Origin of the sequence: Chromohalobacter sp. 48-RD10 (assembly GCF_029889785.1) — a bacterium.
Lineage (GTDB): Bacteria > Pseudomonadota > Gammaproteobacteria > Pseudomonadales > Halomonadaceae > Chromohalobacter.
Map to the genome: position 1 here is coordinate 1 of NZ_JARANX010000006.1, position 57,671 is coordinate 57,671.

Below are 57,671 nucleotides of genomic sequence, written 5' to 3' on the forward strand. Positions count from 1 at the left end.
TATCCCATTCTCTGCTTCACTTTGGTCGGTAAAGTCGAGAGGGTACCGGCGCTGGCCCTCCTTCCTCTACCTGGCGGTCCAAAGTGCTGCGGTTATTCTATGAATCCAGGAGTAAAGACGGCTACGAATCACGGGCCATCTCTATTTCCAGTTCACCCAACGGCTGGTATATCGGGGGGAACATTCTCTTCGGCGGCCTCATTGGCTGGTTGATCGTGGATCCACTGACGGGCTCCATGTATACACTGAGCCCCGATGAGATCAACAGTACTTTGGGGGAGAGTGTAGCCCAGCGTGAGGGCTCTAAAGAGCTAAATCTGGTCCTTCTCAAGGACGTCCCAGACAACTTGCACGACGATATGCAGCTCTTGGGCCAGATTTAAACCAACCTCAGTTGGGGTCGCGTTTACGCGGCCCCAACACCTCCTTCCCCATTCCCCGACGAACATATCGTTCCGGTGCCGAACTGCGACACCCATTGTCGCTTCTTACCTCGATACTCCTTGCATACACTTCAATGTGCATAGGAGTTCGGTATGCGTAAGGGACTGGTGACGCTGCTGGCGCCGTATACCGCACGCAAGAAAGTGAATACCGAAGATAACCAGGACAAGTATTGAAGGATGAGAAACTCGCACGGTGGACAACTACTCAGCGTCACATTGCCGGACGATCAGCAGACACTCTGGTGGCTGAAAGGAATGGGCGCCCATGTCGAGATCCCGGCATCCAGTACCTGGCATGAAGAAAGACGCGACGATGCCCGCCGGATTCTGGCGTAATCATCCTTGGAAGCACCCATGGAAGCCGAGACGTAGCATCCTGCCATTTCAGTACATATTCTTAATAAAAAGTATCAAATCTTACGGATACCCATTAAAAAGCCGGCTCATCATGAGCCGGCTTCTTTTCTGTGCGATCTTCAAAATCGCTGGGGCATCGACAGCTTAGAAGCTGTAGAGAGCACCCACGGAAACACCGTCACCGAAGTCGTTTTCACGATCATACTGTGCGTACTCAACGAAGGTATACATCGCCGGTGACAGGTTGTAGGTGGCACCCACGACGAATTCGTTGAAGCTGTCATCGCCGTTATAGGTACCGTCAGCGTCAGTAATGGTATGGCCACTCTCGGTATCTGTATAGCCAGACGGGTTGGCTACAGCAGCGACTTCTTTGTCGGCGTCGACGCGCTGATAGGAACCGTAGACATCACCGAAGCCGTAGCCATAACGAGCGCCCAAGGCATAACGCATGATGTCGCCGCTTTCACCGCCATAATCGACGTCGGTGTTTTCGACCTTGGCGGAAACACGCAGTGAGTCCATGGTGTACTGCGCGTTCAGACCATAAGCCTTGGCTTCGATGTCATTACCGTTATCATCAGTGCTTTCAAGCGAGTAATTGTCGAGATCATCATAGACAGCCGCGACGGAGAACGCACCCGCAGTATATTTCAGACCACCGAAGAAGGAAGCATTCGAACCTTGGTTCTCGTAGCTTCCATCAAAGTCATCACTACCACCGAATTCATCTTCGGCATCACCCTTGTACTGCGTACCGACAGCGAATTGCAGGCCCCCCAGTGACGGCGAGACATACTGAAGTTTGTCACCTTCACGATCATCGGCAGCGTTCAGACCGTAGTCTTCACCATAGGCATTGCCCAAATCGGATGTGGAGTCAGTAACGTCGAAGTATTCGTAGTTGGAGACCGGATCTTGGATCCAGTCGTCGATCAACGGATCCCAAGTACCGATACGGGCATCACCGAAGTTACCCTTCAAGCCCAGGTAGGCCTGGTCAGTAGTCTCTAGACCACCTTCGCTCTGCTCATCAGCGTTATGCTCGAATTCGGCCTTGAAGTAGCCGGTCAGGCCCGGATTGATGATGTGCTGACCGGAGAAGCCGACGGTAGAGCCGTTGTCGAACAGCTCGTCTTCGGAGCTGCCGTCAATATTATCTACAGACTTGTAGGCAATCTGGATGTTGCCGTACAGGTCGAGCTGTGTGCCGTCTTGATTGTAGATGGTGGCAGCCTGTGCAACACCAGCGGAGGCGCCCAGGGCACCGGCAACGGCAGTCGCTAAGAGTGTCTTTTTCATCGCGATAAATTCCTTAACTAGCTTACTGTTCGATCGTGTCTGCAAATGCAGTCGGCTTTAGGCTCGGCTTGTTTATTCAGCGGTTTGCCAAAGCAAGACCGCGACGAGTCCGTAAAGCCTTGTTGTTATCCAATGCTCGCAAGGAAACCATATACCGGTCTTTTGGAGAACGCAACAAGAAAAAAACACTGTTTTCCTTCCGCGCTTCCTGTCGATTCGGTCAAGATCATCTCCCCGTGAGCCGGCCCTGAAAGGCCTGAAAGCCACTTTACGCCACCAATATGACATTGGCATGACGCCAGCGACGTACTCATCTTTACGATTCAAGGCTCTCTCTGGCAAGGGGCAATCCGCCATAAAGACAAGTTTTACTACAAAAGTCGCATAACACGAAGATAATCCCCATCCGATGCTGACAAACATGGCAAGAAAAAAGGGGCTTGTGCCCCTCTTTTTCAATGCTTTCAGCCTACGGTCATCGACCGTGCTTGGCGAGCAACTGGCTCAACTTGCGCTCTAGCTGCTCGGACTCCTGGCGCTCGTTGTGCTGTTTCTGCTGTTTTTTCTGCTTCTTCGTGAGTTCATCGAGCTGCTTGCGGGCATGACGTTCCTCGCCCTCGGTCACGGTGCCTGCCGCCTGGCCGTCGAGATCTACCCGCACCGCATCGGCACGTACCGCCTTGAGGTAGCGCGGCAAGTGCACGTAGCACGCCAGGGCGCGACGCACGAGCTTCTCCGGCCAGGGCTCGCGCGCGACCAGGTCGAGATGAATGCCCGTCTTGAGCGGCTGAGTGTGCCCCTTGAAGAAGGTTTCCGGATAGCGCTGGTACCACTGTGCCAGCAACGACTGGGGAGAAGGCGGCTCATGTTCCGCGCCCAGTGCCAGGTGAGCCTGCGGGGTCTTGCTCTCCGCATGGCCGGCGTCCTTGCTGTGATCGTCTGACGAGGAGGCAGAGGCGGAAGACGCATGATCTCCGGTGACTTTTCCCGCCGACCGACGCGGACCACGAAATGCGATGGGTCCCAACCCCCTAGCTTTCGCGCCAGCGTCGGGCAACTCCGCCTGGGTAGCGGGTGTCTCGGTCTCGTCGGGCTCCAGCTCGGCAAGCGCCAGGAGGCGCTCACGCAGGGCACGGTTTTCCGACTCGAGCGCCGCTACCTGCCCACGAGCGGCCTCGAGATTGGCCCGACAGGCCTCGGCTTGATGTTCCAATGCCCTGAACAGGGCGTCTGCGTGGTCGGTCAGCAAGACGTGCACTCCCTGATTGCCTTGAACGAACGCTGGGCCTCGAATCGTCTAAGTATCGATATCATATCGACACGGTAGACAGGCCCGGCCCATGCGGGCTACCGGGTAAGTCTGTGCCAGCTTCGCCGCGCTGGCAACCTCACCGCCGCTCGTAATGCACGAACGTGTAGTCGGGCTTGCCGTCGCCGCTCTGCCCGGGCACGCGTTCGGTTTCCTTCCAATGCACCGTGTCGAACGCGGGAAACCAGGCGTCGCCATCAACGTCCAGATCGACTTCCGTCAGATACAAGCGCGAAGCACAGGCCAGGGTCTGGGTAAATATCTCACCACCGCCGATCACGCAGATATCCTCGACACCCTCGATAATGGCGTGGCTATCGGCCATCTCGAGAGCACTGGCCAGATCATGGCACACGCTGATTCCGTCATGGAAATAGTCACGATCACGCGTGACAACGATATTCAGGCGTCCCGGCAACGGTCGACCGATGGACTCGAACGTCTTGCGCCCCATGACCAGCGGTTTGTTCATGGTCACACTCTTGAAGAACTTGAGGTCTTCCGGCAGGTGCCACGGCATTTTGTTATCGACACCGATGACACGTTCGCGCGACATCGCCGCCACCAGGGCGATGGGCACCACCGTATCGACATAGGCGTTCGTGGGCTCGCTCATATGGCGACCTCCGCCTTGATATGCGGGTGGGGATCATAATCCTCGATGGCGATATCCTCGAAGGTAAAATCGAACACATTCGTGATTTCGGGATTGAGCACCAGGCGCGGGCGTGGACGCGGCGCGCGACTCAATTGAAGGCGCGCCTGATCGAGATGATTGAGGTAGAGGTGTGCATCGCCCAGGGTATGAATGAACTCGCCCGGCGCCAGGCCGCACGCCTGCGCGATCATCTGCGTGAGTAGCGCGTAGCTGGCAATGTTGAATGGCACCCCAAGGAAGATATCGGCGCTGCGCTGGTAAAGCTGGCACGACAACCGGCCATCGGCGACATAGAACTGAAACAAGGCATGGCATGGTGGCAGCGCCATGTCATCGACCAGCGCAGGGTTCCAGGCGGAGACGATCAATCGGCGCGAATCGGGGTGACGCTTGATCTGCTCGATGACATTGGCGATTTGATCGACATGCCCCCCATCCGGACGCGGCCAACTGCGCCACTGATAGCCGTAAACCGGCCCCAGGTCGCCGTTCTCGTCGGCCCATGCATCCCAGATACGGACATTATTTTCCTTGAGATAGGCAATATTGGTGTCACCGCGCAGGAACCACAGCAACTCATGGATGATGGAGCGCAAGTGGAGCTTCTTGGTGGTTACCAGCGGGAAGCCGTCGGCCAGGTCGAAGCGCATCTGATGACCGAAAACGCTGCGCGTCCCGGTCCCGGTGCGGTCACTTTTTTCCACGCCATTGTCGAGCACATGGCGCATCAAATCGAGATAAGGCTGCATGTCATCCGAACGTTGAACGATGAAGGCGCGGTAATGCCGCGCCGGAATTGGACACCTGGCCGCTCACGCTGCCGACGGCGCTTCACGCGCGTCGTCGACGGGCTGCCGACGCGACCAGACCATCAAGGCGATACCGGCCAAAGCCATGGGGACGGTCAACAGCTGGCCCATGGTCAGCCAGCCGAAGGCGATGAAACCTAGCTGTGGGTCGGGCTGACGCACGAATTCGACCGAGAAGCGAAACACCGCGTAAAGCAACAGAAACAAACCGGATATCATACCACGCCGACGCGGCTGGCTAGAGACCCACCACAGCACGACGAACATCACCACGCCTTCCAGCGCGAACTCATAAAGCGGCGAGGGATGACGTCCCTCAGGGCCGAGACCGGGATACACCAGCGCCCAGGGCACGTCGGTCACACGCCCGGGTAATTCATGATTGATGAAGTTGCCGATGCGTCCGGCTCCCAGGCCGATCGGCACCATCGGTGCCACGAAATCGGTCAATTGGAAGAACGCCAAGCGATGCTTGCGCGCAAACAAGCCAGCGGCAATCAAGACACCCACCAGGCCACCATGGAAGCTCATGCCGCCATCCCAGACTTGGAAGATCCATAATGGATTGTCCATCAGGCGTTCGAAACCATAGAAGATCGCATACCCTATGCGCCCGCCAAGCACGACACCCAGCGCGCCATAGAACAGCAAGTCGCCGATATCGTCCGCCTTGAGACCGATGCGAGCGGCGCGCTTGCGCCCCAGCCACCAGGCCCCCACGAAACCAATGACATACATCAGCCCGTACCAATGCACCTTGAGGGGCCCCAAGGCGATGGCGATGGGGTCGATATCAGGGTAACTGAGCATGCGTTCTCCTTGCATACGTTCTGGGCGACGTGGGCCCGACACCTTACGACAACCGCTGCCGAGCGGCAACGACGCATAGCACCGGCTACGTCTCGGACGCCTCGCCTCTGCCCACCCAACGGCGCACCATCGCGACCAGGTCGCCGGGGCGGTAAGGCTTGGCCAGGCAGTCATCCATGCCCGCCTTCAGAAAGGCGTCTCGACTGGCTTCGGTGACATTGGCGGTCAACGCCACCAGCACGCTGGCATGCCGCCGCGCCAGACGACGCTCCAAGCGACGCCAGCGGCGACTGGTTTCCATGCCATCGAGGGTCGGCATATAGATGTCCATGAAGACCAGATCGAACGCCTGACGCTCGGCCAGCGCCAGCGCTTCCTCACCATTCGTAGCGGTCTCGACATGACAGCCCTGACGCTCGAGCACGCTACATGCCAGCAGCGTATTGACAGGGCCATCATCGACGATCAGCACCCAGGGACGAGTATCGCTTGAATCCGCCTCGGACGCCGGCTTGTCCTCCGCCAGGGTATCGAGCAATAGCATGGCATCTTCCAGGCGTCGTCGCAGCGCCTCCCTCTGCAGTGGGGAATGCGGCGCCTCGGTCCCGGGAAGCGAGGTCAGCGTTTTAACGCAGGCCTCGAGTTCCTGGCGCAGATGCGACAGATAGCCCGTCTTGAGGCGCGCATCTTCGCGCGCCTGGTCACGGGCCAGACGCAAGCGGTGCAAGGTCTCCCCGGTCTCGGTCTGGTCGATCAACGCCCAGACGGAGTGTTCATCACGTACGACCAGGCATTCGAGGCGATATTCTCGCGTTCCTCCCCCGGTATCGGTAACCCGCACCCGGCGCCGTTGTTCATCGACGAGTCGCGGTTTCAACCACTCGGCCAGCAGAATGTCGCGCAACGCCTCAGGACGCTCGCCGAGCAATCGCGCCAGGGAGGGATTCAGGGTCACAATGGCATCGCCCTCGGTCAGCAAGGCCGGTAGTTGCAGGGTATGGAGCCAGGCGGGCATGTCCCAGACATAGTCCGGTGCGCGCGCCCCCAATTGCGGCTCGAGACGCGTCAACAGGGCATTCAAGGTGGTCGGCGAGACAGCAGTGATGTCGGGCGTATCGTCCTGCGGATGGGGGAGCCAACCGGCGATCCGGCCCAGCGCGGCCCGCCAGGCATCCTCCTCGCGCTGCAACCGCCAATAGAGCACGGTCACGAAGCCCGCAAAAATCAGCACATTGCCGAGGATCAAGCCGATACTCAGCCATGGCAGTGCCTGCTGCCAGGCACTATCGTCAGACAGACTTAGGCGACTTACCAACCGCCACCCGGTGCCGGGGAGCGTGTCCCAGATCAACGCCCGGCGCCCCTCTTCCAGCCACTGCATCCCATAACGCCCCGCGGCATCCGGCAACACGCGGGAAGCATCATCGCGCATCAAGGCATTCCCGGCGCCGTCGACCAACCAGTGCTCCCCAGTGTTGCCCGTCTCATCACGAATCAAACGCTTCAACCGTGGCAGGGAAATTTCCATACCCACCCGCGCAAGGTAACGTTCGTTCCACACGACATCGCGGGTGGCAACCAAGCGTCCTGATGGCGTTTGGGCTCCAATCCACCAGGTTACGTTTTCCGCATCGTCAGAGACGCGTTTTCGCTGATAAGGAGGAAGGTCACTATCGATATTATCCTGCGACTCGGAGACGCTGAAATCGCGCATGCCCACCGGCAATACAAAGAGGCGAGTGACCAAGACATCCGTGCCATCATAATCATCGAGCAGCCTCGTCAACAGCCGCTCGGTATCGTCGTGCGACAGCACGGCCGGCAGTACCGGAGAGACACTCGGGGAAGTCGAGGTATTCTCGTCCATCGACTGCAGAATGCGCCGCGAGCCACGCGCAAGCATCACAAGATGCTGCTGCTGGGCGGTCAAGCGAGCGTCCAACTGGCGTGCGTAGACACTATGCGAGGCCTGCAGACGCGCCAGCGCATCTTCCGATTCACGACGATCACTCGCCTGCCAGATCAACGCTCCGGCGCCCAGGCACACCAGCGTGAAGCCTATCTCGGCCAGCAACAGCGGCCACAGCAACGCTTTCCAGCGCGAACGATGGGGGCTCGAAGGAGTCGCGGCTTTGTGCATTCCCTACCCTGCTCGTGACGATGCAGCGAGTGTACGCGCTCGCTTACCGACTGTCATGGCACGTGCGGGCCTCGGCATGGCGCGTTACGCTGGCGCCATCATCTTCGCGATAGCGACGTCCACGAAAGCCTTTGTCGAGAGAAATATGACATGTGTTTGATCGTCTTCGACTGGCGCCCAGGCAGCGACACGCCCCTGCGTCTGGCCGCCAACCGCGATGAAACTCACACCCGCCCAACACGAGCGCTGGCCGTATGGCCGGACGCACCAGCCCTCGTCGGCGGTCGTGATCTGCGTGCCGGAGGCACTTGGTTGGCGGCATCGCAAACGGGACGCTTCGCGGCAGTGACCAATGTCCGCGACGCGCACGCTAAAGCGCCGCCCTCACGACCCAGTCGAGGCACCCTGCCTTACCAGGCACTGACGCACGAAACACCGCTCGCCTGGCTCGAGTCCCTCGTGGCGAGCGAGGCACAGACCTATGACTGGTTCAATCTGCTCTACTGCGACGGCGTCACGCTACTCCACGTTCACCATGGTCCGGCAGGCACGACGCTCTCCCAAGTCTCGCCCGGCGTGCACGGACTTTCCAATGCCACCCTGGATACGCCGTGGCCGAAAGTGGTCCGCGCTCGGGACGGCTTCGCACGTGCACTGAAGCAGCCCCCTTGGCAGGCGCCCGCGCTGGACACGATGCACGATACCCGGTCAGCGCCGACACTGGACCTACCGGATACCGGCGTGGGCATGGAAATGGAAAGTTTCCTGTCACCGATCTTCATTCGAGGACAGCGCTACGGCACCCGCGCCACGACACTCGTGGAATGGCGCCCCACCAGCATTGAATTGCAGGAATCGCGCTTCGGCCCGAACGGCGCCGCGCATGGCAGCCGCTGGCATTCACTCGCCTTGGCGGGCGTCACCCAGTCCTGACGAACCATTCTAACCAAGTGTAGAGTGCACTCTGCCAAGACTCAGTCGTCGGGAGGCAGCAAATGGGCCAGCTTCCACTCACCCATTCGTCGACGCAGGTGTGCTCGCACCGCCGCAGTAGTGGGCAACGCCAGCGTTTCATCGAGCAACGTCCGCGCGTCTGCGAGAGAAACACGCCGGATCGCCGCGCGCACGCGAGACAAACTAGGGGCATTCATGGAGAGCGCCTCGAAGCCCATGCCCATCAGCAGCATGGCGCCAGCGGGGTCGCCGGCCAGTTCACCGCATACCGAGGCTGGCACCTGCAAGCGTCGCGACTCGATGGCAAGATGCGATAAGGCGCCCAGTACGGCAGGGTGGCAGGCATCATAGAGGCTCGCTACACGCGGATTATTGCGATCCACCGCCAGCAGATATTGGGTGAGATCGTTACTGCCCACCGAGAAGAAATCGACGCGGGCGGCCAGCGCATCGAGCTGATAAAGCGTTCCCGGCACCTCGATCATTACGCCGACCTGGGGACGCGCCAGCTTGACGCCCTCCTCGGTCAGTTCCCGATGGGCCCGGTCGATGAGCTTGAGCGCGGTATCGACTTCTTCGATGCTCGAGATCATCGGCAACAGGATGCAAAGGTTATCGAGCCCCACTGAGGCGCGCAGCATGGCGCGCAACTGGACCATCAACACTTCCGGGTGATCGAGCGTCACACGGATCCCGCGCCATCCCAGAAAGGGGTTGGCCTCGTCGATGGGGAAGTACGGCAGGTCCTTGTCGCCACCGATGTCCAGCGTGCGCATCACCACCGGCAACGGCGCGAAACTTTCGAGCTGATCGTGGTAAAGCCGCGTCTGTTCCTGCTCGCTAGGGAAGCGCTCGTTCATCATGAATGGCACTTCGGTGCGATAAAGGCCCACGCCGCTGACCCGCGACTTGAGCGACGCTACCGCATCCACGGCCAGCCCGGTGTTGACCATCAAGGGTATGTGGTAACCGTCGGAGGTCTCGCTGGGGCGATCCTGTTCATGCTCAAGCACCTCGCTGAGGGCCTTCTCCTCGGCGATCAAGGTCTCATAATGGTGCTCACGCTCAGCATCGGGGCGCACGAACAGGCGACCGCGATGGCCATCGAGAATCGCCCGTGCGCCGTTGAGCCTCGGCAAGGGTAGATCGACCATCCCCAGCACGGTCGGAATGCCCATTGCGCGCGCCAGAATAGCGACATGCGAGGTGCTCGAACCGCGAATCGACACCAGCCCCACCAACTTGTCGCGCGGCACCTCACCCAGCGATGCCGCACTCAACTCATCGCCGATCAAGATAGTCTGCTCGGGGTAAGTATCCGGCGTGCGCGGGCTGTCCTCCTGCAGATGGGCGAGCACGCGGCGCCCCAGATCGCGAATGTCGGCGGCTCGCTCGCGCAAGTAGTTGTCGTCGACACGCTCCAGATATTGCACATGACGCTTGACCACATCGGCCAGGGCGCCGGGTGCCCACTGACCTTCGCGGATGCGCTTCTCGACCTCTTGGCCCAGTGCCGCGTCGCCCAGCATCTGCTGATAGGCATCGAATAGCGCCACCTCCTGCGCCGAGATACGCTTGACCAAGCGTGCCGCCGCGACGCCGATCTCCTTGCGAACATTGGCGATCGCTTCGTGCAGGCGGGTAACTTCGAACTCGATATCGGTGGGAATCAGATCCGGCACGCTATTGAGATCCGCCGGCGGCATCAGTACCACCAGTTCTCCCGACGCCATACCAGGCGATGCCGCGACCCCCGAAAACATCGCCTGGCTATCGGCTTGGGCCAGCCGGGTCAGTGTCCCTGTCGCCATGGCGTGCGCCAGAACACCAGCCAATTGCGCAGCCATGGTAACCAGAAACGCCTCATCGCCTTCATCGAAACGCCGCATGGCCTGCTGCTGGACGACCAGCACGCCGAGCATGCGGCGCTGATGGATGATCGGCACACCGAGGAAACTCGAGAAACGTTCCTCGCCCGTCTCGGCGAAATAGCGGAAATAAGGGTGCGAAGGTGCATCTTCGAGATTGAGCGGTTCCTCGCGTTGTCCCACCAGCCCGACCAACCCCTCGCCGAGCCCCATGCTCACCTGCCCCACCGCTTCGCTGTGCAGGCCCAACGTATCCATGAGCACCAGGCGGTCGCGCTCAACGTCGAACAGGTAGATGGAGCACACATCAGTGCGCATGGCCTTGCGGATTCGGCGCACCATGGTCGCCAGCGCAGCCTCGAGACTGCGCGCGCCGTTGACTTCCTGAATGATGCGTCGGAGAACATCGAGCATTGGTATTTCTTCTTGTTGTCGTCACGACACGCGTGCGACGGTTGGTCTCAAGGCTAACGTAGGGCATTTCGGCACGCCCCGTGATATCAGCCCTCGGTGGCGACATCTCGAACGGCGCCTAGCAGGGTCCCTCTTCGTTCGCCAAACGGTGAACGCGCGGCGCCAATTCACGCAGGGCGCGGCGATAGACTTCGCGTTTAAAAGGCACGACCTGCCCCAGTGGATACCAATAACTGACCCAGCGCCAGCCATCGAATTCCGGCTTGGGCGTAGAATCCACGCAAACTCGGCTATCCCGACACCGGATCTTGAGCAGGAACCACTTCTGTTTCTGGCCGATACATATCGGCCTCGAACGCGTTCTCACCATGCGTCGTGGGAGACGGTAGCGCAGCCATCCGCGCGTACAGGCCAGGATCTCGACATCCTCCGGCGTCAAGCCGATTTCTTCCTCGAGCTCCCGATACAATGCCTGTTCCGGTGTCTCATGCGCCTTGATTCCTCCTTGCGGAAATTGCCACGCATTCTGTCCCACACGACGCGCCCAGAGCAGCTGTCCACTGCGGTTGGCAATGATGATACCAACGTTGGGCCTGAAGCCGTCAGCGTCGATCACGGACATCACCTTAATGAATAGTCGTTGAGACCATTCTTCCACAAAGCCAGAAAGCGCATCAATACGCCTCGTGGTGGGCAACATTCGGTAACTCTGCGATAATCCATCTCCTTTTACGCCGCACGTAATCTTCCTGTTAACTCAGCACGATGCAAGGAGTCCTCCTTGAGCCTGGCGATCTTCGATCTCGACAATACCCTACTGGACCTCGACAGCGACCATGCCTGGGGCGAGTTCCTCATCGAGCAAGGCGCCGTCGACGCGACGACCTACCGCAATGCCAACGAGCGCTTCTATCAGGATTACAAGAGCGGCGATCTCGACATCATGGAATACCTGGCTCTGGCGCTACAGCCATTGGCCGAGAATACGCCGGAACAACTGGCCGCCTGGCATCAACAGTTCATGGCCAGCAAGATCGAACCGCACATCCTGACACGCGGAGAAGAACTGCTGGCACGCCATCGCGCCAAGGGCGATCGGCTACTGATCATCACCGCTACCAACCGCTTCATCACCGGCCCCATCGCCGAGCGACTGGGCGTGGATGATCTGATCGCCGTCGACCCCGAAATCCAGGCCGGGCACTACACAGGACGTGTGGTGGGTACCCCGAGTTTCCGTGAAGGCAAGGTAACGCGCCTGGAGACCTGGCTTGCCGAGGAAGACGCCACCCTCGAAGGCGCCTGTTTCTACAGCGACTCACACAACGACCTGCCGCTCCTCGAGCGTGTCGACCAACCCGTCGCCGTCGATCCCGACGCCGCGCTTCGCGAGGCCGCCGAGCAACGCGGCTGGCGCATCATCAGCCTGCGTGATTGAGAATGCGCCGACCAGGCAGCGCCTTTACAGGACGCCAAAGGGATCCCTTATGGCTTTGTCATTAGTCATAATGTCGGGCTTGGGGAGGCAGTATTTCCGCGTCAAAAGCGTTATAATGCACCGCAGAATTCCATCGCGCCGGTTACAGTTCGAGATGCCGCTCGCCGGCTGACCGACGCACCTTCTCAAGGGCTATGTGAATGGTTGGCACGCATATGGATGAGTCAGTAGACATCGTACTCGTGGGCGCAGGCGTCATGAGCGCCACGCTCGCGACACTGCTTCACGAGCTGGAGCCGGAGGCACGCATCGAGATCATCGAGCGCCTCGACACCACTGCCAGCGAAAGTTCGTTTGCCTGGAACAACGCCGGTACTGGCCACGCTGGCTTGTGCGAACTCAACTATACGCCCCGCGCCGAGGACGGCTCGATCGTGCTCGACAAGGCCATCCACACTAATACCCTGTTCGAGGAGTCCAAGCAGCTATGGAGCTACTTGGTCGAAAAGGGTAACCTCGGCGATCCGGCGCGCTTCGTGCATCCGGTACCGCACATGAGTTTCGTGCGCGGCGCAGACGACGTCCGCTTCCTGCGCGATCGCTACCATGCCATGCGCGAGCATCCGTGTTTCGAGGGAATGGAATACACTGAGGAGCGCAGCGTCATCGACGAATGGGCGCCGCTGTTACTGGACGGGCGCGAGGGCGACGAACCGTTGGCCGCGACGCGCGTCGCTGACGGTACCGATGTCGACTTCGGCGCCTTGACGCGCCAGCTCCTCGCCCGCCTCGAGGAAGAGCCCGACGAGCAGGTACGCATCACCACAGGCCAGACGGTCGAGGATCTGGATCGCAACGACGATGGCAGTTGGACCCTCAAGATCGCAGGCAACGACCACACCACGCGCACGCTACGTGCACGCTTCGTGTTCCTGGGTGCTGGCGGTGCCTCACTGCATCTACTGCAGAAAAGCGGCATCCCCGAAGGCAAGGGCTACGCAGGATTTCCGGTCAGCGGCCAGTGGCTGCGTTGCGACAAGCCGGAGATCGTTTCCCGGCACCACGCCAAGGTCTACAGCAAGGCCCCCATCGGTGCGCCGCCGATGTCAGTGCCCCACCTGGATACGCGCAATGTCGACGGCACGCCCTCGCTGTTGTTCGGGCCCTTCGCCGGCTTCACCACCAAGTTCCTGAAGACTGGCTCGGTAATGGATCTGGCCAGATCCGTGCGCTCCTCCAACCTGAGCCCCATGCTTTCCGTGGCACGCGATAACTTCAGTCTGGTCAAGTACTTGATCGATCAGGTACGGCTCTCCCACGAGCAACGTGTCGACGAGCTACGCACCTTTTACCCCACGGCCAAAACCGAGGACTGGCGCCTCGAGATCGCCGGCCAACGCGTTCAGGTCATCAAGAAAGACCCGGAAAAAGGCGGCGTGCTGCAATTCGGTACCGAAGTCGTGGCCGCCAGCGACGGGTCGCTCGCGGCACTGCTCGGTGCCTCTCCGGGCGCTTCCACGGCCACCTCGATCATGATCAATCTCGTCGAACAGTGCTTTCCCGAGAAATTTGCCAGCGATACCTGGCAACAGCGTCTGCATGAGCTCGTGCCCGCGCGCGCCGACACCTTGGCCGACAACGGCCAGCTACTGCGCGACGTGCGTCACCGCACGCACACCACACTCAAGCTCGCCGATGCGCAGCCCGCCCCAGCGCCGGTTGCATAAAACAAGCACCACGCACACGCACCACTCCATGAAAAGCGCCTCGATCTACCGGATCGAGGCGCTTTTCATGGCACGGCCAAAGAGCGTATAGAAGCGCTAGGCACTGTCTGAAAAGTCGACGAGCGAAGGTCAGACAAGGCAAAAATCAGCGAAAAGGCGGAGTTTACGGGGTGTAAATGAGCATTTTGAGCTGATTTTTAACGCAGTATGGCCGAGCGCAGACAGTTTTCAGACAATGCCTAATGCAGCCAGAACCACAAATGCATGGTACTCCAGGCATATACGCCAGCGAGCACGTCATCGAACATGATCCCGAAGCCCCCTGCCACGTGACGGTCTACCCAGCGGATCGGCCACGGCTTGATGATGTCGAACATGCGAAACACCACGAAGCCCCATAGCGCCGCTTCCCACGAAAAGGGAACCGCGGCCATGGTCAGCCAATAACCTACGAATTCATCCCAGACAATTCCGGAATGATCGTGAACGCCCAAATCGCGCGAGGTCTTTTCGCACAGCCATATGCCCAGGATCGAGGCCACGCCCACCAGCCCCAGATACCAATCGAGAGGTAACCCCGACAACAGCCAATAGAACGGGATTGCGGCCAATGTACCGAAAGTGCCTGGCGCGAACGGGATCGCCCCGCTTCCCAGGCCAAATGCTAGAAAATGGGTCGGGCGGCGCCAGACGCTGCGCGGTGAGCGATTCAAGGCCCGCCTCCCGTGAAATGCTGCCATCCTGCGCCCTTCATTGTTTCGGGAATTCCACTGATACCGGGCTCGGCGACGACACGCCCGATCTCGGTCAGCGTGACATCACAATCAGCACAGCGACGTTGGGCGGCTTCCCAGGCTGTGTCGGGCACGCTGACCAGAAGTTGATAATCGTCGCCACCGCTGAGCGCGGCATGCAAGGCACCTTCGCTACCCAGCGTCATTTCCAGCGTCGGCGCCAGAGGAATACACGCCGGGTCGAGGCAGGCGCCTACGCCCGAGGCGTGACAAAGGTGGCCGAGATCGGCCAGCAGGCCATCCGAGATATCCACTGCCGCCGAGGCCACCCCCCGTAGTGCATGACCTGCCTCGAGCTGGGGTATTGGTGTCAGATAGGCCGCCAGCAACGGGTCTTCAAGGTCCTGGCCTCCGGCCTGCCACATGCGTAAACCGCCGTGGCCGCCACCCAGCGCACCGGTCACCGCCAGGCGTTCTCCTGGCATCGCGCCACTCCGCTGCAGCGCCTGACCAACAGGCACATCGCCGATCACCGTGACAGCGAGGGATAGAGCGCCATGCGTGACATCACCGCCGATCAAGGGCGTCGACGTATGTCGGCCAAGATCGCGAAAACCCTGAGCGAACCGCTCCAGCCACGCAGGCTCGGCATGCGTCAGCGTCAGAGCCATCAGACAGCCGCGCGGTCGCGCGCCCATCGCCGCCAGATCGGAAAGCGCCACCGCCAGCGCACGATGCCCAATGGCCTCGGGCGGCGCATCGCCGGGAAAATGCACGTCAGCCACCGAGGTATCCACGCTCATGGCAAGCTCGGCCCCTGCGGCAGGACTCAGTAGCGCGCAGTCATCGCCCGGCCCCAGCGTAATACCGGCGCTTGGCAGGGACGGATCAGGCGTCGCGAAATAACGCGCGATGATGTCGAATTCACCCAACATGTCAACGACGACGCGCAGCGACCTCGGCACTCCGCAAGCGGCTCGCCAACTTGTCGAGAATACCATTGACGTACTTGTGACCATCGGTGGCGCCGAAGCCCTTGGCCAATTCGATGCCTTCGTTGATCACCACGCGATACGGAACCTCGAGACGATACTTGAGCTCATAGGCACCCAGCCGGAGAATCGCCAGCTCGATGCGGTCAAGGTCCTCGAGACGACGGTCGAGCAGCGGCGCGATGGTTTTGTCGATGGCTTCACGGTCGCCGGCCACGTTGTGCAGCAACTCATGAAACAGCGCCAGGTCAGCGATGCCCATGACCTTGTGCCAGTTTTCGTGCTCCTCGAGGTCTTCATCGGCGATTTGTGCGCGAAACTCCGACTCCACCGCCGTGATCGACTTGCCGGTCATCTGCCATTGGTAGAGACCCTGCACCGCCAACTCACGCGCCGCACGGCGCGCCTCCTGGGCCGGGGTCGCATCACGGGGGGATTGGCTCATGCTTCCCCCCCCATACGCTTGAACAGCGAGACCATTTCCATCGCTGCCATGGCCGACTCGGCGCCCTTGTTACCGGCCTTGGTGCCGGCACGTTCGATGGCTTGATCGATGGAATCGACCGTCAGCACACCATTGGCGAGAGGAGTATTCAGCTCCAATTGCAGGCTACTCATGGCACTGTTGCAATTGCCTGCCACGTAGTCGAAATGGGGGGTCCCCCCGCGAATCACTGCCCCGAGGGCAATAACGGCATGAGGCTTGAGTACCTGCACGGCGCGCTTGACGGCCAATGGCAGTTCCCAGGCACCAGGAACATGGATGATATCGACGTTTTCTTCGTCCACGCCATGGCGAACGAGGCTATCCACCGCCCCTTCCACCAGGCTATCGACCACGTGATGATTGAAGCGGCCCACGACGATGACATAACGTCCATCGACATCGGTGTAGCCACCCTCGACTTGAGAGATCGGTTGCATTGTCAAATCCCGGGTCTGAATGCGCGATATTTCGCGCACGATATATCAGCTATGTCAGTGCATGCCAGTAAAGCGATCGCTCACTTCGACATGGCGCGTGGTACCGCCACCGCCAAGGAACGATTTTCTGCACCGGCACGCGCGGCCGCCGGCGCCCATGGGCCCGGCAGACGAATGAATGAAAGACTTATTCTACCGGCTGATCGCTCTCGGGGGTATCGCCACCCACGCGTTCGACGACCTCGAGATCGAAACCGGACAGCGCGGAGAACTTCCACGGCGAGCTCAAAAGACGCATTTGCCCGACGCCCAATTGGCGCAGAATCTGCGATCCGGTGCCGATGGTCAGATAATTGCCGGCACCGTCGGAGGCACTCGAGCGCGGCGCCGGCTTGCGCGACAACAGCACGTCGAGCTGGTCCTTGAGGTCGAGACGCGGCCGACCATCGTCGAGCAGCACGAAGACCCCGGCGTCTGCTTCGGCGATCTGCGCCAAGGCGCTGGACGCCGTCCAACTGTGGCTCTCCGGCTTGCTCAACATCAGCAGATCGCGCAGCGTATCGGCGATATGCACGCGCACAGTGGTCGGTGTCTCACTGTGCGGTGAGCCTTTCACCAGCGCTAGATGGTGGGCATTTTGAATCCGGTCATGGAAGACGTGTAGCGTCAACTCGCCGAATGCCGTGTCGACGACCGTGCGCTCTACTTCCTCGACGGTACGCTCGTGGTGGATCCGATAATGGATCAGGTCGGCGATCGTACCGACCTTGATGCCGTGCTCGACGGCAAAGCGCTCCAGTTCGTCACGGCGCGCCATGCTGCCGTCGTCGTTCATCACTTCGCAGATCACGCCGCTGGCCTCGAACCCAGCCATGGTCGACAGATCGCAAGCGGCTTCGGTATGCCCAGCACGACGCAGCACGCCGCCCGGCTCGGCCATCAGCGGAAATATATGCCCGGGCTGGACGATATCCGCCGCGACGGCGTCGCGCGCCGCCGCGGCGCGCACCGTGCGCGCGCGATCGGAGGCAGAAATACCCGTGGAGACACCGCGTGCAGCCTCGATTGAGACGGTGAACTTGGTGCCAAAGCCGGAACCGTTGTCGCGCACCATCAACGGCAACTCGAGACGCTCGCAGCGTTCACGGGTCATCGGCAGGCAAATCAAGCCCCGCGCGTGGCGGGCCATGAAGTTGATATGCTCAGCCTCGACGCACTCGGCGGCCATGATGATATCGCCTTCGTTCTCGCGATCCTCATCGTCCATGAGTATGACCATCTTGCCCTGACGAATGTCTTCGACAATGGCTTCGATGGAGGCCAAGCCCTGTGTGGATGAAAGCGCCATGGTGTCTCCGATGCTCGTCTCGTACGCCGGTGCGGTCTTGTCATCGGCGCCGTCATAAGATGTGTCGTGGTGTCACGACGCGGGCGTCGTCGCTCTTCGACACCCAGTCAGGTCGGCGCCCAGAGTACCTGCAAGCGCGCTTGCGCGCCAGTGGCAACACCCAGGCGGGCAACGATTCAGGCGTCGTCCGGTGCAACGTCTTCGTGAGAGGGTCGCGCGACGATGCGCCAATCACACCCCACGGCGCGGATGTCGTCGATTTGCAACGGACGCTGCTGCGCCATGCGTTCGAGCCCCGGTAACGCAAAAAGCGGGCGTGCCTCGCCCCCCAATAGCGTCGGTGCCACGAACAGGTGCATCTCATCAATGGCGCCGATATCGAGCATGGCACCGGCCAGCGTCGCGCCGGTTTCGAGCAACACCTCGTTGCATTGCTCGCGCTCCGCCAGATGCGCTATTAAGGCGCGTAGATCGACGCGCCCTTCGGCCGCTTCGGGGAGGACGAGCACCTCAGCCCCGGCCTGTTCCAGCGTCGCGCGTCGCGCCTCATCTGGCGAAACGGTCGCCACCAAGGTGCGCCCCGGCTCGCGCAAGCACGCCGCCGCTACCGGCAAGCGCAGCCGCGAGTCGACCACGACACGCAGCGGCTGGCGCTCGGCGATCGCTTCAGCACCGTCCAGCTCGAGCTGCGCGGCACGCACCGTGAGACGCGAATTATCGAAAAGGACTGAATCGACCCCGGTCATCACCGCGCTCGAGCGCGCCCGCAAGCGTTGCACTTCGGTACGCGCGCTTGCTCCGGTAATCCATTGCGACTCACCGCTGGCCATGGCGGTGCGGCCGTCCAGGCTCATCGCCATCTTCAAGCGTACGAACGGCAACCCCTCGCGCATGCGCTTGACGAAGCCGACATTGAGCGCTTCGGCATCGGTTTCCAGGCAGCCCACCTCGACCCCAATACCTGCCTCACGCAGCATTGCCACGCCACGTCCGGCCACTTGCGGATTGGGATCGAGTACGGCCACCACGACCCGGCTCACGCCGGCTTCGATCAGCGCCTGGGCACAAGGCGGCGTGCGACCGTGATGGGAACAAGGCTCCAGCGTGACATAGACCGTGGCGCCTCGCGCCGTCTCGCCAGCGGCTCGCAAGGCGTGAACCTCGGCGTGAGGTTCACCGGCACGTGTATGATAGCCCTCCCCGACGATGCGCCCCTGACGCACCACCACGCAGCCGACGCGCGGATTGGGATGCGTGGTATAGCAGCCCCGCCGGGCGAGTTGCAGCGCGCGCGACATGCACGCTTCGTGAGATAGCGCCGACACGGCGGCGTCCTGTGTCATGAGTCACTCCATGAGCGATTCGAGTCGGTGCGTATCGAGGTCAGCGCTGATCATTATCGTCGGGCACAAAGCTGGGCTCTTGCGCCAGGCGGTCGATTTCGGCGCGAAACTCGTCGAGGTCCTGGAAGCGTCGATAGACGGAGGCGAAGCGAATGTAGGCGACCTGATCGAGCCGTGTCAGCGAGCGCATGACCTCCTCGCCGACCTCGCGCGCCTCCAATTCACGATCACCACGGGCACGTAGGCGCTGACGGATACGCTCGACCGCCGCCTCAATGGATTCGGCGCTGACCGGGCGTTTTTCCAATGCGCGTAACATACCAGCGCGCAACTTGCGTTCATCGAAGGTTTCTCGCGAGCCATCGCCCTTGATCACGCGGGGCATGACCAGTTCCGCCGTCTCGTAGGTGGTGAAGCGTTCGCCGCAGTCATTGCACTGGCGCCGCCGCCGCACCTGATCCCCCTCGGCCACGAGGCGCGAATCGGTCACCTTGGTGTCATACTTTCCACAAAAGGGGCAGTGCATCGTGGAGCGTCCGCAGTTGAGTCGTTGTCATTGAGATTGACCGACATTGTAGCCTTCCCCGCGCCACGCGGAAACTCGCTTGCGCGTTGTCACCACGCCAACCAAGCTCATGGATGGAACGACGCCTGCAACAGCAATAATAATGTCGACGTGCGAGCCACCGATTCCCACGAGGACCCTCGATGCCCTACCCCATCTCTCCAGCCCCGCAGACCGAACTCGATGAAGCCGCTTTCATCGCACGCGCCAAGGCGCGTCTGAACGAGATCTACGGCCCGCGCGCCGATGAAGTACTACGCCGCCTGCAGCGACTGATATCGCACCAGCGTGGTGCCATCCCCGAGCGTTCGCGTTCACTATGGAGCGAGCGCGACCAATTGCTGATCACTTACGGCGACCTACTGCTCGACGGTGAGCGGCCGCCGTTGCAAGTGCTCGACGAGTTTCTCGAGACACGTCTCGCGGACACCTTCAGCGGCGTTCACGTGCTGCCTTTCTTTCCCTGGAGCAGCGACGATGGCTTCTCGGTGATCCACTATCGCGAGGTCAACCCGGCGCTGGGCGACTGGGAAGACATACGCCGCCTGACGCGCCATGGCGACTTGATGGTCGATCTGGTCATCAATCACGTCTCGCGGGAATCGCTGTGGTTCGTCGACTACCTGGCCGGCACCCAGCCAGGACGCGACTATTTCATCGAGATGGACCCGAGCACCGACCTGACGCAGGTCACCCGACCACGCAGCTCGCCACTGCTGGTGCCGGTTTCCACGCGCCGCGGGACACGCTATCTGTGGGCGACATTCTCAGAGGACCAGATCGACCTCAACTTCGCCAATCCCGATGTGCTCATCGAGTTCATCGGCATCATGCTCTACTACGTGGAGCAGGGCGCGCGCATCATCCGCCTCGACGCCATCGCCTATCTATGGAAGGAAGTCGGCACCTCGTGCATCCATCTACCGGAAACTCATGCCGTGGTACGGCTACTACGCGCCGTGCTCGACTATCTGGCGCCCGGCACGCTGCTGATCACCGAAACCAACGTGCCACACCGCGAGAACATGAGCTACTTCGGTCTCGAGCGCCTCGACGACGCTACCACGTCGGACGCACCGGCAAAGCCCGACGAAGCGCACATGATCTATCAGTTCACGTTGCCGCCACTGCTGGTGCATACGCTCACCAGCGGCGACGCCACGGCGCTGGAAGCCTGGGCGCGCGGCCTCCCCGCGTTGCCACCCGGCTGCACCTATTTCAACTTCACCGCCAGCCACGACGGGATCGGCGTGCGCGCGCTGGAAGGACTGCTGCCGCCCCACGAGATCGACGCCATGCTCGAACTCATGCATCGCTTCGGCGGGTATGTGAGCATGAAGGCCAACGCCGATGGCAAGGACACGCCTTACGAGGTCAACATCACCTACTTCGATGCGCTACGCGGCACACGTCGCGGCGCCGATCCCTGGCAGGTGGAACGTTTCCTGTGCAGCCAGCACTTGATGCTCGCGCTACAGGGCGTACCGGGCATCTATTTCCACTGCCTGACCGCCACCCTCAATGATCACGAGGGTGTCGAGCGCAGCGGACAATTGCGCACCATCAACCGCCGGCGCTGGGAGAAAAAAGCATTAGATGAGCTGCTCGATAGCCGCAACACCCCCACACGCGAGGTGTTCATGGCCTTGCGGCGGCGCCTCAGGCTGCGTGCCCAAGAGCCCTGTTTTCACCCCGAGGTCGAACAGCACATTCTCGATACTCCCCCCACACTCTTCGCTGTGCAGCGAGGACCGCTAGCCAATGGACGCCGCCTGCTCGCGGTCTACAACGTCACCGACAAACGTCAGCCACTGCCCTTGCCCGATCTCGACGAAGACGGCTGGTACGACCTGCTTGCCGATGCTCCTTGGGATGCACAGGCCCCGCGTGAACTGCGTCCTTATCGCAGTCTATGGCTCGTACAACGACCCGGTACACCCACCGCCTGATGCTTGCCGACACGACCGGCACTAGGTAGAGTAATTAGCGGAGATGGCATTCCTCCTGTCGTCATCGGCGCCCGAAACCAAGCGCCCATCGCGACAAACCGCCTGGCATCGGCATCACAGCGCCGACCCGTTCCCGCCAGTGCTAATGATGCCTGCCAACGCACTCGAGGTGCGTCGTGCGCAGGTATCCGCGATTATCTCTTTTAGCCTCGCCACCGCGTACGTCCACCCCGATGATTGTTCTCAATTGCGAGGAATTGAACGCATGTGGTTTTCCATCGTGGCGATCGGCGCCGGTGCCGCGTTCGGCGCCAACCTGCGCTGGCTACTGGGGATATGGCTCAACGCCCTCTTCCCCTCGATCCCGCCCGGCACCCTGGCCGCCAACTGGCTGGGCGCCTGGCTGATCGGCGTGGCTATCGCCGTCTTCGCCCAACTACCGCACCTCTCCCCGGAGTGGCGTCTGTTCGTGGTGACCGGCTTTCTGGGGGCGCTGACGACCTTCTCGACCTTTTCCGCCGAGATGTTCACCAACCTCCAGGCCGGGCGTTACCTCATGGCATTGTCGGGCATCGCCGTGCACGTGCTTGGCTCTTTGGTCATGACCGGCGCAGGCATCGCCACCTTCGGCGTCATCAAACACCTCACGGGAGTCTTGAAATGAGCGGCCAGCACTATACGTGCGACCGGCATCGGCGCTTAATGCTCGGCTAATCCCATACCGTTATGCTAGGCGCCATATCACCACCCGAATGGACTCTCATGACTCACGATTCGCGTCGGCCAGCATGCCATTTTCGCTCCCTAAGCCACGGGCTCGCGGCCTGTCTGGCCGCACTCATGCTCGTCTTCGCCACCCCGACCCTTGCCGAATCGCCGTTTGCCAGCCAGGACGATTTCCTTTCTGCTGAGCAGGCCTTCGCGTTGTCGGTATCGCGCGATGACGACACCCTTATCGCCGAATGGGATATCGCCCCCGAGTACTATCTGTACCGGCATCGTTTCAGCGTGGAGACCGATGAAGGCCCGCTAGATGTCGACCTGCCGAAGGGCGAGACCATCGAGGATGACTATTTCGGCCGCTCGGAGGTCTATCATCATCAGGTGGCATTGCGTGCCGCGCTGGGCGATGCCGATCAGGTGACGCTGACTTGGCAAGGCTGCGCCGAAGCCGGGCTATGTTATCCGCCACAACACCGGACCTTCGATGCCGACACGCTCGCTCCCGTCGACGCGGCGAATGCCACAAACGGTACGGACAGCGCGAGCGACACTTCCGCTAAGGTCGCGGCCGCGACCGAGAACACGGCAAGCGAGAGAGACGCCTCTTCTTCCAGCGATCCCACTCCTTCGGATGGCACCTCTCAAGCCGACGATCAACGCCTCGCGGCCCAGCTCGCCGACGCTCAGTTCGGTTGGATGCTGCTGGCCTTCTTCGGCATGGGGTTGCTGTTGACCTTCACGCCCTGCGTGCTGCCCATGGTGCCTATCCTGTCCAGTCTGATCGTCGGCGCCACGCGCGACGGTCGGCCGCGCATGCGTGACGGCGCCGTGCTCTCGTTGGCCTACATATTGCCCATGGCCACGACCTACGCAGCGCTAGGCGTCGCGGCGGCGCTGGCCGGCGCCAATCTGCAGATACTCTTCCAGGCGCCCGCTTTCATCGTCAGCTTCGCCGTGCTCTTCGTGCTGCTGGCCCTGGCGATGTTCGGCGTGTTCGAACTGACGCTGCCCCAAGGCCTGCGCACCCGGCTCGATGCGCGTCTGGAACGCCAACGCGGCGGGCGGCTCAAGGGCGCGGCCATCATGGGCGTACTCTCGGCGTTGCTGGTCGGACCATGCATGACCGCCCCCCTGGCCGGCGCGTTGCTGTACATCGCCGAAAGCGGCAATGCCTGGCAAGGCGGCCTGGCACTCTGGGCCCTTGGGCTGGGCATGGGAGCGCCCTTGCTGGCAGTGGGACTACTGGGCTCGCGCGTTCTACCCCGCCCCGGGCCGTGGATGAACCGGGTCCGAGCGATTTTCGGTTTCGTCTTGCTAGGCATGGCGGTGTGGTTCGCGGCACGCATCCTATCCCCTGCACTTGAGATGGCCGCCTGGGGCGCCCTGCTCATCGGCCTGGCCCAGGCCAGTTGGACGACTGCACGTGCCCTGCGCGACGTTTTGCAGGTATTGGGGCGCAGTCTGGCCATGATCTTCGGTGTGTGGGGCATCCTGATGCTCATCGGCGCAGCGGGTGGACAACATGATCCGCTACAGCCGCTGGCAGGCTTCACTGGCGGCGGCACCCCCAATGCCTCCGATACGTCCTCACCGCTGCGCTTCGAGACGGTCGACGACCAGGACGCATTGAACGCGCGTCTCGAAGAAGCGTCGGCACAGCAACGTCGCACGCTAGTGGAATTTACAGCCGACTGGTGCATCAGTTGCGAAGTCATCGAGGAAGAAGTGTTCGGCGATGCACGCGTGCAAGCGGCACTGGAAGACGTTCAACTTCTGCGTATCGACGTAACCGACAACGACGCCGCCGACCAGGCCATCATGCAGTCCCTCGGCGTGGTCGGCCCCCCGACGCTGATGCTCTACGGCACTGATGGCCGCGAACGTCGAGGCAGCCGCATCGTGGGTGAAGTGAGCGCGGAAGCGTTCCTGGAGCGTCTTGAAGCCACGCAAGCAGACACGAAGGGCAGCGCATGACGGCCACCTGGTCGACACGCATTTCGGCGAACTCTCGCGCGCCACCCTGACACACGCCTTGTCACGCCTGACTTCACCACAATAGGAGAACGCACATGTTCTGGATGTCTCGCGGCCCACGCCTGGGGCTCGTCACAGCCCTCTCACTGGTCACTTTCCCCGCTTGGGCACAACCCGACGATCTTCCCGCGCCGGTTGAAGCGCTCGTCGATCAAGGATTGACGGTACATGAGCGCTTCGATGCGCCCGATGGCCTCACCGGCTACGCCGCCAGCGCACAAGGCCAGCCGGTGGCGATCTATGTCACCCAAAACGGCCAGCACGCCATCGTCGGTAACCTCGTCGATGCCGAGGGCAACAATCTCTCCAGCGAGCCGCTCGATGAGTTGGTCAAGGGGCCTCAAGACGATGCTTTATGGCAGCGCCTCAAGGACAGTCACTGGATCCTCGACGGCGATCGCGCCGCCCAGCGCACGGTGTATGTCTTCACCGACCCCAACTGCCCATACTGCAAACGCTTCTGGGAAGCCGCACGCCCCTGGGTGGAGGCCGGCGACGTTCAGTTGCATCACATCATGATCGGCGTACTCAAATCCGATAGCCCCGCCAAGGCCGCCACCCTGCTGGGCGCCGACGACCCCGCCGAGGCTTTCGCGGCACACAATCGCGGCGATGAAGTCACGCCCTCCGCGCAACCGGCGGATATCGAGCAGCAGGTCCAGGACAACAACACCCTCATGCGCTCATTGGGCCTACGTGGAACACCGGCGATCGTCTATCGCCGAGACGGCAAGCTAGAGGTCGCACAAGGAATGCCAGACGAAGAAAAAATGCAGGCAGTCATGGGTTCGCCACGCCCCTGATCATCCGAGTCAGAGGCGTGGCGTATCAAACTTGCGGCAACATCAGGCATACCTCGAATCCGCCACACTGCGGACGGTGAAATTGTAGTTCGCCCCCGGCGCGTTCGGTTATCGCGGCAGTGATCGCCAGCCCCAGACCGCTGCCCGACGTGGCCGAACGCCGCCAGAAGCGCTCGGTCACATGGGCAATCGCCTCATCGGAAACGCCCGGCCCTTGATCATGCACGCGTAGCTCGCCCCATGTGTCGTCGCTCGCCTCATGCGTTGCCTGGGCCACGTTCAGCGTCACGGGCGTTTCGGCCGGGCCATGCTTGAGCGCGTTGTCGAGTATATTACGCAGCGCTGTGGCCGCCAGTTCCAGCGGCACTTCCACGCGCGCATCCGGGAGTGTGGCCGGTACGTCGATACGAGCAGACGCTTGCGTATCGCGCACGGCACTGCGGACGATATCGGCCACCGACGCACCGCCTGTCTCCTGCTGCGCTCTGGCTCCCTCGATACGTGCCAGGGCCAGCAATTGATCGAGTGTGGTGGCCAAGCGCGCGACGCCCTGCTCGGCATGCGACACGGCCTCGAGAACCGCATCGCCCTCCACGCGTCGCGCGACCTGAAGATGCGTCTTGACGGCAGTCAACGGCGTACGTAATTCGTGGGCAGCGGCATCGGTGAAGCGCTGTTCGCGACGAATGGCCGCGCGCATGCGTGCCAGCAACTCGTTGAGCGTTGCGATCAGCGGACGCAGTTCGCGCGGTAGCCCGGTGTCCGCTACCGGCGAGAGATCGTCGTGGTGACGGCGACTCAGTGCCTCGCGCCAACTCTCGAGCGGCCGCAAGGCATGCCGGGTACCCCACCACAACACGCCTCCGCTGATCACCAGCGCCATCGCGAAAGGCACGACCACCACCGCCAGAATATCGCGCATCAGGCTACGCCGTTCCGTCACGCGATCGGCGGTGGTGATCGTCACGCCATCGCGTATCAGGGTATAGACACGCCAGTCCTCGCCTTCACGCCGGCGATACGCGTAACCCGGTTGGCTCACGTCGAGTATCGCGGCCATGTCCGCATGCGTGCGTGCCAGCACCTCGCCCTGTGCAGACGTTACTTGGCAAGCGACGCCTTCGAGCGGCGCCACGATGGATGCTCGCTGTGTCTCGTCGGCCGCCCAGGTACCCTCAGGCAATCGCGCTATCAGGCCCGCGACCATGCTCGCCGACTGCGCGAGGCGGCGATCGAGGGTGCGTTCCACCTCGTCGTTGAGATCCCACCATAGCCAGGCCGCCGCCAGACTCCAGGTGACCGTCAACGTCACCCCCAGGATCGCCAGCAAGCGGGCCTTAAGACTCATTGCGAACAACCGATGATGCACCCGACCGTGCCAGGTCATCCTGTGTACCGAGACGATAGCCGAGGCCACGCACCGTATCGATCACCGCCGGCACCAATTTGCGCCGCAAGTGGTAGATATGGACGTTGAGTGCGTTGCTCTCTACCTCATCGTCGAGGCCATAGAGGCTATCGCGCAGTTGGTCCGCACTCAGGACGCTGCCCGGTGATTGCAAGAAGGTTTCCAATAGCACCATTTCGCGCCTCGAAAGCGCCACCGGGCGACTCTCCCAGGTCACTTGGCGCGCCTGGGGATCGAAACACAGCGGTCCGTGCATCATGAGGGGATGCGCGCGGCCGCCCGCGCGCCGTAGCAACGCGTGTAGTCGCGCGACCAGCTCGTCGAGATCGAAGGGCTTGACGAGATAATCATCGGCGCCGGCCTTGAGTCCCGCTACTCGATCATGCACGGCATCCCACGCGGTCAGCACCAGCACCGGCAAGGTACGACCCGTCTCGCGCCATTCGTCGACCAGCGACAGGCCATCGCCGTCCTGAAGGCCGCGGTCGAGCACCACGATATCGCTGCTCAAGGTATGCAGCGCATGACGCGCCGCCGCCATTGTCGCCACGCGATCAACCGCCCAGCCATGGCTTTCCAGTCCCGCACGGATACCGGTGGCGACCAGTTCGTCGTCTTCGATGAGCAATACGTGCATGGAGGTTCCTTCGTTCAAGACTTCGGCTTGAGGCGCCAGGCCAGCCACCAGCCGACGATCATGGCCACCAGCAGCGCCACCAACGTCTCACTCGCACCTCCGAGCGAGGCCACTGCGGGTCCGGGACAGTAACCGGACAGTCCCCAGCCGATGCCGAAAAGCGCCGCACCGCCCAGCAGCCGCGAATCCAGGTCGCCTCGCGTGGGCAGTGTGAAGCATCCGGCAAACCACGGTGCATCACGACGCCAGACGAGACGATAGCCGATGAACGCGGTCACCACGGCGCCACCCAGGACGAATAACAGCGTCGGATCCCAGGCACCCGCCACGTCGAGGAAACCCAGCACCCGGGCAGGGTCGGTCATGCCACTGATAGCCAAGCCCAGCCCGAACAATAGTCCGGCGACATACCCCGTGAACGTTTTCATGCACCGCCTCCTGCAAGATGTCGTGATACGAACACCGTCAACATGGCCATGCCCAGAAAGACCAACGTGGCCGCTGCCGAGCGTGGCGAAAGACGCGCCAGGCCACAGACACCATGGCCGCTGGTGCAACCGCTACCCAGACCGGTTCCCAAACCCACCAGGAATCCGGCCACCAGCATCAGCCCGACACCGCCGGCCGGCACACCAACCACCGCTTCGGCACGGCCTGCCACGTTACCGAGCCCGCCCCCGGCGAGCATGATCACCAGCGGCCCGCTCACCAGCCCCAGCAGAAACGCCAGACGCCAGGCGCTATCGCCCTTGGGCCGCTCCCAGATAAGTCCCGAGAGAATTCCACTGATGCCCGCAATACGTCCCAAGGACGCCATCAACCATACGGCCGAGAGGCCGATCATGACGCCCCCGACGAGCCCTTTGATCCATGTCAGCGTGTCCACGATAATCCTGTTCCCCTTGGTTGCATCCAAAAAACGCCTCTACGTCAACTCGCCTGATCGTGGGGTACATGCCGTGACGGCGACGATAGTGGTGCCGGCATGCGCCCGTGCAGCGCCACCCAGGCATCGTTGAGACTCAGGAATATCTGCCCGCTCAGTTCGCTACACAGCGCGGTGGTCCGCAAGCGATCCATCACCGGCCCTTTGACCTCGGCGAGATGCATACGAATGCCGCGCTCCACCAGACGCCGATTGAGGGTCTCGAGACTCTCCAGGGCCGTGGCATCGATAATGTTCACCGCCTGGCAAGCCAGCACCAGATCCTGCGGCGGTGAGGCACGCCCCACTACTTCGGTGACAAGATCCTCGAGATAGCGCACGTTGGCGAAATACAGGCTTTCGTCGATACGCAGTATCACCACACGTGTGTCAGTCTCCACAGCATGCCGATGCACGTTGCGAAAATGCTCGGTGCTCGGAATACGCCCCACCTCAGCGCTATGAGGGCGACTGGTGCGGTAGAGATGCAGCGCCAGCGACACGCCGACACCGGTGGAAATGCCCCACTCGACGCCGGCGCCCAGCGTCACCGCCGCCGTCACTAGCATGGCCACGCCTTCACTGTGGGAATAACGCCATACCCGCACGAAGGCCTCGAGATCGACCAGCGACAATACGGCCACCACGATGGTGGCGGAGAGAACCGCCATGGGCAGGTCATGCAGCCAGGGCGAAAGCGCCATCATCGCCACCAGCACGCCCAAGGCGGTGAAGGCGCCAGCCGCCGGTGTTCTGGCCCCTGCGTCGAAGTTGATCACAGAGCGCGAGAAACCGCCGGTGACCGGCATGCCTCCCGTGCAACCCGCCGCCAGGTTGGCGCTGCCCAAGGCAACCAATTCTTGGTTCGGGTCGAGACGCTCACCACGACGTACCGCAAGCGCCTGCCCCACCGATACCGATTCCACGTAGCCGACGATGCTGATCAGCAGCGCCGAACCGAGCAGCGTTTGCCACTGCCCCGGCGCCCAACTCGGCAAGGTCAGCGGCGGCATGCCCACGGGAATCTCACCGATGACACTGACCGCACCGGCATTCCAACCCAGCCCCATCACGGCGAGACTTCCCGATACAATGACGAAAATCGGCACCAGCTTGACCATCAACCCCGCCACGCCAGGCGACATGCCCATACGCTGCAGGCCCCCACGCCCCCAGTGGCGAAGCACCAGCAATACACCGAGCGCAGTTGCACCAATCGTCAGGGTCGGCATGCTGAGCTTCCCCACGGCGTCAGGCACACTTGCCAGCAAGGTGGGCAGCGTGGCGCCATCGATATCGGCCCCGGTCAGATGTTTGAGCTGGCTGGCGGCGATCAATACTCCCGAGGCGCTGACGAACCCCGTCATCACCGGATGGCTAAGGAAGTTAACCAGAAAACCCAGCCGCGCAATGCCCATGACGATCAGGATCGCACCGGAGAGGACGGCCAATGTCAGTGCCGCACTCAGATACTCGCCGCTCCCGGGTGTCGCCACCCCCTCGAGTGCGCTGGCGGTCATCAGCGCCACCACTGCCATGGGGCCCACCGACAGCATCGTGCTGGTGCCCAGTAGCGTGTATATCAAAAGCGGAGCGAGGCTGGCGTATAACCCGACGACAGGAGGTAATCCCGCCAGCATGGCGTAGGCCAGTGCCTGAGGAATCAGCATCAGTGTCACGATCACTGCCGCCACACCGTCACCGGCCAAGGCATGGCGGTCATAGTCGCGTATCCAGGACAGGATCGGTAGCCAAGCGCACCACCGCGACACGTATTTCATGATCGACCTCTTCGCTCCTGGCACATCGTTCAGGTCCGCGAGCGGGGCTTGGCCAGCCACTCATGGCCTTTGAGCATCAGGTTCCAGTAGATGAAGGGAAGCTGCTGCGTTTTGATGTTCCAGCCGAGCTTGGTCGGGCGTGTGGGCGGGTTGATCCAGGACGGAAAGGTCGGCTGCAACTGGCCACCGTAACCGAACTCGGCCAGCACCACGCGACCGCGTTCGACCGTCAGGGGGCAGGCACCGTAGCCCAGATAGCCGGAAGGCATTGGCTTGCCATCGAGCGCGGCCAGCAAATTGTCCGCCACCACGGGGGCCTGCTTGCGAACGGCGGCGGCCGTCTTGGCGTTGCCGGTTCCGCTGGCATCGCCTAGACCAAAGACATCGCTGAAACGCGTGTGCTGCAGCGTCTCAGCATCGAGATCCAACCAGCCACCCTCGTTGGCCAGCGGCGATTCACGCACCAGTCGAGACGCGCGCTGCGGCGGCACGACGTGAAGCATGTCAAAATCGGTCTCGATCTCTTCGCTGCCATTCTCGCCCGTAACGTGAAAACGCGCTTTCTGGGCCGAACCGTCCACAGCGATGAGGTTCTGCTGGAATTGCTTGTGGATGCCATAACGCTGAACGTACTCGTCCAGCGCCGGCACGAAGTCCGAGACGCCGAACATCACACCGCCGGCATTATGGAAATGGACGTCGATGCCGTTCAGGACACCCTGCTTCTCCCACTCGTGACAGGAGAGATACATCGCCTTCTGTGGCGCCCCGGCGCACTTGATCGGCATCGGCGGCTGAGTGAAAAGTGCCTTGCCACCTCGCATTGCCTGAACCAGCGACCAGGTGTAGGGCGCCAGATCGAAACGGTAATTCGACGTCACGCCATTCTTGCCCAGCGTCTCCTCGAGACCGTCGATTGCCTGCCAATCGATCTCTAAGCCCGGGGCAACCACCAGTGCCCGGTAGCCGAGCGTCGAACCATTGCCCAACACGACCTGACGGGAATCCGGCAGCAACCGTTCCGCTGCTGTCTGGTGCCAGGTCACGAAGCTCGGCATCACCGAGTGCATCGAACGCCGGGTCTGCTCCGGGGTGAACACGCCACCGCCGACCAGCGTCCAGCCGGGCTGGTAGAAGTGATCCTGCGCGGGCTCGACAATGGCAATATCGAGACCGGAGCGACGCTTGTGCAGGCTCGCAGCGACCGCGATACCCCCCGCCCCGCCGCCGATAATGACAATGTCATGGCGTTTGTCGTTCACAACTTTAGATTCATTCGTGACTGACATGACTGGCTCCCATTGGTTGATTCGGCGCGGCTCGATACGACTTGGCGACCGCACTTACTCACTCCCACGCGGCCCCCTCCAGGGCGTCGAGCGGGAATTTTAAATAGCGCTTACCGTTGGCTTCCGACTCCGGCAGACGGCCGCCGAGAATATTGACCTGCAGCGCGTGCAGGATCAGTTTCGGCATCGGCAATTCGCTGTCGCGGCGGTTGCGCAGCTCGACGTACTCGGCTTCACTGCTGTCGTCAAGGCGATGCTTGTTGGTCTCGCGCTGCTCGCGCACGGTGCTTTCCCACTGCGGCTCGCGCCCGTCGGGCATGTAGTCGTGACCGGTGAACAGGCGCGTCTCGTCAGGCAGGGCCAGGATCGCCTGAATCGAATGCCATAGCTGATGAGCGCTTCCGCCGGGAAAGTCGGCACGGGCAGTACCGAAGTCGGGCTGAAACAGGGTGTCGTGAACGAAGGCGGCATCGCCGATCACGTAGGTGATCGAGGCCAGCGTATGGCCCGGCGAATGCATCACCCGGCAATCGATCTCGCCCAACGTGAAGGTATCCCCTTCGTCGAACAGATGATCCCATTGGCTACCGTCATCCTTCAGCTCCGACCAGTTGTAGATTTCCTTCCACAGCGCCTGCACCTGGGTCACCGGCCGGCCGATAGCGGTGGGCGCGCCGGTCTTGTCATGCAGATAGCGCGCAGCGGAAAAGTGATCCGCGTGCGGATGGGTATCCAAAATCCAATCGACGCCGAGCCCTTCGCGCTCGATATAGGCCAAAAGCTCATCGGCCTGGTGAGTCGCGGTGGCGCCGGACTTCTCATCAAAGTCGAGCACCGGATCGATGATCGCGCAACGGCGTGTGGCGGGATCGCTGACGACGTACTGAATGCTGAACGTGCGAGGATCGAAGAAGCCAGCGACATCCGGCTGGCCAGCGCCTTGGCCGCGTGATAAGGCAGAGGTTTTCATCTGGTCTGCTGTCGCCTCCATACATAGGTGAACGGTCATCACAGTCTAATATATTTTTAGTTCTAACGTTATACTATTTATTCATATCAAGAGGCGCATCATGATGGCGCGTCATAAGGCGTCATGTTTTATGAATAGCGGTGACCAAGGCGGCATTGACGGGGATGCAGAAAAACTAAAAGGAATATAAAATTGGTTCATTATTCTCAAATGCACTATTCAGGCTACACTGGATTTTGCACGGAAAGCCGACGGGGTATTGCCACCTTCGACAAAGTCCCCGGGCAACCACTTTTCGACCCATGCCCATGCAGGAGCCAATCATGTCGTTACGCCATTTCATTCAATATGCCCTGGCGGGACTCGCCCTGAGCGTAACCGCCCTCACCGCGCATGCCGATACTCTGCGTGTCGGGATGTCCGGCGGTTATTATCCCTTCACCTTCGTCGAGCAAGATGAGCTCAAGGGCTTCGAGGTCGATGTCATGAACGCGGTCGGTGAGCAGACCGGAGACGATATCGAGTTCGTCACCGCGAGTTTCTCGGGGCTGGCGGGCATGCTCGATTCCGGGCGCATCGACACCATCGCCAACCAGATCACCATCACGCCGGAGCGCAAGGCCAAGTATGCCTTCACCGAGCCTTACGTCTATGACGGTGCCCAAGTGGTGGTACGCAAGGGCAACGACGCCATCGAAGGTGTCGAGGACCTCAAGGGCAAGACCGTCGCCGTCAACCTCGGTTCCAACTACGAGGCGCTCTTGCGCGAGTTATCCTATGCCGATGACATCGACATCAAGACTTACGAATCGAACATCGAGCAGGATGTAGCGTTGGGTCGCGCCGATGCCTTCGTCATGGACCGCGTCAGCGCCACCCAGGTCATCAAGGACAAGCTTCTGCCACTCGAGCTCGCCGGCCAGCCGTTCTCGCGCATCAAGAACGCCCTGCCTTTCCGCGACGACGAGGCCGGGCATGCCTTGCGTGACCGCGTCAATGAAGCACTGAAGGCGCTGCGCGAAGACGGCACGCTCAAGCAAATCTCCGAAAAGTGGTTCGGCACCGATATCACCACGCCGTAACCCCTCGCTCCATTTAAACGGCCGGGGCTTGCCTCGGCCGTCCGCTTTCAGGCGACTCGTTCATGCACGTTCTCGATCTCGACTACATGCTGGGGTTGTTGCCGATCCTGCTCGGCTATCTACCGCTGACATTGGAAATGGCCGGCGCCGGCATGCTCGCGGCATTGATGCTGGCCTGCATGCTCGCCGTCGTGAGGGTGCAGCGAACGCCAGGGCTCAATGCGCTGGCCATGCTGTTCATCTCCTTCTTTCGCGGCACGCCACTGCTGGTGCAGCTATTCCTGTTCTATTATGGCTTGCCGCAAATCCTGACTTTCCTGGTCGCCATCAACGGCATCACCGCCACCATCCTGGGGCTGACCCTGCACTTCTCTGCCTATATGGCAGAATCGATTCGCGCCGCCATCGTCGGGGTCGATCGCAGCCAGACCGAAGCGGCGCTGTCCATCGGCATGACCCAAGGGCAATTGATGCGTCGCATCGTCCTGCCGCAGGCGACACGCGTGGCTACACCGACGTTGATGAACTATTTCATCGACATGATCAAGGCCACCTCGCTAGCCTTCACGCTCGGCGTGACCGAGCTCATGGGCGCGACTCAGAAGGAAGCCGCCAGCAGCTTTCTCTACTTCGAGGCGTTCTTGTTGGCGGCGATCATCTATTGGATCGTAGTGGAAATTCTGTCGTGGCTACAGCGGCGGCTGGAAAAGCGACTCAACCGGGCCTATCAACGATGATCGCACTCCACGGCATCATCAAACGCTTCGGCGCACATACCGTCTTCGAGGATATCGACCTGACGCTGGCGCAAGGCGAAATCATCGTCGTCATCGGCCCCTCAGGCACCGGCAAGTCGACCCTTCTGCGCTGCATCAATTATCTCGAAACGCCTGACGCCGGCCGGCTCACGGTGGGCGATCTCAGCCTCGATGTCACCCGCGCCAGCCGTCGAGACATCCTCGCCCTGCGTCGGCGCACGGCGTTCGTGTTCCAGAACTACGCCTTGTTCGCCAACAAGACCGCACTGGACAATATCTGCGAAGGCATGATCGTCGTCGATGGTCTGTCCAAGTCAGAGGCGCATGCCCGAGGGCGCGAGATTCTCGAGCGCATCGGTCTCGCGGACAAGGCGGATGCGTATCCGGCATCGCTATCCGGCGGCCAACAGCAACGCATAGGCATCGGCCGGGCAATGGCAGCCAGGGCCGAGGTCATCCTCTTCGACGAACCCACCTCGGCGCTCGATCCCGAATGGGTCGACGAGGTGCTGGCCCTGATGAAACAGCTCGCCCAGGAGCGCCAGACCATGATCGTGGTCAGCCACGAAATGCAATTCGCACGTGAGGTCGCCGACCGTGTGGTATTCATGGATGAAGGCCGGATCATCGAGCAAGGCCCGCCCGATGAACTTTTCACCAATCCCCGGGACGAACGCACGCAACGCTTTTTGCGCAAGGTGCTGGCCAACAATCCCGTGATTTGAGCTGGAGTTGCATGCGACCAAGTGCCTGGACGGTTACACCTGGCCTTGGTTGTCGAGTTCCACGGCTTCTAGGCTTCCACCGGACGCTGGGTGAGGTTATGAAAGGTAGTGACGATACCGTTCTGGTAGAAATCGCTCATCGTGACGTGCCCTCCTGGGAAGTCTTGTCTCCGGGCGTCGCATCCATGCAGCCCTTCCACCAATCGGCGATGCCCTCGGCCCAGCCTTCTGGGCCGGGTTGCCGGGTACGATAGAGCGTCATGCCCCCGGCGATGTGCACCACCGCCTCGTGCTTGCCACGTACTAGAATCGGATGATCGACGGCCTCGAGCAGGCTGACATCGTTGGGACCGTCGCCCAGCCCGACGCTGGCAGGCCTGATACCGCGCAGTGCCGTGTAACGATCTAGCAACCAGCGCACCGCCTGCCCCTTGTCGACCGCGCCCATCACATGCCAGAAACGCCCGCCCCGGGTCAGGCGCAGTCCATCGCTTTCCAGGGCGTCACGAAAGCGCGCCAGGGCCGCCTCGTCGTCATCCCACAGCAGGGGCTCGCTGCCTTCGCGCACCTGCGCCTGACGCGCCTTGTCGGGGCTCAGCGAGGTCAATTCGCACAGCGTGTCGAGAGACAGCTCGCCCATGCCGCGAAAACGCACGCCCAAACGCTCGCGCAGCACCTCGAGTCGCCGCCGAATGAAGCCGCTATCCAGCGACGGCGTCTTCACGATCAGCCCATCCGGCGCAGCGGGATCGCGATCCAGCCGGGCGTGTTGCCAATGCGCCGGCAACCCGATCACCGCCCCGTTCTCGGCGATGAACGGCGTCGCCGTGAGCCCCAGTTCGTTGCGCAGGGCCAGTAGTTCCTCGCGAGTCTTGCTGGTGGTGGGAATCACCGCAACACCGGCCTCGGCAAGCCGCGCCAACCAGGCGGCGGCGGGTTGCCACGTATAACTGTCGTGGTCGAGTAGCGTGCCATCCAAATCTGTGAACACCAGCCACGGCGTATGCGAAACCGACTGCGTCATGAGCCTTCCCCCTTGGGCACCGCCTCACATGTTCTGGAATGCGCCACACGATCTCGTTGCGATCATGAAAGGTGCTCTTCAAATGAAGGTAGCACGGATCATGCCATTCTCTGCCACGTGACCGGCAGAAGCCCGGCTTCCGGGGGATAGAACACGCGCCGTGACGATGCATGCCCCCCGTCTAAACACAACAACGCCCCGTCGAAGCGCATCTCGTGCACTACAACAGGGCGTACCATTAAAGAGCCTTACGGGAAGAACGCGCTAGCGGGCGTGATGATGCTCGGCAATCACCGCCAGTCCGGCGAGCGTCGCCGCGTCGCTATCCAACGGCGTGACCTCGATACCAGCCGTTTCCAATGCCAGCGTATAAGGACGCCGTAGAGACTCGGCACCGATCAACAGCAGGCGTTCGAGATCGGGGCGCGCGACGCGCATGGCACGTACTTCCTCACCGATCAACACTCCGGAAATGAAACTGCCCACCTGCTCAGCAGCCAGACCGCGGTAGAGATGCCGACTACGTGCCTCGAACAGGGCATGCAGCACGCCATCCTCGCCCTGGGCTCGCGCCAGTCCCTGACGAAAGGCACCTTCATCGAACGGCGCATCATCACGGGCGGGCTCGCCCGGCAAGGTGTGGAAGCGCACCGCATGATAAAGCTCGCCAGTCATCAGCGTGGTGAAGGCGGTCAAGCGATTGTCGCACAGACGCGCCCACTTGCTGTGGGTGCCGGGCAGGCAGCAATCGGCGTTGGGGGATCCCGCCAAGGCCAGGGCGCCGAAAGCCTGGACTTCTTCGCCGCGCATGACGTCACAGTGCACCTCGTCGACGTGCTTCACGCCCGGCACGATCCAGGCATTTTCCAACCCTGGCGCGGCCACGACATGCGCGGCGAGATCGCGCCCCGAGACGGGCAGATCGAGCTGCGGCGCCTCACTCCAGCCGCGCTTGGAGCCGACCATGCCTGCCAGATAGACCGGAACACGTCCGCCTTCCCGCCAGTCACCGACCTGTGCCTGACAGTAATCCGGGAACTCGGCGGTTTCCAGCGCCTTTAGGCCTGCCTCGCTACGCCGCGACTCGAGACAGGCACCGCTTTGCCGATCGACCAGAAACGCCCGGAAATTGCTGGTGCCCCAGTCGATGACAATCAATCGCTGCTCGGCGCTCATTGATCGCCCTCGTGCTCGAACGATTCGGTCATGGTGTAGAGCTCTTCGAGCCGCCGCCACTCGGCGACGAGCTCGCGCGCGACCTCGCCCACTTCGACGGCACTGCGTCCGGGGCGGTAAAGATTGCTGCCGAAGCCGAAGCCGCGAATGCCCACGCCGTGCCAGTCGGACATGTTGCTCTTGTCGATGCCGCCCACCGCGAATACAGGTAGCTCGGGCGGCAGGATCGCACTAATATCCTTGAAATAACCGGTCCCCAGGCGCCCAGCCGGGAACAGCTTGAGCGCCGTCGCCCCGGCGCGCGCCGCGCTCAACGCCTCACTCGGCGTCATGCAGCCGACCAGCGGCGCCAGACCCTGCTCGACACCAGCGCGAATCACCTCGGGGTCGCTGTTGGGAGTGACCATCAACGGTGCGTCAAGACGCGCCAGCTCGGCCGTATCAGCGGTCTCCAGCACCGTACCGGCACCCACCAGCACATGCTCGGGACAACGTGCCGCCACCTTCTCGATACTCTTCCACGGCAAGGGAGAGTTGAGCGGGATCTCGATCAGACGAAACCCCGCGTCGACCAGCGCGTCGAAGACCTTATCGATCTCTTCGGGGCGAATACCGCGTAGAATCGCCACCAGCGGCAATTCCTCGAGCGCCGCGTCGAGTGCGGCCTGCTGAGTCTCGTTCATAAAGCCTCCTTTACCACTCCGCTATCGAGCCATCCTCGTGCGTCCACACCGGGTTGCGCCAGCGATGCCCTACCTTGGCGCGCTCCTCGACAAAAGTCTCGTCAATCTCGACGCCCAGGCCGGGCCCTTCGGGAATTGCACAGAAGCCATCGTTAATGGCTAGCGCGGACTTATCGACAAGGTAATCCAGTACATCGTTATCACGATTGTAGTGGATGCCCATGCTCTGCTCCTGGATGAATGCATTGTGGTTCACCGCATCCACATGCAGCGAAGCAGCCAGCGTCAACGGCCCCAGCGGGCAATGCGGCGCCAGCGCGACATCGTGACACGACGCCAGCGAGGCAATCTTCATGCCCTCGCTGATGCCGCCGCAGTGCGAGAGATCGGGCTGGATGATATCCACCATGCCCTCGCCCAGCAGGTCGCGGAACTGATAGCGGGTATGCAAGCGCTCGCCAGTGGCAATGGGATAGCCCAGGCCGCCCGCAATGTGCTTGAGGCTGGGCAAATGCTCGGGCAGTACCGGCTCCTCGACGAACATCGGGTGATAAGGCTCCAACTCGCGCATCAGCACCTTGGCCATGGGACGATGCACACGACCGTGAAAGTCGATAGCGATACCCACATCCGGGCCGACTACTTCGCGAGCCTCGGCGACCCGCGCCACCGCCTCGTCGATCTTGCGGTGCGAATCGACGATCTGCATTTCCGGCGTGCCATTCATCTTGAACGCCGTGAAGCCCTTATCGACCAAAGCCTTGGCGCCAGTCCCCACATCGCTGGGGCGATCGCCACCGGTCCAGGCATACATGCGCATCTTGTCGCGAACCTTGCCCCCCAGCAGTTGATAGACGGGCACCCCGAGATCGCGGCCCTTGAGGTCCCACAGCGCCTGGTCGATCCCCGCAATGGCGCTCATCAGGATCGGGCCGCCACGATAGAAACCCGCACGGTACATCGTGTCCCACAGGTATTCGATACGGTGTGGGTCCTGGCCGACCAGATAGTCGGCGAGTTCGTGCACCGCCGCCTCGACGGTGGCTGCGCGCCCTTCCACGACCGGCTCGCCCCAGCCATAACATCCTTCATCGGTCTCGATCTTGAGGAACAGCCAACGCGGCGGTACTTGCCAGGTCTTGAGCTGGGTAATCTTCACGAAAGGTCTCCTTGTCGATGCAACATGATGACACGCTCAACGCTCGTCAGAAGTGGCGCCGCCAGGCGGGGCCAATGAAGGTAAGTCCGCTGGGATTTCGGCGATACCTAGATCCTGTCCGGTGCGCTCGAGGACCGCCAAGGCGCAGGCTTGCGCTCGCTCCGGCTGACGCAGGCGAATCGCCTCCATCACCTTGCGGTGACGTTCCATGCTATCGGCAAGTTCATCGGCGCTCTGATTGGAGCGCTGGACCAATACCGTAATCGTGGGCCGCAACACATGACTGAGCTGCGTCCACACCACGTTGTGGGTCGCGGCGAAAATCGCCTCGTGGAAGGCCACATCGTAATCATCGTGGGAGCGTCCTTCCCAGCAATGATCGGACGTCTCGAGACTACGCACCATGCCCTCGTAGGCCTGCTCGATTGCCAGCAGATCGGTCGCCGTGGCGGCGGTTGCCGCCAGGTATGCCACGAACGGCTCGACCGCCACACGGAACGCATAGATTTCACGTTGGAAACGCGGATTGGGCTCGGCATAGCGCGCCATCCACTCGGTCACTCGCGGATCGAGCATGTGCCACTGGGTCAGCTCACGCACTCGGGTGCCCTGGCCTGAAATACGCACCAAAAGCCCCGCCGACACCAGGTTCTGCAAGACGCTGCGCACCGTGCTGCGGCTGACGCCATACGTTTCGCAAAGATCCAGCTCGCGGGGGATCAAGTCACCGGGTGCATAACGGCCACTGAAAATCGCCTCGGCCAACGACTCGGCGATATCGGGTCGTGCCGTGGTACCGGAAAGTGAAGAGGGGCGCATAAACGGCTCCGCCTGCCTTGTTGGACAAATTTACCTCTATGTCCGACATAGGTTCCAGTATTTTCGACCGTATTGCTCTTAGACATTGGTGCTATGGGGGTATAGCGACATGCAACTCCGAGAGGCAGGGCCCCGTATGGCACGGAAACAGGCTTGCTTTAGTTAGTAAGAGCATACCACTTACCCGTGGCGAGAAAAGAAAATCCCCCGCTTCGCAGCATCACGAAAAGCGGGGGATCCCACCAGGACATGCTCTCCGTCAGGAGGCCATCACGGTTTAACGATACACCGGCAACCGCGCGCAGACGGCTTCGACCTTGGCCTTGACGTCGGCTTCGGCCTGGCTGGTATCGCCCTGCTGCATGGCATCGAGAATGTCGCAGATCCAGCCGGCGAGGTCGGCGCACTCACTCTCGCCGAAGCCACGCGTCGTGACTGCCGGTGTGCCGATGCGCAGCCCGGAGGTAACAAACGGACTCTGCGGGTCGCCCGGCACGGCGTTCTTGTTGACGGTGATATGCGCACGCCCCAACGCGGCATCGGCGTCCTTGCCGGTCAGGCCCTGCTTGACCAGCGAGAGCAGGAAGAGATGATCCTCGGTGCCGCCGGAGACGACGTCATAGCCGCGCTCGATGAACACGCCGGCCATGGCCTTGGCATTGATCACTACCTGCTGCTGGTAGGCCTTGAAGTCGGACTCCATGGCTTCCTTGAAGCAGATCGCCTTGGCGGCGATGACGTGCATCAGCGGGCCGCCCTGCCCACCGGGGAAGACGGCGGACTGGAATTTCTTCTCGATCTCGGCGTCGTTTTCGGCGGAGATAATCAAACCACCGCGCGGGCCACGCAGGGTCTTGTGCGTGGTGGTGGTGACCACGTGCGCATGCGGTAGCGGGCTCGGATAGACGCCGGCGGCGACCAGCCCGGCAATGTGCGCCATGTCGACCAGCAGATAGGCGCCCACCTCATCGGCGATTTCACGGAACCTGGCCCAGTCGATGATCTGCGAATAGGCGGAAAAGCCGGCAATGATCATCTTCGGCTGGTGCTCGCGCGCCAGGCTGGTGACCTGGTCGTAATCGATCAGGCCGTTGTCGTCGAGGCCGTACTGTACGGCGTTGTAGTGCTTACCGGAGAAGTTCGGCTTGGCACCGTGGGTCAGGTGGCCACCTGCATCGAGGCTCATGCCCAGCACGGTGTCGCCAGGCTTGATCAGCGCCTGAAAAACCGCACCGTTGGCTTGGGAGCCGGAATGCGGCTGAACGTTAGCGTAGGTCGCGCCGAATAGTTCCTTGGCGTAGTCGATGGCCATCTGCTCGACGACATCGACGTACTCACAGCCACCGTAATAACGCTTGCCGGGATAGCCTTCCGCGTACTTATTGGTCAGCTGCGTACCCTGCGCCTGAATGACGCGTGGACTAGCATAGTTCTCGGAGGCGATCAGCTCGATGTGCGCTTCCTGACGGCCCACCTCCTGCTGCATGGCGTCCCACAGAGCATCATCGAAACCGGCAATCTGCATATCACGGGTGAACATCGGCGAGAGTCCTCGAATCACGGAAGGTCTGCGCGGCGGCAAGCCGCGTTGGGTCAACTAGGGCGCCATGATAGCGCAGCCCGCAACGCCTTTCATATGAAACGGGATCATGGGTCGCTACAGGATTTCTCATGGTCGCTTTAGAGGCACTCAAGCACGCGCGATGACCAAAACCGCACGTGGCGATGAGTGAACTCATCTTCTTCGCCTCGCCTTGGAACGCTACAGTGGCACTGCTCGGCAGCAGTTCGTCGTCGAGTGGAAGGAAGCATGGGGCATGGATGCCCGCTTACCGACAATGCCCTGCAAGTTTGGCCCTTCCCGCCGAACGATCAAACGATCCTCGGCGGGACTTCTTGCATTCAGGCACTCTTAATCGTGAATGCATTCGCTCCTCCCCAGCTCTGGACACCGGTACTCCGCAGGCATAGGCTTTGACATATGCTGCCTGACACAGGAGCCAGCCCATGAATACCGAACGCCATGTACGCCTTTTTCGCAACGGCCGCAATCAGGCTATACGCATTCCTCGAGAGTTCGAGCTAAGCGGTGACGACGCCCTCATTCGCCGCGAGGGCGATACACTCATCATCGAACCCATCAGAAAACCCGGTCTTCTGGAGACGTTGCGACAGCTCAGTTCCTTGGATGAAACGCTAGATGAAAGCGACGAAGGGTTACTGCCACTCGACGATATCAAGCTATGAAAACGACCGGCTATCTATTGGACACCAATATCGTCTCGGCACTCGTGCGTGATCCACAAGGCCAAGTGGCACGACGAATAGCCGACGTGGGAGAGCACGCCATCGCCACCAGTTCGATCGTCGCTGCCGAACTTCGCTTTGGCGCCCATAAACGCGGCTCCAAACGCCTGACGCATCAGGTGAAAACCCTGCTTGATGCGCTGACAATTCTACCTTTCGAGTCGCCTGCCGATCGCTATTATGCACAGATACGCTGTCATCTGGAGCGGGTCGGGACGCCAATAGGTCCTAACGACCTGCTGATCGCCGCCCAAGCACTATCGGAACAGCGCATCCTGGTCACCGCTAATCTCGGCGAATTTAGACGTGTCGAGGGGTTGAGCGTCGAGAATTGGCTTTGAATACTGCCCCCCACTAATACTCAAAATAATATTAGCTTTCGGCTCAAAACTTCAGGTTTCCCCCAACAACCGCAGACTTTCCATGGGCGCCTGACGACGTACCTGACGGGTCAGCAGATGGCCGATGCCCCCAATGAGCAGTCCGCCCCCCACGGGCATCACGACCCATAGCGGCCAATGTAGGCGCGGCGGTAGGTCGAACCATACCAGGTAGACGCCCAGCGCCGCCGCTTCCGCCAGCAATGCGCCCAACAGGCCGCTGGCAATGCCCAGTAGTGCGAATTCAGCACCTTGAATCTGTGCGACCATGCGGTCACTGGCGCCGAATACACGCAGCAGGGCGCTTTCGTGCGCGCGCATCGGGCGGCTCGCGGTAAGCGCGGCATAAAGCACGCTGAGCCCCGCCAGCAACACGAATACCAGCACCAGTTCGATGGCACGCGTCACTTGCCCCAGCAATTCGCGGACTTGTTCGAGAATGGCATCGACATTGAGCAACGAGACACCGGGATAGCGCGAGACCAGTTTGCCGATGGTCGCCTGACGGTCACCCTCCAGATGAAACGAGGTGATATAGCTATGGCTGAAGCGCTCGAGCGTCCCCGGTGGGAAAATCACGAAGAAATTGGGCCGGAAGCTTTCCCAGTCGAGACTGCGCAAACTGGTGACGCGCCCTGAAACGCGCTCACTACCGATGTCGAACCGCAGCACCTCACCAAGCGTCACGCCCAGGCGCTCGGCCAGGTCCTGCTCCATGGAGATCGGCACAGGGCGGCCTTCTTCGACAGGCGCGTCCGCATCGAACCAGTCACCGGCGACGATGCGATTGCCCTCGGGCATTGTCTCGCGCCAGGTCAGATTAAGTTCTCGGCGCAGCTTATCCGGCGTTTCTTGACCCGCCGATACCGTTGCATCTGCAGGCTTGCCATTGATGGAGACCAGCCGTCCGCGCACGATGGGATACAGGTCGCTGCGCGTGTCACTGGCATCCTCGACGATCTGTCGAAAACCTTCACGCTCGGCGGGCTGGATATTGATGGCGAAGTAGTTGGGCGTATCTTCAGGCAACTGCGATTCCCAGGCGGTCACCAGATCGCCGCGTATAAGCGCGATAATCGCCATGGCCGCGAACGTGACCGAAAAGGCCAGCAACTGCCCCAAGCTGGCATGTCGGCGGCGGGCCAATTGCCGTGCGCCGAGACGCCAAGCGTGCCGCGTACCGTGGCGGTGATCGCCGGCGACGCCTCGCACCAGTCGCAGCAGACCCGAGAGTAGCCCGTGACCCAATAACCACAAGGCTGCCAGCGCCAGTTCGCCGCCGATCAAAAGCCCCAGCGAGAGCGTGAAATCGCCCGAATACAACCACAGCAAAGCGCCGAAAACGCCACTGGCGATGACGACCACGGCCCAGCCGGCCATGGGCACGGGATCGAGTTCGCGTCGCAGCACCTTGAGAGCGCTCACCCTCTTGAGTCGTAACAAGGTAGGGCCGGCGAAGCCGATGAGCACCGCCAGCGCGGTCAGTACTCCCATCAATAACGGCAACGGCCCCGGCGGCGGCAGTTCGAGCGGTAGAAAATTCGTCAGAATCACCAGCAAGCCAGCCTGTCCCAGCAGGCCCAATAGCGCGCCCACCACCGCCGCCGCCAATGCCAGCCAGGCGAGCTGCAGGGCAAACAATGTCACCAGTTGTCGCTGAGAGGCGCCGAAACAGCGCAACAACGCCGCCGTATCCAAATGACGATCGACATAGCGGCGCGTGGCCATGGCCACTGCCACCCCCGCCAGCAATACCGCGGCCAGCCCCGAGAGGCTCAAGTAGCGTTGGGCGCGATCCAGCGCACCGCCGAGCCGAGGCCGATCCTCGCGCACGTCGCGCACCTCGACACCATTGTCGCGCAGTCTTTCCAGACGCGACTGCACGCGCGCCACGGCGTCGGGCGGCCCCTGGGCCAGCAGTTCGTATTCGAGCCGCGAGCCGGGCTGCACCAGGTCGGTCGCCGCCAGGTCATCGCGGTGCATCATCACGCGTGGATTGAAGGCCGAGAACCCCGCGCTCTGATCCGGCTCGCGCTCGATCAGGCCGCTCACGGTGAGCGTGCTGTCGCCTATCGCGAGCGCGTCACCGATATCGAGTTCCATCAACCGCGCCAGACGCGGCGCCACCCACACGCTGCCGGGCGCGGGGCCATGAGCCAGCATCTCGAGGCCTTCGCCACGCTCGACGCGCACCTGCCCATACAACGGATAAGCGGCGTCAACGACCTTGAGACTGGCCGGTTGAAAGGCATCGTCGCGACTGACCATCGAAATCAGGTCGACCTGTTGCGAAAGCGTCAGTCCGGCATCGCGAAGCGTCTGACGAAGTTCCTCGGAGAAAGGGTCGCCCTGCTCGAGCACCAAATCGCCGCCCATCAGCTGCCCGGCCTGTCGAGTCAGCCCCCGGTCAAGACGATCCAGGAAGAAACCGATCATCGTCGAGGCTGCCACTGCCAGCGCCAGCGCCACGAACAGCGCCCGCACATCGGCGGCACGCAGATCACGCCACAACCCCTTGAGCGATAGCGAGAGCGCCTTCACGAGGCCACCTCGTCGTGACTCATGGTCTGCAGGCGCCCTTCGTCAAGGCGCAGGCAACGCCCGCAGCGGCGTGCCAGAGCATGATCGTGTGTGACCAATATCAAGGTCGTGCCCATTTCCTGATTGAGCTCGAACAGCAAGTCGATGATATGCGCCCCCGTGGCGCGATCGAGATTGCCGGTGGGCTCGTCGGCGAAGACCAGCCGAGGATGGCTGACGAAGGCACGCGCCACCGCCACGCGTTGCTGCTCACCGCCGGAAAGCTGCTTGGGTAGATGGCCAAGCCGCTCACCGAGCCCCACGCGCGTCAACCAGGTGCGTGCTCGCTGCTCGTCATCGCCCGAAGGTGCAAGTTCCTGAGGCAGCAGGACGTTTTCCAGCGCCGTCAGAGTCGGCAGGAGTTGAAAGTTCTGAAACACGAACCCGACTTGCCCGGCCCGCAGACGCGCCCGACCGTCTTCATCCAGGGCATTCAACGATTCACCGAACAACTGAATATCGCCTTCACTGGGCGTATCCAGCCCCGCCAGTAAGCCCAGCAGAGTCGACTTGCCCGATCCGGAACTCCCCAAGATGGCCACACTCTCACCGCCATGGACGTGCAATGCCAAGTCGTCGAGAATTGTCAGTACTCGCTCACCGCTGCGCACGCGCTGCGCGACGTTACTGGCGTGTAAAATGGGAGTTTTAGCTTCACTCAAGGAGTCGTCGGACATGTGTGATAATTCCTCTTCCTGGATACGCAAAGGCATGCGCGTCTTGATGGCCGCCGTGTTGTGCTTCGCTGCGGGACATGCCGTGAATGCCCGCGCCGATACGCTGCTGGTAGTCGGCGATAGCCTGAGCGCGGCCCACGGTATCGAGCGCGACGCCGGCTGGGTCAACTTGCTTCGACAACGCCTGGACAGTCAACACCAAGTGATCAACGCCAGCATCAGCGGCGACACCACCTCGAGCGGCGCAGCGCGCCTGCCAGAACTGCTCGAGCGTCACGCACCAGACGTCGTGCTGCTCGAACTGGGCGGTAATGACGGCCTGCGCGGACTTTCACCGCAGCAGATGAAACTCAATTTGCGTGACATGATCGAAAAAAGCCAGGCAGCCGACGCACGCGTACTGCTGCTGGGCATCGAAATACCGCCCAATTACGGCGCCTCTTACACCGATGCCTTTCGCGGCGTTTTCCGGCAGCTCAGTGAAGAATACGCCCTTCCCCTGGTGCCCTTCATTCTCGATGGTATCGCCCTGCAAGATACCATGATGCAGGATGACGGCATTCATCCCACCGCCGAGGCGCAGCCCACTATCCTCGACAATGTGTGGCCCGAGCTGAAAGTCCTGCTATCCGACGATGCCGATAAGCCGAAATCGTCACGTTGTTTGCAGACCATCGCTACCGATGCCGGTGCCGGTGCCTTCTGTGAGTGCGCGTTTCCCGGTACGTGATAACGCTCAGCCAAAGCGACGCCCACCTGGTTGATTTTTACGCATATCATCGATGACTCTTTCACTTATGCTTACCGTACAAGGCTAATCATCGACAAGGAGGTCCCGATGAGTGACATGGACACCGCGCTGGTGGCCGCCTACCGGTTGAACGGTCAAGGTGGCGGTGAAGTATTGAGCATGAGCGATTTGCAGGCCGCCTGGGCCTGCGATGAGGCCCCTGTGTGGATGCATCTCGACTTTCGCCACGACGATATTGCAAGCTATCTCAACGATGTGGCCGAGCTCGACGGGACCGTGGTCGAGGCATTGCTCAAGGAAGACACGCGTCCGCGCGTGGCCAAGTTCGGGCGCGGTGTCGTCACCACGCTGCGCGGCGTCAACCATAACCCTGGCGCCGCCATGGACGACATGATCTCGCTGCGCGTGTGGATGACACCCAAGCGCATGATTACACTGCGTCGCCGGCCGTTGAAGGCCGCCAACGATGTCCGTGAACGCCTGGATGCCAGCGAAGGCGCGCTGTCTATGCCCGATCTTCTAGCTTGGCTTGTCGAGGCGCTGGTGGATCAGGTCGGCGACTATTCCCACCAACTCGATAACGCCCTCGGCGAGCTCGAGGAATTGCAACTCGCCAAGGGTGATGTCGACGCCGATGACCTCACCCGGCTGCGTCGCCCTTTCATCACCCTGCGGCGTTTCATGGGACCGCAACGCGACTGTCTTGCACAGCTTGCACAAAGCCCTCAGTGGATCGATGAGGCGACTCAGGTGTCATTACGCGAAAATGCCAACCAGCTCTCGCGCTACGTCGAGGATTTCAGCGCCATGCAAGAGCGCGCACTGATCCTCCAGGAGCAGATCTGGAGCGAGCACAACGAGCAACTCAACCAGCGCATGTACATGCTGGCCATCATCACCACCGTCTTCCTGCCCTTGAGCTTCTTGACCGGACTACTGGGCATCAACGTGGGCGGCATACCAGGGGCCGACAGTCCTTACGGTTTCGTCGTCTTCATCATGATCACCCTGGTGATGGGGCTCGGCGTGATGTGGCTACTCAAGCGCAAGCATTGGTGGTAACGATTTATCGATCGGTATGTCCCAAATCTCGCTCGGGATCGAGCCGATCGCGCACCTGCTGCTTGAGCCATTTGATATCGGGGAAGCCGCCGTCGCGCTTGCGCTCCCAGATCACGTCGTCGTCATCGTAGACGATTTCGAAATGGCCACCGTGGCTGGGCGCCAGTGCAACTTGCTCGATATCTTCACCGAAGGTCTGCAGCAACTCCTGCGCATACCACCCGGCCCGTAACAACCAGTGACATTGCGTGCAATAATGGATGCAAATGCGGGACATGGCGAGCGCGCCTCCATCGATGTATAGAGTGGCCATGATGCGGTGACCGCGCCCCTCGAACAAGTCAGTCAGCAGGCTTTTAACGTAAGGACAAAACGCATGAGTGATCGCGCCTTTTCCCTGACGCGGCTCTACGAGCGCTTGACCGGCGACGAAGACAGCCGGCTATGCCAAGACATTCCCGACGCCGCCTGCCATGAGCAGCCCGGCAACTTCCTGCGTCATTTACTGGCTTCGCTGGGCAACAAGCTCGCCGATGAGCTCTCCAGCGCCCGCCTGGTATTGCCGTGGCTGCTGGGCGCCCTCGGTGCACCAGTGTGGATGGTGGGCTTCCTGGTCCCGATCCGCGAGGCCGGCGCCCTGCTGCCGCAAGTATTCGTCGCCGGCTACATTCGCCTCAAGGCGATTCGCAAGGGCGTATGGGTCACCGGCGGCATCGTGCAGGCGCTCGCGGCGCTAGCGATGGCCATCATGGCATTGTTCGGCCAGGGCGCCTGGGGAGGTGCCATCGTTCTCGCCGCCTTGGTGGTACTGTCGCTTGGCCGTGGACTCTCGTCGATTGCCACCAAGGACGTGCTGGGCAAGACGATTTCCAAGCAACGCCGTGGCACTCTCATGGGATGGAGCGGTAGCGTCGCGGGCGCCATTACACTAGCCGTAGGCGCCGTGCTGATGCTTTTCGGCGACCGCCCGGGACAGATTGCGCTATCGATCCTGTTGCTCATCGCCGTGCTCGGCTGGGCGCTTAATGCGCTCTGCGCATCGCGCATCAAGGAAGAGCCCGGCGCCACCGAGGGCGGCCAGAATGTCTGGAGCAGCCTCGGCGAAGGTCTGCGCCTGCTGAGTACCGATCGCCACTTCCTGCACTTCAACATAGCGCGGGCACTGCTGCTTTCCAGTGCGCTGGCGCTACCCTATATCGCCCTGCTGGGACAGCAACAAAGTGGCTCCAACCTCGGCGGACTGGGCATCATGATCCTAGTCTCGGGCCTGGCGAGCATGCTGGCCAGCCCTATATGGGGCAAGCTTGCGGACCGCTCCAGCCGCAAGGTGATGCGCGACAGCGCCACGATTGCCACGTTGTGCTGCGCGGTGGCGGCATTGATCGCCTGGCTGCCCGGCGCGTGGAGCGACAGCGTATGGTCATACGCGCTGGTTTACGCGCTGCTCGTCATTGCCCATGCCGGCGTGCGCCTGGGCCGCAAGACGTACGTGGTCGACATGGCGGGCAGCGACAAGCGTGCCCTGTATGTCGCGCTCTCCAATACCTTCACCGGGATTCTCATGTTGCTGGTGGGTGGTTTACTGGGCACCATCGCGCACTTTATCGGCAGCGCTGGGTTATTACTGGTCCTGGCACTGTGCGCCCTTGGTGCAGCAGCCTCTAGCCAGCGTCTGCCGGAGGTCGAGATATAGTACGTCGCGTTGAAATCCACCCCCGGCATGGCCATGATGAGTGCATGACAGTCCTAAGGAACGCAGAGACGATGAAACGACCTCCCATGATCAGCCCGGCGCTACTGGAGCGTATTGTCAACGCGTCAGACGATGGCATCGTGGTGGCCGAACAGGAAGGCGACGAAACCATCCTGATCTATGCCAACCAAGGCTTCGAACGGCTCACTGGCTATAGTGCCGACGAGATCCTCTACCGCGACTGCCGATTCCTCCAGAACGGCGACCGCGATCAGCCCCAGTTGGATAACATTCGTCAGGCGCTCCACCAAGGACAAGCCTGCCAGGAGATCCTGCGCAACTATCGAAAGGACGGCTCGATGTTCTGGAACGAACTTTCGATCACGCCTGTCTTTGATGATGAAGACCAGCTAACCTACTTCGTCGGCGTGCAGAAGGATGTTACCCAGCGTGTCGAAGCGATGCAGGAACTCGAGCGTCTGCGCGCCGAGCGCGGGCAGACCTGAGCGATAGTATTCTGAGAACAAAAGTATTCTGAGCGAAGGTTTCAAGCGACGGGGCGCGCGACGAGTAGACGCTAGTTCATCGCGCTAGCCTTTACGCGACGCCCCCTCTATCATCGTGACTCGTGATCCATTTCCCAACCAAACCGGAATTCCATGGCGCAATACGTCTATACCATGAATCGGGTGGGCAAGATCGTCCCGCCCAAGCATGAAGTCCTCAAGGATATTTCGCTTTCCTTCTTCCCTGGCGCGAAGATCGGCGTGCTCGGCCTCAACGGCGCGGGCAAATCCACGCTACTACGGATCATGGCCGGTGTGGACAAGGAATTTAACGGCGAAGCACGTCCCATGCCGGGCATCAACATCGGCTATCTACCGCAGGAGCCCGAGCTCGACGACGAGAAGAACGTCCGCGAGACGGTCGAGGAAGCCTTGAGCGAAATCAAGGACGCCCAGGAACAACTCGAGGCGGTATATGTCGCCTATGCCGAGCCGGATGCCGATTTCGACGCCCTGGCCGCCGAGCAAGCACGTCTCGAAGACCTGATCGAGGCTGCCGACGCGCACAATATCGAGCGCAAGCTGGAAGTCGCCGCCGAGGCTCTGCGCCTGCCACCCTGGGATGCCAAGGTCGGCAACCTCTCCGGGGGCGAGCGCCGCCGCGTGGCATTGTGTCGTCTGCTGCTTTCGAGCCCCGACATGCTCTTGCTCGACGAACCGACCAACCACCTCGACGCCGAATCGGTGGCCTGGCTGGAGCGCTATCTGCATGACTATAGCGGGACCGTGGTGGCGATCACCCACGACCGCTACTTCCTCGACAACGTCGCCGGCTGGATTCTGGAGCTGGACCGTGGGCAAGGCATTCCCTTCGAGGGCAACTACTCGCAGTGGCTGGAATCGAAGGAAAAGCGCCTCGAGCAGGAAGCCAAGCAGGAGGCCTCCAAGAACAAGGCGATCAAGCAGGAGCTCGAGTGGGTACGCAGCAACGCCAAGGGGCGTCAGGCCAAGAACAAGGCACGTCTAAACCGCTTCGAGGAAATGCAATCGGGCGACTTCCAGAAGCGCAACGAGACCAACGAAATCTACATTCCGCCCGGGCCACGCCTCGGCGACAAGGTCATCGAGTTCCACGACGTGGCCAAGCGCTTCGACGATAAACTGCTGTTCGAGAACCTCTCGTTCCAACTACCCAAGGGCGCTATCGTCGGCATCGTCGGTGGCAACGGCGCCGGCAAGTCCACGCTTTTCAAGCTGATCGCCGGCATGGAACAGCCCGACAGCGGCGAGGTCGTCACCGGCGAGACTGTGGATGTCGCCTACGTGGAGCAGTTGCGCGATCATCTCGAGGACAAGCAAACCGTCTGGGAAGCGGTATCCGGCGGTCAGGACATGATCAGCATCAATGGCTACGAGATGTCGTCACGTGCCTACGTGGGACGCTTCAACTTCAAGGGCAACGATCAGCAAAAACGCCTATCGGAGCTCTCGGGGGGCGAGCGCGGTCGCTTGCAACTGGCACAGACCCTCAAGCAAGGCGCCAACGTCCTGCTGCTCGACGAACCGTCCAACGATCTCGACATCGAGACACTGCGCGCACTTGAAGAAGCGCTGCTCGCCTTTCCCGGCTGCGCGTTGGTCATCTCGCACGACCGCTGGTTCCTCGACCGTATCGCTACGCACATCCTCGCCTACGAAGGGGATTCCAACGTGGAGTTCTTCGAAGGCAACTACAGCGAGTACGAGGAAGACTATCGCCAGCGCGTGGGTAGCGACACGCCCAAGCGCATGAAGTACAAGCGTATCGATGCCTGACCGGCTCCGCCGGAGATTTAAGAACGCCCGCTGCGCAGGCTGAAGGTTGAAGCTGTAAGAAGACCCCACAACCGCCAGGTTAGTGGGGTCTTTTTATGCCCCCGCTCTTCCAGGCGCGAAGCGGACGTTCTTCCCGGCTTTTATCGACGCTTAGCCTCAATAAAAGCCGGACTCACCCTTCGGACGCGTCTTGAAGCGCCGATGCAACCATAGATACTGTTCGGGATGACGGCGAATGGCGGCTTCGATAAGGCTATTGATGTGGGTCGCGTCGACAACGTCATCGCCGGACGGGAACCCCTCCAACGCTGGCAGGTATTCCAGCGTATAGGTTTCATCGTCAGGGTTGCGGTGAAAGATCAACGGCATCACTGGCGCTCCCGTCATGCGGGCAATCTTGGCGGTCAACTTGAGCGTGGCGGCCTCAACCCCGAAGAAAGGCGCAAAGACGCTGGCATCACGTCCGAAATCCTGATCCGGCGAATACCACACGGCATGCCCTTCCTTGATACGACGCACTACACCGCGCAGGTCGTGGCGGTCGATGGCACGTCCGAAGATACGACGTCGTGCACGCGTCATGAAGCGCTCGAACAATGGATTATCGTGCGCCCGGTAGACAACATCGGCAGGAAAGAAGAGCGAATGCAGCGCACCGCCGAGATCGAGGGTCGAGAAGTGCACACCGATGATCAGTGCCCCTTTTCCCCGCGCCAAGGCCTGCGTCATGTGCTCTTCGCCCTTGAAGGTAACGCGATGGCGAAAACCTTCAGGGTCGCGGCACCATCCAGTGGCCGTCTCGAGAATGCCCTTGCCGTTGGCGATGAAGGTCTCACGCACCAGCCGAGACCGCTCCTCCTCGCTCAATTCGGGAAAACATAACGCCAGATTGGTCTCGGTAATGCGTCGGCGACTGCGCGCGAAGCGCCAGGCACACACACCGATGATGCGCCCTGCCGCCATCTTGAGGCGCCAGGGCAGCCAGGCACCAAGACGCATCAGTCCGATGGCCAGCCAGGTAAGCCAATAACGGGGATGGGCGAAATTGTCAGGAAATACGTGCTTGGCCATATCTCTCTCGGGGCATCGAAACGCCGCTCATTGTAGCGGATTTTTACACTGTGTCGGCCACCCGATAGCGACGCGGCACACGGGGCAGAAGGCCTGTCATCAGCGTATAACTGATGGTATCGCAGTGACGCGCCACCTCATCGATAGCCAATCCTTCGCCCCATAGCACGACCTGGCTACCGATGTTCGCCTCGGGCACCTCGGTAATATCGACCGTCAGCATGTCCATGGAGACCTTGCCGGCCAATGGCGCGCGCCGTCCCTCGACGAGAACCGGCGTACCATCGCGTGCGTGGCGATCGTAGCCATCACCGTAACCACAGGCGACTATACCAATGCGCGATGGGCGAGGCGCCCGCCAGCGTCCGCCGTAGCCGACCGTTTCCCCCGTCGCTAGCTCACGCACCGCGATGATCTCAGAGCGCAAGGTCATCACCGGTTGGAGGGCGCCACTGGCATCGTTGGCGCCTTCCAACGGGTCGCTGCCGTAAAGCATGACACCCGGGCGATTCCAGTCACCATGCGCTTGTGGCCATGCCAGCGTAGCCGGCGAATTGGCGAGGCACACCGGTGACCCGAGCCGCTCACGCAGGGCTTCGACACACGCCAGCTGTCGATGGAAATACGCTGGCTCAAGCGCATCGGCGGTGGCAAAGTGCGTCATTAGATGCAGATCGGTCACCTGGTCCGGTGCCGCTTTCAGACGCTGCCAACGCGCCTCGAACTCCTCGGGCGCAAATCCTAGGCGATGCATGCCAGAATCCAGCTTGAGCCAGGTCGTAATTGGCGCCCGAGGCCGATATGCCAGCAAGGCATCGAGCTGCCAATCGCTGTGCGCAACAATCCATAACCGATGTGCGTCGATGAGCGGCAACTCTTCGGCGTTGAAGAAACCCTCCAGCAACATGATTGGCTGCGTGATACCCGCATCGCGCAACGCAACCGCTTCCTCTAGACTCGCGACAGCGAACGCGGGGGCCATATCGGCCAAGGCGTTGGCGCACTCTACCGCGCCATGGCCGTAGCCCCCCGCCTTGAGGACCGCCATGGCGCGGCTTTGCGGCGCTTGATCGCAAGCAAGGCGATAATTGTGGCGCAAGGCGCCCAGGTCGATATCGGCGATCAGCGGCCGGGACATGGCAAACGTTCCTTCTGACAAGGCAATAACGAGCACCCTATTCTACCTTGCCCACAGGAGTAGTGCGCGGTACGACGAAAAACGCCGCACCCAGAGATGCGGCGTGACGAACAGGATTTGTCGAGCCTCGCGTCAGGGCGTGGTCGACTGCTCCATCGTGGGTCGTTCGCCGATGTCTTCCATCTGACTCATACCGCCGTCTTCGGGCAGGTGTAGTGTCACGGTCTGGGTTTCCCGCAGCCACTGGTTGAGATCGCGAATCACGTCCTGATCGAGCACTCCCGCCTGCTGGCGCAGTTCCACCATGTCGGTCACGTAAGTATAACGCGCATCGGCATAATCGGAGATCGCCTGATACAACGCCTGCTCGGCGTCGAGCACATCGACGATATTGCGGGTCCCCACCTCGTAACCGGAACGCGTCGCTTCCAGTGCGCTGCGATTGGAAACGATCGCCTGTTGTTGGGCCTCAACGCTTTCGACATCGTTCATGACCTGCGTGAATAGCGAGCGCACCTGCTGCGTAGTGTCGCGACGCTGAGCCTCGAAATCATACTGCGTCGCTTCCAGCGTGTAGGTCTGCTGACGCACCTGGGCGCTGGTCGTCCCGCCACGGTAGATTGGTAATTTAGCTGTCAGCCCCACTTCAGTTTGCCCGTTGTGGCCGTCCAGATAATCCTGGTCGCTATCCGAATAATTGTAGTTGGCGAAGGCCGAGAGCGTCGGCTTGTGGCCGGCTTCCGCCTGCTCGACTTCCGCTCGGGAGACATCCACCGCCGCCTGAGCCGCCTGTACTTCGGGATTATTGGCGATCGCCATCTGAATCCAGTTCTCACGCCCCGCCGGCTCGGGAGACTCGATGGGAATATCGTCCGACAAGGCGTCGATGCTGTCGTAACGCTTGCCGGTCAGGCGTTCCAGCGCCTCGAAACTAACCTGCAGATCGTTTTCGGCGGAAATGCGCTGAGAGCGGGCTAGATCGTAAGATGCCTGTGCCTCGTTGACGTCGGTGGTTGCCACCAGTCCGACATCGAATTGCTCCTGCGCCTGGTCGAGCTGACGCTTGATGGCTTTCTCTTGGGAGATACTCGCCTCGAGCACGTCATGGGCACGCAGGATCTCGAAATACGCCGAGGCGACATCGTAGAGCAATTGCTGGCGATCGGCTTGTAGCAAGAGCGCTTGCTGGCCAGTCTCGCGCTTGGCGATTTCAAGCTCAGCCCAGCTCGTGGCGTCATACAGCGCCTGAGTCAATTCGAGGCCGGCGCTGGTCGAGTTATAGCTGCTTTCAGGCTCCGCTCCAGGACTTGTTCCAGCGCCTCCCGTTCCGGCGCCTCCTGCAGCACTCGAGGAGCTCTGACTCTCCAACGTGTTGTTGTGCGTAACCTGCGCGGTCGCATCGATTTGCGGCAACAAGCTGCCACGCGCCACGTCACGCCCGGCCTCGACACTCTGGAAGGACGACCGCGAGGCACCCAGAGTGGAATTGTTCTGCAGGGCATCCTGAGTAATGGTCCACAAATCGGCGGCATGCGCCTGAGAGGTGACAGCGGCGGCGATCAGCACCGGCAATAAACGCAGCCGAAATTTCGGCGATGACGGCTCTCGAGAGGACATCGGCTTGGGTTCCTTTCTTTTGACGCACGTTCTTTTGACGAACGTGCTTTGACTGACTTGCTTTTCACTGATTTTCTCAGGGGCGGGCTGATTACGGGCTCGACGACCGGCAGCGTCACCGCCAACAGGTGGCATCGTGGTTACATACAATGCCGCATGTATTGCCTCAGATCAATGTATCAGGCAAATAAGCAAGCACCAAGGATAGCGTGGAAAGCGCGTCATTGCCGTGACGAATAAGTGGCATGACAAGCCATGCGGCCCATCATGCCTGTCGCGTCATTCAAAAATAGAGTCAAGCGACAACCCTTGCTTTTCCAGTACCCGGCGCAATTTTTTCAACGCCTCAACCTGAATCTGGCGCACCCGTTCACGCGTCAGACCGACTTCCGCCCCAACATTCTCGAGGGTCGCGGCTTCATGCCCGCGCAAACCGAAGCGACGCACGACGACTTCCATCTGTTTGTCGGTCAACTCCGCCAGCCAGTCATCGACGTGCTGCTTGACGTCGTTGCCGACCAGCAGCGACTCGGGACCGGCTTCGTTTTCATCGGCCAGCGTATCGATCAAAGGCTTATCGCTCTCGCCGCCCATCGGGTAGTCGACCGACGACACACGCTCGTTGAGCCCGAGCATCTTCTTGACGGTGCCCACCGGCTTGTCCAGAAAGTCGGCAATTTCTTCGGCTGTGGCTTCATGGTCGAGTCGCTGTGTCAGCTCACGCGCGGCCCGCAGGTAAATGTTGAGTTCCTTGACCACATGAATGGGCAAGCGAATCGTGCGTGTCTGATTCATCAGCGCCCGCTCGATGGTCTGACGAATCCACCAGGTCGCATAGGTCGAGAAGCGAAAGCCCCTCTCGGGGTCGAACTTTTCCACGGCACGAATCAGACCCAGGTTACCTTCCTCGATTAGGTCGAGTAGAGACAATCCCCGGTTGAGATAACGTCTGGCGATCTTGACGACCAGACGCAGATTCGACTCGATCATGCGCTGGCGCCCAGCGGGATCGCCCTGCTGGGCCAGGCGCCCGTAGTGGACTTCTTCTTCGGGGGTCAAAAGCGGCGAAAAGCCGATCTCGTTGAGGTAAATCTGTGTTGCGTCGAGGCTTTGATGGTGACTTCTTTCGTCACGATTCAGCGCTTTCTCGAACGCATCGTCATCCTTGTCGCTAGCGACCTCTCCGGCATCGACCTCCACTTCGTTGTCGACATCGTCGAGATCCACACCCTGAATATCCCGCTCCAGCATGCTCATATCCAATACCCCACTTTACTGCTACCGATTTGATAACCACGGCCGGAGCGTACGAGCCACCGACCATGGCGGACCACCTGTTTCTTGTTGTCGCATGTTCAGGGTCTGAGTCCTGCCGTGCTCAATGCGGCGGCAGGTACTCCATTGGGTCTTGAGGCTGGCCGTCCTGGCGCACCTCGAAATGCAGCTTGACACGGTCGGCATCGGTATCGCCCATGGTGGCAATGACTTCTCCTGCCTCGACGACATCGTTTTCCTCCACGCGCAACGTATCATTATGCGCGTAAGCACTCAGGAAATGGTCGTTATGCTTGAGAATGATGAGGTTGCCATATCCGCGGACACCACTACCGGCATATACCACGATACCCGGACCCGCTGCCTTGACAGGTTGCCCCTTTTCACCGGCGATATCAATGCCGGCCGTCACGGTGGAATTGTCGTCGAAACCGTTGACGACATCGCCCTCTGTAGGCCACTGCCAAGCCACATTTTCGACCGGCTGGTACTCGCGTTGCGAGCGGTCGGTCGTGGCGTCGCTTTCACCAGCAACGCTCGTGCCAGCCTCGCGGGTGGGTTCGGATGATTCGTCGCCCGTCGCCTGGTCGTCCGTACTCGCACTATCGGCTTGCGTCTCCTGCTGCTCATCGCTGGCGGCTGACGCGCCCGAGGCGTCGCTCTCGTTTTCGTCATCGCGCGCAGACTCGTCGGCCGCATCGTCCGTATCGTAGACC

General features: G+C 61.2%; 54 protein-coding genes and 1 riboswitch (1 of these 55 running past the window's edge). Of the genes, 18 read left to right on the plus strand and 36 right to left on the minus strand.

The genetic code is table 11. The features are described from left to right. The first annotated feature begins 623 nt into the window (after positions 1-623). A complete protein-coding gene (locus OP496_RS08440; RefSeq protein WP_280563139.1) occupies positions 624-782 on the plus strand; it encodes a hypothetical protein in 159 nt (52 codons plus the stop codon). Between the two features lie 165 nt (positions 783-947). Here the strand turns inward: OP496_RS08440 and OP496_RS08445 are convergent, their stop codons facing one another. The 6 genes from OP496_RS08445 to OP496_RS08470 all read right to left on the minus strand — a co-directional run bounded on the left by OP496_RS08445 (position 948) and on the right by OP496_RS08470 (position 7,831). Then, complete coding sequence (locus OP496_RS08445; RefSeq protein WP_280563141.1) at positions 948-2,105, minus strand: porin; 1,158 nt, start codon at positions 2,103-2,105, stop codon at positions 948-950. Between the two features lie 475 nt (positions 2,106-2,580). Then, positions 2,581-3,354 carry a ProQ/FINO family protein gene (locus tag OP496_RS08450; protein ID WP_280563143.1) on the minus strand — a complete coding sequence of 258 codons (774 nt, stop codon included), beginning with the start codon at positions 3,352-3,354 and terminating at the stop codon, positions 2,581-2,583. A gap of 139 nt (positions 3,355-3,493) precedes the next feature. After that, positions 3,494-4,030: a dihydrofolate reductase gene (locus OP496_RS08455; protein ID WP_280563145.1), complete on the minus strand. Its 537-nt coding sequence runs from the start codon at positions 4,028-4,030 to the stop codon at positions 3,494-3,496. Then, entirely contained in the window at positions 4,027-4,821 is a 795-nt protein-coding gene (locus OP496_RS08460) for a thymidylate synthase (protein ID WP_280563147.1), read from the minus strand. The genes OP496_RS08455 and OP496_RS08460 overlap by 4 nt, the downstream gene beginning before the upstream one ends. Positions 4,822-4,884: 63 nt before the next feature. Then, on the minus strand, positions 4,885-5,691 hold the full coding sequence (lgt, locus tag OP496_RS08465; protein WP_280563148.1) for a prolipoprotein diacylglyceryl transferase: 807 nt from the start codon (positions 5,689-5,691) through the stop codon (positions 4,885-4,887). A gap of 85 nt (positions 5,692-5,776) precedes the next feature. Then, a complete protein-coding gene (locus tag OP496_RS08470; protein WP_280563150.1) occupies positions 5,777-7,831 on the minus strand; it encodes a response regulator in 2,055 nt (684 codons plus the stop codon). 150 nt (positions 7,832-7,981) lie between these two features. Between OP496_RS08470 and OP496_RS08475 the strand changes: the two genes are divergently transcribed. Beyond that, positions 7,982-8,764 carry an NRDE family protein gene (locus OP496_RS08475; RefSeq protein WP_280563151.1) on the plus strand — a complete coding sequence of 261 codons (783 nt, stop codon included), beginning with the start codon at positions 7,982-7,984 and terminating at the stop codon, positions 8,762-8,764. A 41-nt stretch (positions 8,765-8,805) separates the two neighbouring features. Here OP496_RS08475 and ptsP read toward each other — a convergent pair whose 3' ends face one another. Next, positions 8,806-11,067 (minus strand): phosphoenolpyruvate--protein phosphotransferase, encoded by a 2,262-nt coding sequence (gene ptsP / locus OP496_RS08480; RefSeq protein ID WP_280563152.1) that lies wholly within the window; start codon positions 11,065-11,067, stop codon positions 8,806-8,808. 118 nt (positions 11,068-11,185) lie between these two features. Then, positions 11,186-11,683 (minus strand): RNA pyrophosphohydrolase, encoded by a 498-nt coding sequence (locus OP496_RS08485; RefSeq protein ID WP_280563153.1) that lies wholly within the window; start codon positions 11,681-11,683, stop codon positions 11,186-11,188. 165 nt (positions 11,684-11,848) lie between these two features. Here OP496_RS08485 and OP496_RS08490 point away from each other — a divergent pair, with 165 nt between their 5' ends. After that, complete coding sequence (locus tag OP496_RS08490; RefSeq protein ID WP_280563154.1) at positions 11,849-12,505, plus strand: HAD family hydrolase; 657 nt, start codon at positions 11,849-11,851, stop codon at positions 12,503-12,505. Positions 12,506-12,705: 200 nt separating this feature from the next. Continuing rightward, positions 12,706-14,232 carry a malate dehydrogenase (quinone) gene (mqo, locus tag OP496_RS08495; RefSeq protein ID WP_280563156.1) on the plus strand — a complete coding sequence of 509 codons (1,527 nt, stop codon included), beginning with the start codon at positions 12,706-12,708 and terminating at the stop codon, positions 14,230-14,232. Between the two features lie 239 nt (positions 14,233-14,471). On the opposite strand, the gene OP496_RS08500 is transcribed toward mqo, so the two are convergent. From OP496_RS08500 to nrdR, 7 genes are all read right to left on the minus strand, one after another. Further along, on the minus strand, positions 14,472-14,945 hold the full coding sequence (locus OP496_RS08500) for a phosphatidylglycerophosphatase A (protein ID WP_178999825.1): 474 nt from the start codon (positions 14,943-14,945) through the stop codon (positions 14,472-14,474). Further along, on the minus strand, positions 14,942-15,901 hold the full coding sequence (thiL, locus tag OP496_RS08505) for a thiamine-phosphate kinase (protein ID WP_280563158.1): 960 nt from the start codon (positions 15,899-15,901) through the stop codon (positions 14,942-14,944). Before thiL ends, OP496_RS08500 begins: the two co-directional genes overlap by 4 nt. A gap of 1 nt (position 15,902) precedes the next feature. After that, positions 15,903-16,403, minus strand: a complete 501-nt coding sequence (nusB, locus tag OP496_RS08510) for a transcription antitermination factor NusB (RefSeq protein ID WP_280563159.1) — start codon at positions 16,401-16,403, stop codon at positions 15,903-15,905. Continuing rightward, complete coding sequence (gene ribE, locus OP496_RS08515) at positions 16,400-16,882, minus strand: 6,7-dimethyl-8-ribityllumazine synthase (RefSeq protein ID WP_280563160.1); 483 nt, start codon at positions 16,880-16,882, stop codon at positions 16,400-16,402. Before ribE ends, nusB begins: the two co-directional genes overlap by 4 nt. 187 nt (positions 16,883-17,069) lie before the next feature. Then, entirely contained in the window at positions 17,070-18,230 is a 1,161-nt protein-coding gene (ribBA, locus tag OP496_RS08520; RefSeq protein WP_280563161.1) for a bifunctional 3,4-dihydroxy-2-butanone-4-phosphate synthase/GTP cyclohydrolase II, read from the minus strand. Between the two features lie 176 nt (positions 18,231-18,406). Further along, positions 18,407-19,573: a bifunctional diaminohydroxyphosphoribosylaminopyrimidine deaminase/5-amino-6-(5-phosphoribosylamino)uracil reductase RibD gene (gene ribD / locus OP496_RS08525; protein ID WP_280563162.1), complete on the minus strand. Its 1,167-nt coding sequence runs from the start codon at positions 19,571-19,573 to the stop codon at positions 18,407-18,409. Positions 19,574-19,613: 40 nt separating this feature from the next. Further along, entirely contained in the window at positions 19,614-20,099 is a 486-nt protein-coding gene (nrdR, locus tag OP496_RS08530) for a transcriptional regulator NrdR (RefSeq protein WP_280563163.1), read from the minus strand. Between the two features lie 182 nt (positions 20,100-20,281). Between nrdR and OP496_RS08535 the strand changes: the two genes are divergently transcribed. The 4 genes from OP496_RS08535 (at position 20,282) to dsbG (ending at position 25,647) form a co-directional block, all read left to right on the plus strand. After that, positions 20,282-22,087, plus strand: coding sequence for a sugar phosphorylase (locus OP496_RS08535; RefSeq protein WP_280563164.1), 1,806 nt, complete (start codon positions 20,282-20,284; stop codon positions 22,085-22,087). Between the two features lie 30 nt (positions 22,088-22,117). After that, positions 22,118-22,249: riboswitch (Fluoride riboswitch) on the plus strand. A gap of 103 nt (positions 22,250-22,352) precedes the next feature. Then, positions 22,353-22,751 (plus strand): fluoride efflux transporter CrcB, encoded by a 399-nt coding sequence (gene crcB / locus OP496_RS08540; protein WP_280563165.1) that lies wholly within the window; start codon positions 22,353-22,355, stop codon positions 22,749-22,751. Positions 22,752-22,927: 176 nt separating this feature from the next. Next, positions 22,928-24,784: a protein-disulfide reductase DsbD gene (dsbD, locus tag OP496_RS08545; RefSeq protein ID WP_280563166.1), complete on the plus strand. Its 1,857-nt coding sequence runs from the start codon at positions 22,928-22,930 to the stop codon at positions 24,782-24,784. Positions 24,785-24,879: 95 nt separating this feature from the next. Continuing rightward, entirely contained in the window at positions 24,880-25,647 is a 768-nt protein-coding gene (dsbG, locus tag OP496_RS08550) for a thiol:disulfide interchange protein DsbG (RefSeq protein WP_280563167.1), read from the plus strand. 25 nt (positions 25,648-25,672) lie between these two features. Here the strand turns inward: dsbG and OP496_RS08555 are convergent, their stop codons facing one another. From OP496_RS08555 to OP496_RS08585, 7 genes are all read right to left on the minus strand, one after another. Continuing rightward, positions 25,673-26,995, minus strand: a complete 1,323-nt coding sequence (locus OP496_RS08555) for an ATP-binding protein (protein ID WP_280563168.1) — start codon at positions 26,993-26,995, stop codon at positions 25,673-25,675. After that, entirely contained in the window at positions 26,985-27,692 is a 708-nt protein-coding gene (locus OP496_RS08560; RefSeq protein WP_280563169.1) for a response regulator transcription factor, read from the minus strand. Before OP496_RS08560 ends, OP496_RS08555 begins: the two co-directional genes overlap by 11 nt. Before the next feature lie 14 nt (positions 27,693-27,706). Then, complete coding sequence (locus OP496_RS08565) at positions 27,707-28,120, minus strand: DUF6691 family protein (RefSeq protein WP_280563170.1); 414 nt, start codon at positions 28,118-28,120, stop codon at positions 27,707-27,709. After that, positions 28,117-28,536: a YeeE/YedE family protein gene (locus OP496_RS08570; RefSeq protein WP_280563375.1), complete on the minus strand. Its 420-nt coding sequence runs from the start codon at positions 28,534-28,536 to the stop codon at positions 28,117-28,119. The genes OP496_RS08565 and OP496_RS08570 overlap by 4 nt, the downstream gene beginning before the upstream one ends. A gap of 86 nt (positions 28,537-28,622) precedes the next feature. Beyond that, entirely contained in the window at positions 28,623-30,398 is a 1,776-nt protein-coding gene (gene sulP / locus OP496_RS08575; protein ID WP_280563171.1) for a sulfate permease, read from the minus strand. A 29-nt stretch (positions 30,399-30,427) separates the two neighbouring features. Continuing rightward, the gene (locus OP496_RS08580; RefSeq protein WP_280563172.1) at positions 30,428-31,687 is read right to left on the minus strand and encodes an FAD/NAD(P)-binding oxidoreductase; all 1,260 of its coding nucleotides are present in this window, start codon (positions 31,685-31,687) and stop codon (positions 30,428-30,430) included. Between the two features lie 58 nt (positions 31,688-31,745). Next, a complete protein-coding gene (locus OP496_RS08585) occupies positions 31,746-32,657 on the minus strand; it encodes an MBL fold metallo-hydrolase (RefSeq protein ID WP_280563173.1) in 912 nt (303 codons plus the stop codon). A 323-nt stretch (positions 32,658-32,980) separates the two neighbouring features. On the opposite strand from OP496_RS08585, the gene OP496_RS08590 reads away from it, so the two are divergent. The 3 genes from OP496_RS08590 (at position 32,981) to OP496_RS08600 (ending at position 35,222) form a co-directional block, all read left to right on the plus strand. Next, complete coding sequence (locus OP496_RS08590; RefSeq protein ID WP_280563174.1) at positions 32,981-33,739, plus strand: amino acid ABC transporter substrate-binding protein; 759 nt, start codon at positions 32,981-32,983, stop codon at positions 33,737-33,739. 62 nt (positions 33,740-33,801) lie between these two features. Further along, positions 33,802-34,476: an amino acid ABC transporter permease gene (locus tag OP496_RS08595; RefSeq protein ID WP_280563175.1), complete on the plus strand. Its 675-nt coding sequence runs from the start codon at positions 33,802-33,804 to the stop codon at positions 34,474-34,476. Then, positions 34,473-35,222: an amino acid ABC transporter ATP-binding protein gene (locus OP496_RS08600; RefSeq protein WP_280563176.1), complete on the plus strand. Its 750-nt coding sequence runs from the start codon at positions 34,473-34,475 to the stop codon at positions 35,220-35,222. The genes OP496_RS08595 and OP496_RS08600 overlap by 4 nt, the downstream gene beginning before the upstream one ends. Positions 35,223-35,358: 136 nt before the next feature. Here the strand turns inward: OP496_RS08600 and OP496_RS08605 are convergent, their stop codons facing one another. From OP496_RS08605 to glyA, 6 genes are all read right to left on the minus strand, one after another. Beyond that, entirely contained in the window at positions 35,359-36,246 is an 888-nt protein-coding gene (locus tag OP496_RS08605; protein WP_280563177.1) for an HAD-IIB family hydrolase, read from the minus strand. A 264-nt stretch (positions 36,247-36,510) separates the two neighbouring features. After that, a complete protein-coding gene (locus OP496_RS08610; protein WP_280563178.1) occupies positions 36,511-37,422 on the minus strand; it encodes a 2-dehydro-3-deoxygalactonokinase in 912 nt (303 codons plus the stop codon). Next, positions 37,419-38,105: a 2-dehydro-3-deoxy-6-phosphogalactonate aldolase gene (locus OP496_RS08615; protein ID WP_280563179.1), complete on the minus strand. Its 687-nt coding sequence runs from the start codon at positions 38,103-38,105 to the stop codon at positions 37,419-37,421. Before OP496_RS08615 ends, OP496_RS08610 begins: the two co-directional genes overlap by 4 nt. Positions 38,106-38,115: 10 nt before the next feature. Beyond that, entirely contained in the window at positions 38,116-39,264 is a 1,149-nt protein-coding gene (gene dgoD / locus OP496_RS08620; RefSeq protein ID WP_280563180.1) for a galactonate dehydratase, read from the minus strand. Positions 39,265-39,300: 36 nt separating this feature from the next. Next, entirely contained in the window at positions 39,301-40,083 is a 783-nt protein-coding gene (locus tag OP496_RS08625; RefSeq protein WP_280563181.1) for an FCD domain-containing protein, read from the minus strand. A 277-nt stretch (positions 40,084-40,360) separates the two neighbouring features. Next, entirely contained in the window at positions 40,361-41,623 is a 1,263-nt protein-coding gene (gene glyA, locus OP496_RS08630) for a serine hydroxymethyltransferase (RefSeq protein WP_280563182.1), read from the minus strand. Between the two features lie 467 nt (positions 41,624-42,090). On the opposite strand from glyA, the gene OP496_RS08635 reads away from it, so the two are divergent. Beyond that, positions 42,091-42,330: an AbrB/MazE/SpoVT family DNA-binding domain-containing protein gene (locus OP496_RS08635; protein ID WP_280563183.1), complete on the plus strand. Its 240-nt coding sequence runs from the start codon at positions 42,091-42,093 to the stop codon at positions 42,328-42,330. Further along, positions 42,327-42,731 carry a type II toxin-antitoxin system VapC family toxin gene (locus tag OP496_RS08640; protein WP_280563184.1) on the plus strand — a complete coding sequence of 135 codons (405 nt, stop codon included), beginning with the start codon at positions 42,327-42,329 and terminating at the stop codon, positions 42,729-42,731. The genes OP496_RS08635 and OP496_RS08640 overlap by 4 nt, the downstream gene beginning before the upstream one ends. 51 nt (positions 42,732-42,782) lie before the next feature. Here the strand turns inward: OP496_RS08640 and OP496_RS08645 are convergent, their stop codons facing one another. Together OP496_RS08645 and OP496_RS08650 are read right to left on the minus strand one after the other, a co-directional pair. Continuing rightward, complete coding sequence (locus OP496_RS08645) at positions 42,783-45,311, minus strand: FtsX-like permease family protein (protein ID WP_280563185.1); 2,529 nt, start codon at positions 45,309-45,311, stop codon at positions 42,783-42,785. Then, positions 45,308-46,027, minus strand: coding sequence for an ABC transporter ATP-binding protein (locus tag OP496_RS08650; RefSeq protein WP_280563186.1), 720 nt, complete (start codon positions 46,025-46,027; stop codon positions 45,308-45,310). Before OP496_RS08650 ends, OP496_RS08645 begins: the two co-directional genes overlap by 4 nt. A gap of 46 nt (positions 46,028-46,073) precedes the next feature. Here OP496_RS08650 and OP496_RS08655 point away from each other — a divergent pair, with 46 nt between their 5' ends. Together OP496_RS08655 and OP496_RS08660 are read left to right on the plus strand one after the other, a co-directional pair. Further along, on the plus strand, positions 46,074-46,757 hold the full coding sequence (locus tag OP496_RS08655) for an arylesterase (RefSeq protein ID WP_280563376.1): 684 nt from the start codon (positions 46,074-46,076) through the stop codon (positions 46,755-46,757). Positions 46,758-46,865: 108 nt separating this feature from the next. Then, on the plus strand, positions 46,866-47,840 hold the full coding sequence (locus OP496_RS08660; RefSeq protein WP_280563187.1) for a zinc transporter ZntB: 975 nt from the start codon (positions 46,866-46,868) through the stop codon (positions 47,838-47,840). A 4-nt stretch (positions 47,841-47,844) separates the two neighbouring features. Here OP496_RS08660 and OP496_RS08665 read toward each other — a convergent pair whose 3' ends face one another. Next, positions 47,845-48,117 carry a SelT/SelW/SelH family protein gene (locus tag OP496_RS08665; RefSeq protein WP_280563189.1) on the minus strand — a complete coding sequence of 91 codons (273 nt, stop codon included), beginning with the start codon at positions 48,115-48,117 and terminating at the stop codon, positions 47,845-47,847. A gap of 99 nt (positions 48,118-48,216) precedes the next feature. On the opposite strand from OP496_RS08665, the gene OP496_RS08670 reads away from it, so the two are divergent. From OP496_RS08670 to ettA, 3 genes are all read left to right on the plus strand, one after another. Further along, positions 48,217-49,533 carry an MFS transporter gene (locus OP496_RS08670; RefSeq protein ID WP_280563190.1) on the plus strand — a complete coding sequence of 439 codons (1,317 nt, stop codon included), beginning with the start codon at positions 48,217-48,219 and terminating at the stop codon, positions 49,531-49,533. A 71-nt stretch (positions 49,534-49,604) separates the two neighbouring features. Continuing rightward, positions 49,605-50,039 (plus strand): PAS domain-containing protein, encoded by a 435-nt coding sequence (locus tag OP496_RS08675; protein ID WP_280563191.1) that lies wholly within the window; start codon positions 49,605-49,607, stop codon positions 50,037-50,039. Positions 50,040-50,192: 153 nt separating this feature from the next. Then, positions 50,193-51,854, plus strand: a complete 1,662-nt coding sequence (gene ettA, locus OP496_RS08680; protein ID WP_280563192.1) for an energy-dependent translational throttle protein EttA — start codon at positions 50,193-50,195, stop codon at positions 51,852-51,854. Positions 51,855-52,010: 156 nt separating this feature from the next. On the opposite strand, the gene lpxL is transcribed toward ettA, so the two are convergent. From lpxL to OP496_RS08705, 5 genes are all read right to left on the minus strand, one after another. Then, a complete protein-coding gene (lpxL, locus tag OP496_RS08685) occupies positions 52,011-52,925 on the minus strand; it encodes an LpxL/LpxP family Kdo(2)-lipid IV(A) lauroyl/palmitoleoyl acyltransferase (RefSeq protein ID WP_280563193.1) in 915 nt (304 codons plus the stop codon). 43 nt (positions 52,926-52,968) lie between these two features. After that, positions 52,969-54,063, minus strand: coding sequence for an alanine racemase (gene alr, locus OP496_RS08690; RefSeq protein WP_280563194.1), 1,095 nt, complete (start codon positions 54,061-54,063; stop codon positions 52,969-52,971). A gap of 132 nt (positions 54,064-54,195) precedes the next feature. Then, complete coding sequence (locus OP496_RS08695; RefSeq protein WP_280563195.1) at positions 54,196-55,680, minus strand: TolC family outer membrane protein; 1,485 nt, start codon at positions 55,678-55,680, stop codon at positions 54,196-54,198. Positions 55,681-55,959: 279 nt separating this feature from the next. Continuing rightward, positions 55,960-56,937 (minus strand): RNA polymerase sigma factor RpoS, encoded by a 978-nt coding sequence (gene rpoS / locus OP496_RS08700; protein ID WP_280563196.1) that lies wholly within the window; start codon positions 56,935-56,937, stop codon positions 55,960-55,962. Between the two features lie 121 nt (positions 56,938-57,058). Continuing rightward, positions 57,059-57,671, minus strand: partial view of a peptidoglycan DD-metalloendopeptidase family protein gene (locus tag OP496_RS08705; protein ID WP_280563197.1) — the 3' portion only. Its footprint extends 494 nt past the window's final position; the window shows 613 of its 1,107 coding nt (coding positions 495-1,107); the start codon falls outside the window, past its right edge; it ends in the stop codon at positions 57,059-57,061.

Coding starts and splice junctions, on each gene's coding strand:
- OP496_RS08615 (WP_280563179.1), bottom strand. CDS start 38,105: ATGAACGAGACTCAGCAGGCCGCACTCGACGCGGCGCTCGAGGAATTG.
- OP496_RS08695 (WP_280563195.1), bottom strand. CDS start 55,680: ATGTCCTCTCGAGAGCCGTCATCGCCGAAATTTCGGCTGCGTTTATTG.
- crcB (WP_280563165.1), top strand. CDS start 22,353: ATGTGGTTTTCCATCGTGGCGATCGGCGCCGGTGCCGCGTTCGGCGCC.
- OP496_RS08460 (WP_280563147.1), bottom strand. CDS start 4,821: ATGCAGCCTTATCTCGATTTGATGCGCCATGTGCTCGACAATGGCGTG.
- rpoS (WP_280563196.1), bottom strand. CDS start 56,937: ATGAGCATGCTGGAGCGGGATATTCAGGGTGTGGATCTCGACGATGTC.
- OP496_RS08660 (WP_280563187.1), top strand. CDS start 46,866: ATGAGTGACATGGACACCGCGCTGGTGGCCGCCTACCGGTTGAACGGT.
- OP496_RS08570 (WP_280563375.1), bottom strand. CDS start 28,536: ATGATCGGCCTCTCGGCCGTATGGTTGATGGCGTCCTTGGGACGTATT.
- alr (WP_280563194.1), bottom strand. CDS start 54,063: ATGTCCCGGCCGCTGATCGCCGATATCGACCTGGGCGCCTTGCGCCAC.
- OP496_RS08580 (WP_280563172.1), bottom strand. CDS start 31,687: ATGTCAGTCACGAATGAATCTAAAGTTGTGAACGACAAACGCCATGAC.
- OP496_RS08595 (WP_280563175.1), top strand. CDS start 33,802: ATGCACGTTCTCGATCTCGACTACATGCTGGGGTTGTTGCCGATCCTG.
- dsbG (WP_280563167.1), top strand. CDS start 24,880: ATGTTCTGGATGTCTCGCGGCCCACGCCTGGGGCTCGTCACAGCCCTC.
- nrdR (WP_280563163.1), bottom strand. CDS start 20,099: ATGCACTGCCCCTTTTGTGGAAAGTATGACACCAAGGTGACCGATTCG.
- ettA (WP_280563192.1), top strand. CDS start 50,193: ATGGCGCAATACGTCTATACCATGAATCGGGTGGGCAAGATCGTCCCG.
- OP496_RS08605 (WP_280563177.1), bottom strand. CDS start 36,246: ATGACGCAGTCGGTTTCGCATACGCCGTGGCTGGTGTTCACAGATTTG.
- mqo (WP_280563156.1), top strand. CDS start 12,706: ATGGTTGGCACGCATATGGATGAGTCAGTAGACATCGTACTCGTGGGC.
- thiL (WP_280563158.1), bottom strand. CDS start 15,901: ATGTTGGGTGAATTCGACATCATCGCGCGTTATTTCGCGACGCCTGAT.
- OP496_RS08585 (WP_280563173.1), bottom strand. CDS start 32,657: ATGAAAACCTCTGCCTTATCACGCGGCCAAGGCGCTGGCCAGCCGGAT.
- OP496_RS08440 (WP_280563139.1), top strand. CDS start 624: ATGAGAAACTCGCACGGTGGACAACTACTCAGCGTCACATTGCCGGAC.
- OP496_RS08560 (WP_280563169.1), bottom strand. CDS start 27,692: ATGCACGTATTGCTCATCGAAGACGACGAACTGGTCGCCACCGGTATC.
- ribD (WP_280563162.1), bottom strand. CDS start 19,573: ATGACACAGGACGCCGCCGTGTCGGCGCTATCTCACGAAGCGTGCATG.
- OP496_RS08600 (WP_280563176.1), top strand. CDS start 34,473: ATGATCGCACTCCACGGCATCATCAAACGCTTCGGCGCACATACCGTC.
- OP496_RS08670 (WP_280563190.1), top strand. CDS start 48,217: ATGAGTGATCGCGCCTTTTCCCTGACGCGGCTCTACGAGCGCTTGACC.
- sulP (WP_280563171.1), bottom strand. CDS start 30,398: ATGAAATACGTGTCGCGGTGGTGCGCTTGGCTACCGATCCTGTCCTGG.
- OP496_RS08640 (WP_280563184.1), top strand. CDS start 42,327: ATGAAAACGACCGGCTATCTATTGGACACCAATATCGTCTCGGCACTC.
- lpxL (WP_280563193.1), bottom strand. CDS start 52,925: ATGGCCAAGCACGTATTTCCTGACAATTTCGCCCATCCCCGTTATTGG.
- glyA (WP_280563182.1), bottom strand. CDS start 41,623: ATGTTCACCCGTGATATGCAGATTGCCGGTTTCGATGATGCTCTGTGG.
- OP496_RS08565 (WP_280563170.1), bottom strand. CDS start 28,120: ATGAAAACGTTCACGGGGTATGTCGCCGGACTATTGTTCGGGCTGGGC.
- OP496_RS08650 (WP_280563186.1), bottom strand. CDS start 46,027: ATGTCCGACGACTCCTTGAGTGAAGCTAAAACTCCCATTTTACACGCC.
- OP496_RS08455 (WP_280563145.1), bottom strand. CDS start 4,030: ATGAGCGAGCCCACGAACGCCTATGTCGATACGGTGGTGCCCATCGCC.
- lgt (WP_280563148.1), bottom strand. CDS start 5,691: ATGCTCAGTTACCCTGATATCGACCCCATCGCCATCGCCTTGGGGCCC.
- OP496_RS08475 (WP_280563151.1), top strand. CDS start 7,982: ATGTGTTTGATCGTCTTCGACTGGCGCCCAGGCAGCGACACGCCCCTG.
- OP496_RS08610 (WP_280563178.1), bottom strand. CDS start 37,422: ATGAGCGCCGAGCAGCGATTGATTGTCATCGACTGGGGCACCAGCAAT.
- OP496_RS08535 (WP_280563164.1), top strand. CDS start 20,282: ATGCCCTACCCCATCTCTCCAGCCCCGCAGACCGAACTCGATGAAGCC.
- OP496_RS08635 (WP_280563183.1), top strand. CDS start 42,091: ATGAATACCGAACGCCATGTACGCCTTTTTCGCAACGGCCGCAATCAG.
- nusB (WP_280563159.1), bottom strand. CDS start 16,403: ATGAGCCAATCCCCCCGTGATGCGACCCCGGCCCAGGAGGCGCGCCGT.
- OP496_RS08555 (WP_280563168.1), bottom strand. CDS start 26,995: ATGAGTCTTAAGGCCCGCTTGCTGGCGATCCTGGGGGTGACGTTGACG.
- ribBA (WP_280563161.1), bottom strand. CDS start 18,230: ATGGCGCTTTCATCCACACAGGGCTTGGCCTCCATCGAAGCCATTGTC.
- ribE (WP_280563160.1), bottom strand. CDS start 16,882: ATGCAACCGATCTCTCAAGTCGAGGGTGGCTACACCGATGTCGATGGA.
- ptsP (WP_280563152.1), bottom strand. CDS start 11,067: ATGCTCGATGTTCTCCGACGCATCATTCAGGAAGTCAACGGCGCGCGC.
- OP496_RS08470 (WP_280563150.1), bottom strand. CDS start 7,831: ATGCACAAAGCCGCGACTCCTTCGAGCCCCCATCGTTCGCGCTGGAAA.
- OP496_RS08590 (WP_280563174.1), top strand. CDS start 32,981: ATGTCGTTACGCCATTTCATTCAATATGCCCTGGCGGGACTCGCCCTG.
- OP496_RS08655 (WP_280563376.1), top strand. CDS start 46,074: ATGGCCGCCGTGTTGTGCTTCGCTGCGGGACATGCCGTGAATGCCCGC.
- dsbD (WP_280563166.1), top strand. CDS start 22,928: ATGCTCGTCTTCGCCACCCCGACCCTTGCCGAATCGCCGTTTGCCAGC.
- OP496_RS08445 (WP_280563141.1), bottom strand. CDS start 2,105: ATGAAAAAGACACTCTTAGCGACTGCCGTTGCCGGTGCCCTGGGCGCC.
- OP496_RS08665 (WP_280563189.1), bottom strand. CDS start 48,117: ATGTCCCGCATTTGCATCCATTATTGCACGCAATGTCACTGGTTGTTA.
- OP496_RS08675 (WP_280563191.1), top strand. CDS start 49,605: ATGAAACGACCTCCCATGATCAGCCCGGCGCTACTGGAGCGTATTGTC.
- OP496_RS08625 (WP_280563181.1), bottom strand. CDS start 40,083: ATGCGCCCCTCTTCACTTTCCGGTACCACGGCACGACCCGATATCGCC.